Source organism: Lysinibacillus sphaericus, assembly GCF_005217585.1.
Taxonomy (GTDB): domain Bacteria; phylum Bacillota; class Bacilli; order Bacillales_A; family Planococcaceae; genus Lysinibacillus; species Lysinibacillus sphaericus.
Window position 1 is genome coordinate 1 of record NZ_SZPT01000014.1, and the last position, 57,671, is coordinate 57,671.

At 37.8% G+C, this 57,671-nt stretch carries 54 protein-coding genes, 3 tRNA genes and 3 pseudogenes (1 of these 60 running past the window's edge); 9 read left to right on the forward strand and 51 right to left on the reverse strand.

Annotation, left to right across the window (positions count from 1 at the left end):
* Positions 1-433 precede the first annotated feature (433 nt).
* The 17 genes from lysS to FC748_RS21595 all read right to left on the reverse strand — a co-directional run bounded on the left by lysS (position 434) and on the right by FC748_RS21595 (position 19,912).
* Positions 434-1,936: a lysine--tRNA ligase gene (lysS, locus tag FC748_RS21515; RefSeq protein WP_174412966.1), complete on the reverse strand. Its 1,503-nt coding sequence runs from the start codon at positions 1,934-1,936 to the stop codon at positions 434-436.
* Positions 1,937-2,151: 215 nt separating this feature from the next.
* Positions 2,152-3,192, reverse strand: coding sequence for a tRNA dihydrouridine synthase DusB (gene dusB / locus FC748_RS21520; RefSeq protein ID WP_025218339.1), 1,041 nt, complete (start codon positions 3,190-3,192; stop codon positions 2,152-2,154).
* A gap of 106 nt (positions 3,193-3,298) precedes the next feature.
* Positions 3,299-3,820 (reverse strand): 2-amino-4-hydroxy-6-hydroxymethyldihydropteridine diphosphokinase, encoded by a 522-nt coding sequence (folK, locus tag FC748_RS21525; protein WP_108031342.1) that lies wholly within the window; start codon positions 3,818-3,820, stop codon positions 3,299-3,301.
* On the reverse strand, positions 3,820-4,185 hold the full coding sequence (folB, locus tag FC748_RS21530) for a dihydroneopterin aldolase (protein ID WP_024362617.1): 366 nt from the start codon (positions 4,183-4,185) through the stop codon (positions 3,820-3,822). Before folB ends, folK begins: the two co-directional genes overlap by 1 nt.
* On the reverse strand, positions 4,185-5,039 hold the full coding sequence (folP, locus tag FC748_RS21535) for a dihydropteroate synthase (RefSeq protein WP_108031345.1): 855 nt from the start codon (positions 5,037-5,039) through the stop codon (positions 4,185-4,187). The genes folB and folP overlap by 1 nt, the downstream gene beginning before the upstream one ends.
* A 13-nt stretch (positions 5,040-5,052) precedes the next feature.
* Positions 5,053-5,892, reverse strand: a complete 840-nt coding sequence (gene pabC / locus FC748_RS21540) for an aminodeoxychorismate lyase (protein ID WP_108031347.1) — start codon at positions 5,890-5,892, stop codon at positions 5,053-5,055.
* A gap of 1 nt (position 5,893) precedes the next feature.
* Positions 5,894-6,475, reverse strand: coding sequence for an aminodeoxychorismate/anthranilate synthase component II (gene pabA, locus FC748_RS21545; RefSeq protein ID WP_108031349.1), 582 nt, complete (start codon positions 6,473-6,475; stop codon positions 5,894-5,896).
* Positions 6,472-7,881, reverse strand: coding sequence for an anthranilate synthase component I family protein (locus FC748_RS21550; RefSeq protein WP_024362613.1), 1,410 nt, complete (start codon positions 7,879-7,881; stop codon positions 6,472-6,474). The genes pabA and FC748_RS21550 overlap by 4 nt, the downstream gene beginning before the upstream one ends.
* Before the next feature lie 371 nt (positions 7,882-8,252).
* Complete coding sequence (cysK, locus tag FC748_RS21555; RefSeq protein WP_024362612.1) at positions 8,253-9,182, reverse strand: cysteine synthase A; 930 nt, start codon at positions 9,180-9,182, stop codon at positions 8,253-8,255.
* A gap of 152 nt (positions 9,183-9,334) precedes the next feature.
* Entirely contained in the window at positions 9,335-10,300 is a 966-nt protein-coding gene (locus FC748_RS21560; RefSeq protein WP_024362611.1) for a peptidyl-prolyl cis-trans isomerase, read from the reverse strand.
* Complete coding sequence (hslO, locus tag FC748_RS21565) at positions 10,284-11,165, reverse strand: Hsp33 family molecular chaperone HslO (RefSeq protein WP_024362610.1); 882 nt, start codon at positions 11,163-11,165, stop codon at positions 10,284-10,286. The genes FC748_RS21560 and hslO overlap by 17 nt, the downstream gene beginning before the upstream one ends.
* A 21-nt stretch (positions 11,166-11,186) precedes the next feature.
* Entirely contained in the window at positions 11,187-11,954 is a 768-nt protein-coding gene (locus tag FC748_RS21570) for a type III pantothenate kinase (RefSeq protein ID WP_025218335.1), read from the reverse strand.
* Positions 11,955-12,208: 254 nt separating this feature from the next.
* Positions 12,209-13,042 (reverse strand): aldo/keto reductase, encoded by an 834-nt coding sequence (locus tag FC748_RS21575; protein ID WP_108031351.1) that lies wholly within the window; start codon positions 13,040-13,042, stop codon positions 12,209-12,211.
* A 122-nt stretch (positions 13,043-13,164) separates the two neighbouring features.
* Positions 13,165-15,192 (reverse strand): ATP-dependent zinc metalloprotease FtsH, encoded by a 2,028-nt coding sequence (gene ftsH, locus FC748_RS21580; protein ID WP_108031353.1) that lies wholly within the window; start codon positions 15,190-15,192, stop codon positions 13,165-13,167.
* A gap of 280 nt (positions 15,193-15,472) precedes the next feature.
* The gene (gene hpt / locus FC748_RS21585) at positions 15,473-16,015 is read right to left on the reverse strand and encodes a hypoxanthine phosphoribosyltransferase (RefSeq protein ID WP_025218332.1); all 543 of its coding nucleotides are present in this window, start codon (positions 16,013-16,015) and stop codon (positions 15,473-15,475) included.
* 68 nt (positions 16,016-16,083) lie between these two features.
* Entirely contained in the window at positions 16,084-17,490 is a 1,407-nt protein-coding gene (gene tilS / locus FC748_RS21590) for a tRNA lysidine(34) synthetase TilS (protein ID WP_108031355.1), read from the reverse strand.
* 28 nt (positions 17,491-17,518) lie between these two features.
* The gene (locus FC748_RS21595) at positions 17,519-19,912 is read right to left on the reverse strand and encodes a SpoIIE family protein phosphatase (RefSeq protein ID WP_024362604.1); all 2,394 of its coding nucleotides are present in this window, start codon (positions 19,910-19,912) and stop codon (positions 17,519-17,521) included.
* 373 nt (positions 19,913-20,285) lie between these two features.
* Here FC748_RS21595 and FC748_RS21600 point away from each other — a divergent pair.
* From FC748_RS21600 to FC748_RS21615, 4 genes are all read left to right on the forward strand, one after another.
* Positions 20,286-20,360, forward strand: a tRNA-Gly gene (locus tag FC748_RS21600).
* 10 nt (positions 20,361-20,370) lie between these two features.
* Positions 20,371-20,447, forward strand: a tRNA-Met gene (locus tag FC748_RS21605).
* 5 nt (positions 20,448-20,452) lie between these two features.
* Positions 20,453-20,524: transfer RNA gene (locus FC748_RS21610), tRNA-Glu, on the forward strand.
* Between the two features lie 315 nt (positions 20,525-20,839).
* Complete coding sequence (locus FC748_RS21615; protein ID WP_024362603.1) at positions 20,840-21,088, forward strand: SND2/TMEM208 family protein; 249 nt, start codon at positions 20,840-20,842, stop codon at positions 21,086-21,088.
* A gap of 179 nt (positions 21,089-21,267) precedes the next feature.
* Here FC748_RS21615 and FC748_RS21620 read toward each other — a convergent pair whose 3' ends face one another.
* The 4 genes from FC748_RS21620 to yabP all read right to left on the reverse strand — a co-directional run bounded on the left by FC748_RS21620 (position 21,268) and on the right by yabP (position 23,039).
* On the reverse strand, positions 21,268-21,696 hold the full coding sequence (locus FC748_RS21620) for a S1 domain-containing RNA-binding protein (protein ID WP_024362602.1): 429 nt from the start codon (positions 21,694-21,696) through the stop codon (positions 21,268-21,270).
* A 134-nt stretch (positions 21,697-21,830) separates the two neighbouring features.
* Positions 21,831-22,235 carry an FtsB family cell division protein gene (locus tag FC748_RS21625; RefSeq protein WP_024362601.1) on the reverse strand — a complete coding sequence of 135 codons (405 nt, stop codon included), beginning with the start codon at positions 22,233-22,235 and terminating at the stop codon, positions 21,831-21,833.
* 16 nt (positions 22,236-22,251) lie between these two features.
* On the reverse strand, positions 22,252-22,743 hold the full coding sequence (gene yabQ, locus FC748_RS21630; RefSeq protein ID WP_024362600.1) for a spore cortex biosynthesis protein YabQ: 492 nt from the start codon (positions 22,741-22,743) through the stop codon (positions 22,252-22,254).
* On the reverse strand, positions 22,740-23,039 hold the full coding sequence (gene yabP / locus FC748_RS21635; protein WP_004229167.1) for a sporulation protein YabP: 300 nt from the start codon (positions 23,037-23,039) through the stop codon (positions 22,740-22,742). The genes yabQ and yabP overlap by 4 nt, the downstream gene beginning before the upstream one ends.
* A 246-nt stretch (positions 23,040-23,285) precedes the next feature.
* Between yabP and FC748_RS21640 the strand changes: the two genes are divergently transcribed.
* From FC748_RS21640 to bacL2, 3 genes are all read left to right on the forward strand, one after another.
* Positions 23,286-23,789: an AAA family ATPase gene (locus FC748_RS21640; protein ID WP_238600234.1), complete on the forward strand. Its 504-nt coding sequence runs from the start codon at positions 23,286-23,288 to the stop codon at positions 23,787-23,789.
* Between the two features lie 894 nt (positions 23,790-24,683).
* Positions 24,684-24,983 (forward strand): hypothetical protein, encoded by a 300-nt coding sequence (locus tag FC748_RS21645; protein WP_108031358.1) that lies wholly within the window; start codon positions 24,684-24,686, stop codon positions 24,981-24,983.
* A gap of 473 nt (positions 24,984-25,456) precedes the next feature.
* Entirely contained in the window at positions 25,457-26,146 is a 690-nt protein-coding gene (gene bacL2, locus FC748_RS21650) for a BacL2 family protein (RefSeq protein ID WP_108031360.1), read from the forward strand.
* Positions 26,147-26,627: 481 nt separating this feature from the next.
* On the opposite strand, the pseudogene FC748_RS21655 reads toward bacL2, so the two are convergent.
* Together FC748_RS21655 and FC748_RS21660 are read right to left on the reverse strand one after the other, a co-directional pair.
* Positions 26,628-26,725: pseudogene (locus FC748_RS21655) on the reverse strand (transposase); the annotation flags it as partial.
* A gap of 168 nt (positions 26,726-26,893) precedes the next feature.
* Positions 26,894-27,271, reverse strand: coding sequence for a hypothetical protein (locus FC748_RS21660; RefSeq protein WP_108031362.1), 378 nt, complete (start codon positions 27,269-27,271; stop codon positions 26,894-26,896).
* An 899-nt stretch (positions 27,272-28,170) separates the two neighbouring features.
* On the opposite strand from FC748_RS21660, the pseudogene FC748_RS21670 reads away from it, so the two are divergent.
* Positions 28,171-28,985: pseudogene (locus FC748_RS21670) on the forward strand (helix-turn-helix domain-containing protein); the annotation flags it as partial.
* A gap of 267 nt (positions 28,986-29,252) precedes the next feature.
* On the opposite strand, the pseudogene FC748_RS22595 reads toward FC748_RS21670, so the two are convergent.
* From FC748_RS22595 to metG, 22 genes and pseudogenes are all read right to left on the reverse strand, one after another.
* A pseudogene (locus FC748_RS22595) lies at positions 29,253-29,552 on the reverse strand (reverse transcriptase domain-containing protein); the annotation flags it as partial.
* 639 nt (positions 29,553-30,191) lie between these two features.
* Positions 30,192-30,482: an RNA-binding S4 domain-containing protein gene (locus FC748_RS21680; RefSeq protein WP_024362599.1), complete on the reverse strand. Its 291-nt coding sequence runs from the start codon at positions 30,480-30,482 to the stop codon at positions 30,192-30,194.
* A gap of 4 nt (positions 30,483-30,486) precedes the next feature.
* Complete coding sequence (yabN, locus tag FC748_RS21685; RefSeq protein ID WP_024362598.1) at positions 30,487-31,950, reverse strand: bifunctional methyltransferase/pyrophosphohydrolase YabN; 1,464 nt, start codon at positions 31,948-31,950, stop codon at positions 30,487-30,489.
* 9 nt (positions 31,951-31,959) lie between these two features.
* Entirely contained in the window at positions 31,960-33,579 is a 1,620-nt protein-coding gene (locus FC748_RS21690; protein WP_108031365.1) for a putative polysaccharide biosynthesis protein, read from the reverse strand.
* A 160-nt stretch (positions 33,580-33,739) separates the two neighbouring features.
* Positions 33,740-34,276 (reverse strand): stage V sporulation protein T, encoded by a 537-nt coding sequence (gene spoVT, locus FC748_RS21695; protein ID WP_024362596.1) that lies wholly within the window; start codon positions 34,274-34,276, stop codon positions 33,740-33,742.
* Positions 34,277-34,463: 187 nt separating this feature from the next.
* On the reverse strand, positions 34,464-37,976 hold the full coding sequence (gene mfd / locus FC748_RS21700; protein ID WP_108031367.1) for a transcription-repair coupling factor: 3,513 nt from the start codon (positions 37,974-37,976) through the stop codon (positions 34,464-34,466).
* 269 nt (positions 37,977-38,245) lie between these two features.
* Positions 38,246-38,473: an anti-sigma-F factor Fin gene (locus FC748_RS21705; RefSeq protein WP_024362594.1), complete on the reverse strand. Its 228-nt coding sequence runs from the start codon at positions 38,471-38,473 to the stop codon at positions 38,246-38,248.
* A gap of 60 nt (positions 38,474-38,533) precedes the next feature.
* Positions 38,534-39,097, reverse strand: a complete 564-nt coding sequence (gene pth, locus FC748_RS21710; protein WP_024362593.1) for an aminoacyl-tRNA hydrolase — start codon at positions 39,095-39,097, stop codon at positions 38,534-38,536.
* A gap of 211 nt (positions 39,098-39,308) precedes the next feature.
* On the reverse strand, positions 39,309-39,899 hold the full coding sequence (locus tag FC748_RS21715; protein WP_038509329.1) for a 50S ribosomal protein L25/general stress protein Ctc: 591 nt from the start codon (positions 39,897-39,899) through the stop codon (positions 39,309-39,311).
* Between the two features lie 481 nt (positions 39,900-40,380).
* Positions 40,381-41,340: a ribose-phosphate diphosphokinase gene (locus FC748_RS21720; protein ID WP_024362592.1), complete on the reverse strand. Its 960-nt coding sequence runs from the start codon at positions 41,338-41,340 to the stop codon at positions 40,381-40,383.
* Positions 41,341-41,364: 24 nt separating this feature from the next.
* The gene (gene glmU, locus FC748_RS21725) at positions 41,365-42,735 is read right to left on the reverse strand and encodes a bifunctional UDP-N-acetylglucosamine diphosphorylase/glucosamine-1-phosphate N-acetyltransferase GlmU (protein ID WP_024362591.1); all 1,371 of its coding nucleotides are present in this window, start codon (positions 42,733-42,735) and stop codon (positions 41,365-41,367) included.
* A 273-nt stretch (positions 42,736-43,008) separates the two neighbouring features.
* Entirely contained in the window at positions 43,009-43,311 is a 303-nt protein-coding gene (gene spoVG / locus FC748_RS21730) for a septation regulator SpoVG (protein ID WP_024362590.1), read from the reverse strand.
* Between the two features lie 343 nt (positions 43,312-43,654).
* Positions 43,655-44,029: a RidA family protein gene (locus FC748_RS21735; protein ID WP_024362589.1), complete on the reverse strand. Its 375-nt coding sequence runs from the start codon at positions 44,027-44,029 to the stop codon at positions 43,655-43,657.
* Between the two features lie 3 nt (positions 44,030-44,032).
* Positions 44,033-44,860, reverse strand: a complete 828-nt coding sequence (gene purR, locus FC748_RS21740) for a pur operon repressor (protein ID WP_024362588.1) — start codon at positions 44,858-44,860, stop codon at positions 44,033-44,035.
* Positions 44,861-44,916: 56 nt separating this feature from the next.
* Positions 44,917-45,783, reverse strand: a complete 867-nt coding sequence (ispE, locus tag FC748_RS21745; RefSeq protein WP_024362587.1) for a 4-(cytidine 5'-diphospho)-2-C-methyl-D-erythritol kinase — start codon at positions 45,781-45,783, stop codon at positions 44,917-44,919.
* A 211-nt stretch (positions 45,784-45,994) separates the two neighbouring features.
* On the reverse strand, positions 45,995-46,174 hold the full coding sequence (locus FC748_RS21750; RefSeq protein WP_004229193.1) for a small, acid-soluble spore protein, alpha/beta type: 180 nt from the start codon (positions 46,172-46,174) through the stop codon (positions 45,995-45,997).
* Between the two features lie 114 nt (positions 46,175-46,288).
* On the reverse strand, positions 46,289-46,549 hold the full coding sequence (gene veg, locus FC748_RS21755; RefSeq protein WP_024362586.1) for a biofilm formation stimulator Veg: 261 nt from the start codon (positions 46,547-46,549) through the stop codon (positions 46,289-46,291).
* A 155-nt stretch (positions 46,550-46,704) separates the two neighbouring features.
* Positions 46,705-47,586: a 16S rRNA (adenine(1518)-N(6)/adenine(1519)-N(6))-dimethyltransferase RsmA gene (gene rsmA, locus FC748_RS21760; RefSeq protein WP_025218327.1), complete on the reverse strand. Its 882-nt coding sequence runs from the start codon at positions 47,584-47,586 to the stop codon at positions 46,705-46,707.
* Complete coding sequence (gene rnmV, locus FC748_RS21765) at positions 47,579-48,145, reverse strand: ribonuclease M5 (protein WP_024362584.1); 567 nt, start codon at positions 48,143-48,145, stop codon at positions 47,579-47,581. Before rnmV ends, rsmA begins: the two co-directional genes overlap by 8 nt.
* A gap of 168 nt (positions 48,146-48,313) precedes the next feature.
* Positions 48,314-49,525: a resuscitation-promoting factor gene (locus tag FC748_RS21770; RefSeq protein ID WP_024362583.1), complete on the reverse strand. Its 1,212-nt coding sequence runs from the start codon at positions 49,523-49,525 to the stop codon at positions 48,314-48,316.
* 135 nt (positions 49,526-49,660) lie between these two features.
* Positions 49,661-50,431 (reverse strand): TatD family hydrolase, encoded by a 771-nt coding sequence (locus tag FC748_RS21775; RefSeq protein WP_024362582.1) that lies wholly within the window; start codon positions 50,429-50,431, stop codon positions 49,661-49,663.
* A 253-nt stretch (positions 50,432-50,684) separates the two neighbouring features.
* Positions 50,685-52,661, reverse strand: coding sequence for a methionine--tRNA ligase (gene metG / locus FC748_RS21780; RefSeq protein WP_108031369.1), 1,977 nt, complete (start codon positions 52,659-52,661; stop codon positions 50,685-50,687).
* Positions 52,662-53,008: 347 nt separating this feature from the next.
* Between metG and FC748_RS21785 the strand changes: the two genes are divergently transcribed.
* Positions 53,009-53,287, forward strand: coding sequence for a transition state genes transcriptional regulator AbrB (locus tag FC748_RS21785; RefSeq protein ID WP_024362580.1), 279 nt, complete (start codon positions 53,009-53,011; stop codon positions 53,285-53,287).
* 269 nt (positions 53,288-53,556) lie between these two features.
* Here the strand turns inward: FC748_RS21785 and rsmI are convergent, their stop codons facing one another.
* The 6 genes from rsmI to holB all read right to left on the reverse strand — a co-directional run.
* On the reverse strand, positions 53,557-54,432 hold the full coding sequence (rsmI, locus tag FC748_RS21790) for a 16S rRNA (cytidine(1402)-2'-O)-methyltransferase (protein WP_024362579.1): 876 nt from the start codon (positions 54,430-54,432) through the stop codon (positions 53,557-53,559).
* A gap of 2 nt (positions 54,433-54,434) precedes the next feature.
* Positions 54,435-54,692 carry a GIY-YIG nuclease family protein gene (locus FC748_RS21795; protein ID WP_108031371.1) on the reverse strand — a complete coding sequence of 86 codons (258 nt, stop codon included), beginning with the start codon at positions 54,690-54,692 and terminating at the stop codon, positions 54,435-54,437.
* Positions 54,676-55,425, reverse strand: a complete 750-nt coding sequence (locus tag FC748_RS21800; RefSeq protein WP_024362577.1) for a tRNA1(Val) (adenine(37)-N6)-methyltransferase — start codon at positions 55,423-55,425, stop codon at positions 54,676-54,678. The genes FC748_RS21795 and FC748_RS21800 overlap by 17 nt, the downstream gene beginning before the upstream one ends.
* A 63-nt stretch (positions 55,426-55,488) precedes the next feature.
* Positions 55,489-55,845 (reverse strand): DNA replication initiation control protein YabA, encoded by a 357-nt coding sequence (gene yabA, locus FC748_RS21805; protein WP_024362576.1) that lies wholly within the window; start codon positions 55,843-55,845, stop codon positions 55,489-55,491.
* Between the two features lie 27 nt (positions 55,846-55,872).
* Entirely contained in the window at positions 55,873-56,688 is an 816-nt protein-coding gene (locus FC748_RS21810; protein WP_024362575.1) for a PSP1 domain-containing protein, read from the reverse strand.
* Positions 56,681-57,671, reverse strand: the 3' portion of a protein-coding gene (gene holB, locus FC748_RS21815) for a DNA polymerase III subunit delta' (RefSeq protein ID WP_024362574.1). It continues 14 nt past the right edge of the window; the window shows 991 of its 1,005 coding nt (coding positions 15-1,005); its start codon lies beyond the right edge, outside the window; its stop codon occupies positions 56,681-56,683. Before holB ends, FC748_RS21810 begins: the two co-directional genes overlap by 8 nt.

Genomic DNA, 57,671 nt, shown 5'->3' on the forward strand with positions numbered 1-57,671 from the left:
GTTTTCAAGGTTCATTTTGTCGCTGTTCGTTTCAGCAACTTTTATATAATACCATTTTCAAACTTAGCTGTCAACAACTTTTTAAAATATTTTATTTCCTTAAGAAGTGACAACTTTTAAATCTTACCACTTTCGAATGTTGTTGTCAACATTTTTTTGCGGTCGTTATTTAAGAAGTTTGTGATACTTAATGTTACGTCGTCTTAACGACAAGTAATAATTTATCACGATTCTAAGATCTCTGCAAGTATTTTTCTGCAAAAATATTATTTCTTTAAAAAAACGTCATTAGTAAGCTATTAATAGTAGTTTCTAGCTACGATGTTTTTACAATTATTCTTGCTTTGAAAACATTGTTATTACTATACCTCTGTTTTTGTCATTTCTCAATAAAAAAAGAGACCCTTTTCAACAAGGATCTCCTTTTTAATTATTATTTCGTTATGTGGCGCATTGTTGGGAATAATAGTACATCACGAATTGATGGTGAGTTTGTAAGAAGCATGATTAGACGGTCAATACCAATACCTAATCCACCTGTTGGCGGCATACCGAATTCTAAAGCTTCAATAAAGTCATTATCCATTTCGTGTGCTTCGTCATTGCCCGCTTCTTTCTCAGCTAGTTGCGCTTCAAAGCGTTCACGTTGATCGATTGGATCATTAAGCTCTGTGAATGCATTCGCATGCTCACGACGTACGATAAACAGCTCAAAACGATCTGTGAAACGCTCGTCCTCTGGATTTTTCTTCGCTAAAGGAGAGATTTCTACAGGATGACCGAATACAAAAGTTGGCTGTACTAGTGTTTCTTCTACTTTTTGCTCGAAGAATTCATTAATAATATGACCGACTTCATGCGCAGCTTTGACTTCTACCCCGTGTTCTTTTGCAAGTGCTTGCGCTTGTTCCTTCGTCATTGGCTGCCAGAAATCAACGCCTGTAGCTTCTTTAACCGCATCTACCATATGAACACGTCTCCAACCTACAGCAAGGTTGATTTCATCTTCACCGTATTGTACGGATGTTGTGCCAAGAACTTCTTGTGCTACATGGGCAATTAAGTTTTCTGTTAATGACATGATATCTTTGTAGTCTGCATATGCTTCGTACAGTTCAATCATTGTGAACTCCGGATTGTGACGAGTTGAGATACCTTCGTTACGGAATACACGGCCAATCTCATAAACTTTTTCTAGTCCACCCACGATTAAACGTTTTAAGTGCAATTCGATAGCAATACGCATGTATAATTCCATATCAAGTGCATTATGGTGAGTAATGAACGGACGAGCTGCTGCACCACCGGCAATTGTATGAAGCATTGGTGTTTCTACTTCTAAGTATCCTGCATTATCTAAATAGTTACGAATTGCACGGATAATTTTAGAACGCGTAATAAATGTTTTTTTGCTATCTTCGTTTGTCATTAAATCTAAATAACGTTGACGGTATCGTTGTTCTACATCTTGTAAGCCATGGAATTTTTCAGGCATAGGACGTAGCGCTTTTGTTAGGAACGTAAATCCTTCAGCCTTCACTGAAAGTTCTCCCACTTGCGTACGGAATACGTTACCACGTACACCTACGATATCACCAAGGTCAGCTTGTTTAAATAAGTCATAAGCTTCTTCACCAACATGATCCTGACGAACGTAAATTTGAATTTGTCCACCTAAATCTTGAATATGTGCAAAGCCAGCTTTCCCTTTACCGCGCTTTGTCATAATACGACCTGCGATAATCACTTCTTGTAGGTTTTCTTCTAGCTGTTCTTTTGTTTGATCTGCAAATTGTTCGCGCACTTCTGTAGAAAGATGTGTACGCTCAAATCGACTACCGAATGGATCTTGACCGTTCTCTTGAATAGCAGTCATTTTTTGACGTCTCACCAATAGCTGATCATTTAACTCTTCTATGTTTGACACTTGTTTCACTCCTTATTAAATTGTCCGCGTTTACGTCCATAATATTTCTATTGTACACAATTTTAAAGCTGTATTCATCTGTTTCGGTTTAAATTCCATAAGAGTTAAAATAATTAATAATTCTAAAAATTAAAGTAGACAGATTAGGTTGTTCTATATTTACTTTTACATCAATCATAACAAAAGAGACATCTCAAAATTAAATTGAGATGTCTCTTATCACATTATATGATAATTTCTTTTTGCTCTGGTACATAAATTTCAGACTCACGTTGCTCATAGTCTTGCACAATTCCATTTAATATAGCACGTAGCTCTGTTGCTGTTTCAGTTTGATTAATAGCACTGCGGGCTTTACCGTTACCACGAATACCTTTTAAATACCACGATGCGTGCTTACGCATTTCGCGCACAGCCACACTCTCTCCTTTTAATTGCATCAGGCGTTCAAAATGCAATAAACATACATCCATTTTTTCGCGAACGCCAGGCTCGTCTTTTAACTCTCCTGTTTCCAAATACTGAACTGTACGATAAATCATCCACGGATTACCTAATGCTGCTCGTCCGATCATTACAGCATCCACCCCTGTTGTATCTAGCATACGTTTTGCATCTTGGGGCGATTCAACATCACCATTACCAAGTACAGGGATATTGACATTTTCCTTTACTTGACGAATAATATCCCAATTTGCTTTTCCTTCGTACATTTGCACACGTGTACGGCCATGAACCGCTACTGCTGAAGCACCGGCACGTTCAACAGCCTGCGCATTTTCCACAGCAAAGACATGTTCATCGTCCCACCCAATACGCATTTTTACACTGACTGGCTTTTTCACCGCATCAACAACTGCAGCTACCATTTCGTAAACTTTGTTTGGATCTAGCAGTAAACGTGCACCTGCTTCACACTTAATTATTTTATTGACTGGACAGCCCATATTAATATCAATAATGTCAGCAGTTGTATTTTCGTCTACATACTTCGCCGCTTCTACAAGTGTCGTTTTATCTCCACCAAAAATTTGTAGTGAAAGGGGATTTTCACGTTCGTCAATATATAGCATACCTAACGTTTTTTCATTTTTACTAACAATCCCTTTATCACTAATCATTTCTGCATATACTAGCCCTGCTCCGAATTCTTTCACCGTTAATCGAAAAGCAGAGTTACAGATACCAGCCATTGGTGCTAATACGACACGGTTGTCCATGACAATATCGCCAATTTGAAACGGCTTTTCAGTTGTCTGACTCAACGTCGATTTCCTCCTTCTATGGGCTTTCACCCGTCATTGCTAAAGATGTATTGTTAATGCTTTTGGCATTTATTATTAAGCTCTCCACAAATCAAACTTATGCACATTATTTCATAGACGGCATCAATCTCGTATCCGCCGATTGCTTCCATAGTGTTACGCCTTCCTCTTGCAAATTCATCTGTTGCAGGGTTGTGTGTGCTCTTTGTAATTGCTCTCCAGATGGAGTAGGCGTAATTTCTATTAATGGTACTAACACAAAAGCTCGTTCATACATTCTTGGATGTGGCACAAGTAAGCTCTCTGTTTCAATATTTTCGTGATTGTAGAGTAGAATGTCAAGGTCGATGATTCGAGGCCCCCATCGAAACTCCCGAACACGACCTAACTCGTTCTCTACCGACTGACAAATCTTTAGCATTTCACAAGATGAACTACTTGTTCTAACATGAACCGCGATATTTAAAAAATCTGCTTGGTCAGTAAAACCTACAGCCGCTGTTTCATAGATAGAAGAAACCCGAATAACTTCTAGCCCTTCTTTTTCCATTAAAAGTTCGATTGCACGCTGAAGGTTGGCATAACGTTCACCAATATTTGTACCAATCGATATATATACGTCATTCATTAGAAGTCACCTCTAGTTATCTCAACTGAAACTTCTTTGTAATAACCATGTATCGGTGGATCTGGTTTAATGAGCTCAACTCGTACACCTTTGACCTTATCAGGATATGCAGAGAGTATACTATTAGCGATTTTCGCAACAAGAGCTTCAATTAGTTTAAAAGGCTCGCCCTCAACGATATCACGACAAAGCGCATACACTTCAGCATAATTCACAGTATACGTTAAATCATCTGTGTCACCCGCTTTAGTCATATCAACCGCTAATGAAACATTGGCGCGAAAGCGTTGGCCCAGTGTTGTTTCTGCTGCTAAAACACCATGATAGCCATAAAACTGCATGTCCTTTAAATGAATATAGTCCATTACGCTTCCTCCTTGTAAATACGTTTACCAACTAACACATCAGCCATATGTGCAGCACGAGCCATTTCTTTCACATCATGCACACGGATTAGATGACAACCTTTTTCAATGCCATAAACAACAGTTGCGCATGTTCCTTCAATCCGTTCTTCTACAGGAAGCTGCAATACATTGCCTATCATTGACTTGCGCGAGGTTGCTAATAACACAGGGTATCCCATATTCACTAAATCCGCTAGATGCTGCATCATTGCAATATTTTGAGCCGTTGTTTTAGCAAAACCGATGCCTGGATCCAATATGATATGAGAATCAAGCACACCCGCCTTCTTCGCAATAGCAATACTCTGTTCTAAATCCGCTTTGGCTGTTGCCCAAAAATTACTTCCATAATCTTTGTTTTCGCGATTATGCATTAAAATAATTGGTACATTTAGTTCCGCAGCAACTTCTGCAATGGCAGGTTCTGATTTGGCACCCCAAATATCATTAATAATATGAGCACCCGCTTCAATCGCCGCCCGTGCTACGCTCGCTTTATACGTATCAACTGAAATAATAGCTGGCACTTCCGCTACTAGTGCCCGGATAACCGGTACAATACGCGCAATTTCATCATCATCAGAAATACGCTCATAACCAGGGCGTGTCGATTCACCGCCAACATCAATAATTTTCGCACCTTCAGCTACCATCTTTTTAGCCTGCTCTACAGCGGCATCCACGTTATTATATTTTCCACCATCTGAAAAAGAGTCTGGCGTGACATTTAAAATACCCATAATAAATGTTTCACTGTTATAATCTAAAGTAATCCCATTAATTGTTAACGGTGTTGTATAGTTTTCTAGCATTTTAATGCTCCTTCTATTGTTGTTCCACCTCTTTGAAAAACGCCTCATGTAAACGTAAATAAATCGGTCCTTTATTGCCTAAAAACTGAATATCTTCTAACATGCAAATCGGAACAAGCTCTTGCACAGAGTTTGTAATAAAACATTCGCTCCCTTGCTCCACATCGTTTTTAGTAAATAAACCTTCTCGTATTTCAATACCTACTGACTGCGCATGTTCTAGTACCCATGCTCTCGTAATACCAGGTAATATACCCGCTTCTAAAGAAGGCGTATATAGTATATCATCTTTCACCCAAAATATATTTGAAGTGACACCTTCAGCCACATAGCCCTCCTCTGTTAAAAAGAAACCTTCCTGCATGGCTAAAGAGGACATTTCAAACCTTCCTAAAACGTTATTGCCATAATGATGCGACTTGACACGTAAAACGCCTTCAGGAGTATTCCGTCTTACCTCTAACCATTGCGCTGTTTTTTCCTTACCACGAGGAGTATCAGGCAACTCTTTCCGAAAGACGATTACATTGGGTTGTGTATACTCGCTCGGTTGCAAACCTATACTATGCTCCCCAGCAGATACATTTAAACGAAAATAACCATCTTGCCCACCGGCAGCTAAATTTAGTTGTTTAATAACAGCTAGTAAATCCTGTTTTGTATAAGGCAGATGAATATGGAACTGCGTAAGTGCCGCTTGTAAACGTTCCATATGCGCTTCCCAAAATAATACCTTCCCATTGTAAGTACGCAACGTCTCGAAAAAACCTAAGCCATATAAAAAACCATGGTCAAATGGTGAAATTCGCAATTCCTCCGCTGCTACATAGTTCCCGTTCAACCAGCACTGCATATTACTTCGCTCCTTCTACATACAATTCGATAAAATGACGTAGAAGCTTTTTCCCCTGTTCCGTCATAATAGATTCTGGATGATATTGAACTCCTTCGATTGGATACTCTTTATGCCGAATGCCCATAATTTCTCCTTCTGCAGTCCACGCTGTCACATCAAAACAGGCTGGTAAGCTTTCTTTTTCCACAATGAGCGAATGATATCGTGTTGCTTGAAATGGATTGGGCATACCTGCATGTAGGCCCTTTTCCGCATGCAACACCGGAGACGTTTTACCATGCATTAAACGTTCTGCACGAATAACATGTCCTCCAAAAACTTGAGCTATTGCTTGATGTCCAAGACACACCCCTAAAATAGGAATATTTCCCGCGAAATATCGAATGATGTTTAGACTTTCACCAGCTTCGTTCGGACTACAAGGCCCAGGAGAAATCACAATCATATCGGGCGCAAGTTTTTCAATATCCGCAATTGTGAGCGAATCATTTCTTTTTACAAATAACTCATGTCCAAATTCTCCAAAATACTGCACAAGATTATATGTAAAAGAATCATAGTTATCAATCATTAAAATCATTTTGCTCGCTCCTCCGCCATTGCCTTAGCCTGCCACATAGCTTTTGCTTTATTTAAAGATTCTTGGTATTCTCTTTCCGGAACAGAATCAATAACTATTCCTGCACCAGCTTGGATATAGGCCATCCCATCTTTAACAAACGCTGTTCGTATTACAATATTCAACTCCATATCCCCTGTATAGCCTAACCAGCCAATGGAACCCGTATATAACCCTCGACGGACTGGTTCTAATTCTTCAATAATTTCCATCGTACGAATTTTAGGTGCTCCTGTAATCGTCCCACCTGGGAACATCGCTCGAACGACATCCGCATTGGTCTTTCCTTCAGCTATCTCACCACGCACATTTGACACAATATGCATGACATGGGAATAGCGTTCAATGACCATAAACTCATCGACCTCCACTGTACCGTATGCTGATACTCTCCCTAAATCATTACGTTCTAAATCAACGAGCATCACATGTTCTGCTCGCTCCTTCTCGTTATCAATTAACTCCTGTGCCAACGCAATGTCTTGTTCATCAGACTTTCCTCTCGGACGCGTTCCTGCTATTGGTCGTGTTGATAACTCCTTACCTTGGCGTTTCACCAATAGCTCTGGTGAACCAGACACAACCGCAAAATCAGGGGCTTCAATATACGCCATATATGGCGAAGGATTAAATGCACGTAACGCTTCATAAACATCCATTGCTGTAGCATTTAATTTTTTCGATTGACGAACTGATAAATTCACTTGAAACACGTCACCTTGTGCTATATAGCTTTGAATTTTCCTCACAGCAGCTTCAAAGGCAGTGCCTGCAAATGACACAAGCAGTTCACTTTCATCATTTACCACTTCAACAGCATTTGTCTTTTCAAATTTCCTTAACTGCAAACCTTCCTGTGCCGCTACTTGCCAAGCATGTGCTCGCTCTTCAAGGTTCACATCACAGTTTGCTAACTTCATAAACGTAACTTCATTTGTCTTAACATCATGTACTGCCCAACAATCAAATAAATAAAAATAAATATCTGGCACCTTTAAATCATCTGTTGCTAGTTCTGGCAGCTCCTCAATTTTCCGTGCGTAATCATATGACACAAAACCGATGGCGCCTCCTTGGAAAACAGGCAGTTTAGCATCATAAGTTAATTGATAGTTCGCTACTAACTGTTCTAACAAATCAAGTGGCTCCCCGTATAACATTTCGCGAGTGCCATCTCTCCACTCTATAAGCAAACCACCCTCAATTGATTGAGCAGTTGCTAATGGCTGCCATGCGGCGATCGAATAGTGCCCGCCACGTCCACTCTCTAAAAATACATGAGCTTTTTCATCTGTCGTTTGCTTTTTATAGCTATAAAAAAACGCGTCTGCGTCCATTTTCACTGATTTCGTAGATAATGTATTCACGTTGTTCTTCCCCTTTGGATCATATGATGTGATTCCATCTTAACGTGAAAAATGCAGAGATGCGAATTTTTTTTGCTCCTAAAATAAATAACTATAAATGCCACTTCTTGCTACAACCGATTGCCAATACTGTTCGTGTCTATTGGCACGATTTCTTGCTCAAAATAGCGAGGGAATATCAGCCCATTTTTGTTCCATGCAGGCGTTTTGTATATAGTCTTTTTAAGAATTAAGTTGCAGACTAAAAGTTGCTCCTTCTCGTCAAATAGCGGCTCTTCCATAAAAAAAAACTGTAGGCACACTCTCAAATTTTTGAGATTGCCTACAGTCTATAAGACTCCCTTTTAGAAGGATGTCATTTTGTCTGAAAATTAGTCTTCAAATTGGTATAAAGGTGTAGATAGGTAACGCTCACCATTTGAAGGTACGATTGCAAGGACATTTGAGCCCTTACCTAAGCGTTTTGCTGTCTCAATTGCTGCATAGATTGCTGCACCTGAAGAAATACCGCATAGAATACCCTCTTCACGCGCTACTTTACGTGCTACTTCAAACGCAATTTCATTTTCTACAGGGAATACTGAAGAATAAACGTCTGTATCTAAAACAGAAGGCACGAATCCAGCACCAATACCTTGGATTTTATGTGGACCTGGTTGACCTCCTGAAAGTACTGGAGAATCTTTTGGCTCAACAGCAATAATTTCAATTTCTGGGTACTTCTCTTTTAATACGCTACCAGCACCCGTAATTGTACCACCTGTACCAACACCTGCAACAAATCCATCTAATTTCAAGCCGTCAAAAGCTTCCACGATTTCTGGCCCTGTTGTTAAACGGTGAACAACTGCGTTTGCTGGGTTAGTGAATTGCTGTGGTAAAAAGTATCCGTGCTCTGCAGATAACTCTTCCGCCTTTGAAATGGCACCTTTCATGCCAGCTGGTCCAGGTGTTAACACTAAATCAGCACCATAAGCACGCAGTAAATTACGTCGCTCTAAACTCATTGTTTCTGGCATTACTAAAATTGCTTTATAGCCCTTAGCTGCAGCAATCATTGCTAATCCAATTCCTGTATTACCAGAAGTAGGTTCAATAATCGTACCACCTGGTTTTAACGTTCCGTCTTTTTCAGCAGCTTCAATCATCGCCAACGCTAAACGGTCCTTTACTGAGCTCCCTGGGTTAAAATACTCTAATTTAACATATACAGTACCTTCATTTTCACTTGTTGCATGATTTAATTTTACAATTGGTGTTTTACCAACTAATTCAGCTACTGAGTTCGCTAATCTACTCATTTATTATTCCACTCCTAATCCCTACTAATTTTATAGGTTTTACTTATTTTGTATTTTATCAATTTTCCAGTTGCATTGTCAATCAATAAAGCTTATATTTTCAGAATATTTATTTGAAGCCAGAAAGTACGTTACTTTCTGGCTTCCTTTTATCATTTCTTTTCTTCACCATAATACCAAGTCGCCTTAAATTCAGACCAAAATGCTTCAGGTGTTATTGATTGTTGCAATTGCTCCAACGCAAGCTCCCGTTCGATATGTTCTTTCACATCGTCATATGTAAAGGATTGACCTTCTATTACTTCTTGAACTTGCACAATTCCGTAATGGCCATTATCTAACTTAAATACCTTACTAATTTCATTTGCCGATAACGTTTTAACCGCTTTTAACAGAGCTGGATCAATATTGCCCTGCTTCTCTGTTAAGAACCCTATGTCTCCACCTAAGCTAGCCGATGCACTGTCAATTGAAATTTCACGTGCCAGCACAGAAAAATCAGACCCATTTTTTAGTTCACTTAACGCTTCTTCAGCAGCTTTTTTTGAGTCTACCTCAATAAAATTTGTACGATAACTTGTGTCAGTATTATATAACGCTTTATTTTCTTCATAGTATTTTTTAATACTGTCTTCTTTAATCACAACATCTTTTGTTAGTACTTTATCTAAAATAAGCCCAGAGCGAATTTTCTGCTTTAACTGGTCGGCCGAAAGATTTTGCAATGCTGTATCGAATTTATCTTGAGCTGAACGCATTAACGCAAGTTCTAAATCAATCTCTTGATTAGACACTTTTATTTTATATTTATCAGCAGCCTTTTCCATAACAGATTCATTCACTAAGTTTTGGAGAGTTTCTTTACCATAGCGTTCTTCCATAGCAATCATCCACTCTTGGCGTGTTATTACATCGCCATCAACGGCAGCGACTTGTTCGTCGCTACCAATTTCCTGACCTTTATTTGGAATTAACCAAGCAATAAACCATAAAAAATTCCCTAGTAATAAGATAGCAATAACTATTAAAGCCGGCTTTGTTTTTAAACGGCGTTGCAATAAGGGCGTTTGGTTGGGTGTTGAAGATGTCTGTGGTCTCCGATTACGCGTTGAGCTCATCGATAAAACCTTCTAGTTCTTCTTTTGAGAAATGATATGTTTCTAAACAGAAGTGACATTGTGCTTCAGCCGCACCATCTTCATCAATCATTTCTTGAATTTCCTGCGAACCCAAACCTAAAATTGCTGCACCAAATCGCTCTTTTGAACATTGACATTTAAATTCAACCGGCATTGAATCTAAAATTTGGACTTTTCCTTCTCCTAATACAGCCTCTAAAATTTGCTCTGGCGTATAGCCCTTTTCAATCATTTTCGATACAGGCTCTAGCGTCGCTAAATGTTGCTCGATTGCGTCGATTGTTTCTTCTTCACAGCCTGGCATAAGTTGAAGAATAAAGCCGCCCGCCGCTAGAATAGAATTATCCGGATTAACTAGTACACCAAGCCCTACAGATGAAGGCACCTGTTCAGATGTTGCAAAATAGTAAGTAAAATCTTCTGCAATTTCTCCAGATATAATTGGTGTTTGGCCAGAGAACATATCACGTAAGCCCAGATCCTTGACAATCGTTAACGCGCCTTCCGTCCCGACACCAGCTCGTACATCCAACTTGCCTTGTTCGTTTAAATCAAAATGCACGTGTGGATTTGTTACAAAACCACGCACTTCACCTTGAGCGTTACTATCAATTACCATAGGACCGATTGGACCATTACCTTCGATTTTAATGGTAATCTTTTCTTGACCTTTTAACATAGCTCCCATCATGACACCAGCAGTCATGGAACGACCAAGAGCTGCAGACACAACTGGCCATGTATTATGACGGCGTTGTGCTTCTCCTACAGTTGCTGTTGTACAAGCAGCGAAAACACGCACCTGCCCATTAAATCCTAAACCTCGAACTAAATAATCTTTCATAAATGAAAAGTCCCTCTTTTCTTATTGGTTACGTTTATATAACTTATATAAACCTTTTAATGTTAAAAATGGATCAACGACATCTATCACTTGCGTCTCCCCAGCAATTAAATTGGCTAATCCTCCAGTTGCAATAACAAGTGGCTCTTCTTTACTTTGTGCCTTCATGCGATTAACAATGCCCTCCACTTGTCCAACAAAACCATAAAAAATGCCGGCCTGCATCGCAGAAACGGTTGTTTTTCCAACAATATGTGTAGATCGAAGAATTTCAATACGTGGTAATCGAGCTGCCTGCGTATAAAGTGCCTCTGTTGAAATCGAAATGCCTGGAGCAATAGCACCGCCCATATAATCGCCTTTTTCATTCAAATAACAATATGTTGTTGCCGTACCAAAATCCACAATAATTAACGGTGCTTTATAAGCATCGAGCGCTGCTATAGCGTTTACGATTCGATCTGAACCAACCTCTCGTGGGTTTTCATATTTAATGTTTAAACCTGTTTTTACACCGGGTCCAACGACCAATGGTTTTTTCCGGAAATATTTTTTGCACATTGCTTCTAACGAAAACATAATCGGCGGTACAACCGAGGATATAATAATGCCAGTAATTTGTTCAAATGAAATGCCTGCATGGTTAAAAAAAGCGAGTACTTGCATCGCATATTCGTCTTCCGTTTTATGAAGATCCGTAACCATTCGCCAATGAAAAGCGAGCTGATCATTTGTATCATAGACTCCCAATACAATATTTGAATTTCCTGCATCCAATACTAAAATCATGGCCGATGCCTCCATATCAAATTCGCCCCCATGAAACCGACTGAGTTTCATTACTATCAACAAACGTTTGTTTGTGTAACTTCACTTCATCGAACTAGAGGCGCTTATTTTCAGTTTAAGAAGGCGCTTCGCTGAACACCAAATAAAGTTTGAACACTTTAGAAAATGATACCACACTTTTAAGCCAATGAAATAGCATTACTACTTACGATAAAAGGAGCCACCCTACATTTTAGAAGGTAGCTCCGTAACCATTATTTAAAATTAAATTTTTCAGGGTCTGGTCCGCAACGTAAGCCGTCATTCATAGCATCTAACTGTGCCATTTCTTCATCAGCTAATGCAAAATCAAAAACATCTAAGTTTTCAGTCATACGTGATGGTGTCATTGTTTTTGGGATTGTTACAACACCATGTTGAACATCATATCGCAAAACGATTTGTGCTGGTGTTTTGTTGTATTTACTTGCTAACTGTTGAATTAACGCTTCCTCCAACAAAGAACCATTCATTAATGGTGACCATGCTTCAACTTGAATACGATGTTCTTTACAATAATTACGTACTTCTTCCTGTGTCAGATGGGGGTGAAATTCTATTTGATTGATAACAGGAATAACCGTTGTTTCTTTTAATAAATGTTCTAAATGATGTACATGAAAATTGCTGACACCAATGGAACGAACACACCCGTCCTGATAAATTTTTTCAAGCGCTTTATATGCCTCAATATAGTTCGTATCTAAACCTGGCCAATGAATTAAATATAAATCTAAATAATCTAAACCTAATTTTTCTAAACTGCTAGCGTATGCGGCAAGTGTCTCTTCATAAGAAAGTCCGTCATTCCAAACTTTTGAAGTTACAAAAAGCTCCTCACGCGCAACTAGACCTTCATCAATTGCTGCGCGAATTCCTCGCCCAACGCTTTCCTCATTACGGTACACTTGTGCAGTATCTATGCTACGATAACCTTTTGCGATAGCCGTTTTAACAGCTTCCGCCAAATCATCTCCATCTGGTACACGGAATACACCATAGCCTACTAAAGGCATTTCTAGTCCATTATTCAATGTTACGTTTTCCATGTTCAACACTCCTATCCATTATGCAGATGCATAACATACTATTTACATCGTAATGCTTCATGCAAAAAAAAAGCAAAGAAAAAGACTGCTTATGAAAATTTCATAAGCAGTCTTTTATGTGATTAATCACGTTTTTCGTCGATCCCTTTAGGAGCATCCTTTTGGTCGAAACCTTCTTTTGGTAAATCCGCTGTTGTTGGATTTGGCGCTTCGCTTAGCAATTCTTTTTCAAGAACAGGTTTACCGACTTTTTCTAAAGTTGGTTGTGCTTCAGCTTTAGGCGCTTGTTCTACAACGTTTTCCACCGCTTCAGGTTCTGGTAAAATACCATGATCACGTAAATGTTCGATTTCTTGCGCATTTAATGTTTCTTTTTCCATTAAAGTATTCGCAATTAAATCAAGTAAATGGCGTTTTTCTGTCAGAATACGTTTAGTACGTTCATACTGCGTATCGATAATTTTTTGCATTTCTTTATCGATTTCATAAGCAATTGAATCTGAGTAGTTTTGATCAGAGTTGAAGTCACGACCAAGGAATACATTCCCACCTTGACTTGACCCAAATTGCATCGCACCAAGATTTTCACTCATACCATATTCTGTAACCATTGCACGTGCAATGCTTGTTACCTTTTGGAAGTCATTATGAGCCCCAGTAGATACTTCACCTAGCACGATTTCTTCAGCTACACGACCACCAAGAAGTCCCGCAATACGGTCTAACAGCTCTTGTTTTGTTGTGAAGAAACGTTCTTCCTTCGGTAACATAATCGCATAACCACCCGCTTGACCACGTGGTACGATTGTTACTTTATGAACTGTATCTGCTTCATCAAGCTCTAGACCAACAACAACGTGACCCGCTTCATGGAAGGATACAAGCTTTTTCTCTTTTGCAGAGTAAACGCGGCTCGCTTTCGCTGGACCTGCAATAACACGGTCAGATGCCTCATCGATATCGGCCATATTAATCGTACGTTTACTTTTACGTGCTGCTACAAGTGCAGCTTCGTTTAATAAGTTTTCTAAATCCGCACCCGAGAAGCCTGGTGTACGTTGTGCTACAGCTGCTAAATCGACTGAATCCGAAAGAGGCTTATTGCGAGCATGCACTTTTAGAATGGCTTCACGACCTTTTACATCAGGATGTCCCACTGTAATTTGACGGTCAAAACGACCAGGACGTAATAACGCTTTATCTAAAATATCTGGACGGTTTGTTGCTGCGATAATAATAATTCCTTCGTTTGCACCGAAGCCATCCATTTCAACTAATAATTGGTTCAATGTTTGCTCACGTTCATCGTGACCACCGCCAAGACCAGCACCACGCTGACGACCTACAGCATCAATTTCATCAATGAAAATGATACATGGAGCATTTTTCTTCGCATTTTCGAATAAATCACGCACACGTGAAGCACCTACACCGACAAACATTTCCACGAAGTCAGAACCTGAAATCGAGAAGAATGGTACGCCAGCTTCACCTGCTACTGCACGAGCAAGTAATGTTTTACCTGTACCTGGAGGACCTACAAGTAAGATACCTTTTGGAATACGAGCACCTATTTCAGTGAATTTGCGGTGATCCTTTAAGAAATCAACGACCTCTACAAGTTCCGCTTTCTCTTCATCTGCACCCGCTACATCAGTAAAACGAACTTTTTTCTTTTGGTCATCATAAAGCTTAGCTTTACTTTTACCAAAACTCATTACTTTATTGCCGCCACCTTGAGATTGACTCATTAGGAAGAAGAATAAGAAGATGATAATGATGAATGGAATAATACCTGTAAAGAACTGTACCCATCCACTCGTTTCTGGTGCTTTCAAGAAATCTATATTGCTATTCTTATCCTTAGCAGCTTCATCGATTCGATCCATCAATGATTGGTTATCGCGGGGAAGGTTCACTGTGAAACTTTCGCCTTTTTCATAACCTTTCATGGAACCTTCAACAATATATACTGATTTATCAGGTTGAATTTTTGCTTCTGTAATTTCATTCTTATCAAGAGCTTCTAAAAACTCTGGGTAAGTAATTTCTTTCGTCGGCGATTTACCGCCATTGAAAGTACCAAATATACCAATGATCACTAGGAAAATCAGTAAATAGAATATGGTATATCGAAATATTCGATTCATCTCCAGCCTCCTCATTACAAACAGAAAAATTATAAGTAAAATCTTAACATATCATGATTTCATCATACAACGAAAAGCCTTACTTAAAAAAAGTTTCGTTCGAATTTTGTCGAAATCTAAACATATTTACTCCCACTAATTACAATCCCAGCGAATTTGCAACCGGTAATTCTCTTTTGGCGCAGCTTTCGATGCGTCCGAAAGAGAATTGTTTTTTAACTAAGTCATCCGCTGGAGGCATTAACTTGTACCCACTTTTTAATCCAAGTGGGCTAAGGCATTAAAATGAATAAACTTCCGGCTTTAAAATACCAATATAAGGTAAATTACGGTATTTCTCAGCGTAGTCTAAACCATAGCCAACAACAAAGCCATCGGGAACTTTGAAGCCAACATAATCAGCAGCAAGGTTTACTTTTCGCCCTGATGGTTTGTCTAAAAGCGTTACAATTTTAATGGATTTTGCTTTACGGTATTTAAATAAATCCACCAAATAGCTTAGTGTTAATCCGCTATCGATGATGTCCTCGATAATTAATACATCACGACCTTCAACACTTGTGTTTAAATCCTTTAAAATTTTCACTTCACCAGATGAAACAGTCGCATTACCATAGCTAGATACATCCATAAAATCTAGCTCAATAAAAGAATCAAAACGTTTCATTAAGTCTGTCATGAAGGGCATCGCGCCTTTAAGTACGCCAACAGCTAACGGGAATGAATCTTGATATTCCTCTGTCAATTGGGCACCTAGCTCAGCGATTCTTTCTTGCAGTTGTTCTTCTGTAATCATAATTTTTTCGATGTCATTTTGTAACATATTGATTCCTCCTCGTGTGTATCAAAAATTTTCAACCTGTATGTAGGTGAAATATTTTACAAAGACCATTAGTCTACGATGAGCACTGTATCATCGCTTGGTTGCGGTGTAGTTGAAAAATAAACACCCATACGCACACCAATTACCGCTACGACCTCGTTAGATTGAGAAATCAGTAACGGCCAGCTATTTCGCTCATTTAAAGGAATCTTTTCATCTATAAAAAGGCGAGATAAACGTTTTGGCTTATCCATTCCTTTTAACAGCATTCGGTCTCCTTCCTTACGTGCCCTAATATAGAGTGGAAGTGTAAGTTTATTAGCGTTAAAGTAAAAAAGTTGTGCACTATCCGTAAGCAATTCGGATGCTAATTCAGACAGCTTAACGACAGATAGACGGACACCATTTTTTAATGTTGTCCTATCATTAGCAGTTAAAACAATTCCTTTTTCAGGGTAAATTTCACTTTCTAATGATTCGCTTTTCTGAATCGTCAATTTGCCATAACGGCGAACTGCCATAAAACCTTCTGGTAAGTGAATTTCTGCATACCCAGATGTTGTTTCACAAAGCTTTAAAAGCGAAGTTAAGATAGCATAACTTTGTATCGTATTTGAATCTTTGTAAAGATAGTTTAATAGTATTAAAATGAGCCTCCTTTGTAAAGCAGGTGCTACCATTTCAAATGCTTCTATCTCCATACTATACATATTTTCGTTGTATATTTTTACTGTTTTTGAAAATATGTCTTGTGCAAGTGTCATTAAGTACGCATCATCCTCTTGCAAATGCTTTGTAAATCGACTCGTCTGCTCAGCTACACGTGGGTTTTCCGCCTCCAATAGGGGTACTACGTGGTGTCTATAACGATTTCTTACGTAGGAGTCTTTCAGATTGCTCGCATCTTCACGATAATTCAAACCCTGCTTCCGTAAATATTCCCTTATTTCAGACTTTGTAACCGTTAAAAACGGACGAATTAATGATTTTCCTGCAAAAATACGCTTTGGACGAATACCTTGCATACTATTCATCGTAGCATTTTTCGTCAGGGCCATTAATACTGACTCCAGTTGATCGTCCGCATGATGTGCAGTTACAAGCTTGGTTGCCATCGTTTTATGTATAACTTCTGCAAAATAACGATAGCGTTCTCTACGACAAACTAACTGTGAGTTGCCATTTTCCAGTGCTAAAATTTCTGGAATGGGAATGGCTGTTGCATGCAACCTAATGCCATATTTATCGCAATAGCGTTGGACAAAAGCTCTATCCTCAGCGGATGCCTCACCTCTTAACATATGATCGACATGCACTGCCTCGACCTCAATGCCCCATTGCTCTTTAGCTTTCACAAAGTAATGGAGTAGTGCCATTGAATCTACACCACCCGAAACGGCGACGAGAAGATGGTCGTCTTGCTGTAATAATTGCTCTTCATCAATATATTGTTTGACCTTTAATTCAAATGACAAACGCTTCTCCTCCCCTTTTCGTTTCTTTTTACGAAGATTTACTCATGGAATATTGAGCCGGTTTAAATACAGCCCATGTTGGCACGACGTGGGTAACCTCTAACATCAATACCGTACAGTCATCCTCTATTGCATAGTACGATTGGAAGGACTGCATGATTGTTGTTAACTTATCTTGTATGGTTTTATTTGTGCTTGCTACCTGCTGTGCGAATGCTAAAAAGGCTTCTTCTTGCTCATCCCAATCGGCAATACTTGAAAACAGGCCATCGGAATGCATTAGTATAACATCGCCCGCCTTGAGCTTTCTTTTTTCAGCTTCAACCGCCGAAATCGACAAAAACCCAACAGGTGCTGCGTTACTCTCTACTTTCAATACCTCTTTGCCTCGTAAAATATAGGTGGACATGCCCCCCGCCTTCCACGACCATAAATCGCCATGTTGTAAATCGACTAGAGCAAAGTCGAGCGTAGCGTACATATCATCCTGTTGCTTAAGAGACATCACATAATGTAAGGTATGCATCGCGGTCTCCGGATTCATATTGAAATTCAAACATTCCCGCATTAAATGAATCAATTTTCTACTCTCATGCTGTGCTTCTTTACTCTGTCCCATACCATCAGACAACAATATGGCAAATAACCCTGGATGCAGTTGGAATAGCGCGTGTGAATCACCTGAATATAGCGTTGCATCTTTTGACATGCTATATATATCATACTCTACTTCAAAGCTAATAGCTGATCTAAAGCTTACTTGAATGTGACGAAATGGTACATCACACGCAACAACTTTATCGATTTCAAACGGTTCTTCAAAAATATCGTATAAAATTGGCAAAATCATACGCTCTGCTACTGTTGTATCCTCTTCCCAATTAACACGTGCAGGAGCTAGTGCACATACGATTTTTCGCGCTCCCGCCTTATTGCTCAGCACATCAAGCTGAAAACACTCGATATGAGCATCCTTCAAGCGTTGAATAATATCCTTCTCTACGCTGACGAAAGAGATTGTTTCTTCTTTCATCTCTGCAATTAACTGACTAAGATGATTACTCATATCGCGTAACTGAAGGGCAATCATTTTTTTACCATGAAAATACTGTCCATTAATACGCTCCCTATACAGTTCCGTCTCCAATTCCTCGAAAATTTTTGTTGATTTAACACATTTATATCGAATTTGCTCTTCCACACGGTGGATAGACGATTCTTTCCCTACACCTTTCATATGAAACCAATCTGTCATAAGCTTGTCCATGCCATTATTTTGCGCTCCCCAGCACCGATCATGGCGAAAACAACTTAAACATGTATTCATAGGAGCCACTTCTTCTTTCACTGCTACAGGGGCCGTCATAAAGCGTTCAAATACAAGTTCTTTCATGAAATGAACGAAATGTTGAAAGTGCTCTAGCTTAAATGTAACATGTTCTGTCAACCAATGTTGCCTAGCTAATAACACTTCTTCACGTTGTGGGAAAAGCTTGTTACGCACTTTATCTGAATAGCTTTTAGGAAGAACTAAAAAAAGCAAACTGCCTATAGCAATTGACGTGAAGTACACGCTATCTAATGGCAACGTTGCGTCATAAAATAAAAAAAACACACTCGGCAAAATGCTACCAATTGCTACACCAAATCTCCCTGCACGAGCCCCCATACCTGCACAAAGCCCCGTTAAGGTTGCAACCGACAACATCCCTGTAAAAGATAACTTTGCCACACCTATAAGTGCTCCTAATACCGCTCCTATTACAGTAGCTAGCGGCACACTTCCCACCGATGCACCAAAACAAATAAGTAGTTGTAATAAAAAAATGGGTAGAGAAAAATAGCTAATGACGACGGCCTGCATCCCCGTAAGCATAGCCGCAAATACAACTAATGCTGAGCCTAGCCGTTCATATGTCCAATGGCTTGTAAACCACTCATAGGAGTTAACAAAAAGCACTTGCATAAATAACGTCATAATGAGCGCTAAAGCTACTTCACATCCTACATAAAATTGTACAAGCACTGGCGGAAGCCCTTGGTGCATTACTCCTTGCCATAATACTTGTACGATAAGTACTGCAAGTGAAACGGCAATACTTTGAGGTAACTGCCAATATCGGAAACGTTGTATACATTCATACATGCCTATTTGTAATGCTAGAATGAGGACTTGTCCAAAACCAAGGAAATAACAGCCTATTAAACCGCCTATTAAGACGAACTTCGCATACTCTTTATATTTACTGCGAATAATCGCCCAAAACGGGACAGAGAAAGGTACAGCTGCTTCAAACACCACAGATTGAGCTAAAAAAAAGGATGTTAAGAAAAATAGGGAACCTATCAGCAATTGCCTTTTTCTTGCCCCCGATTTTTGGTCGTCTACATTCGCTGTTTCATACCATTCAACACTAGTCATTACATAATCCCCTTTCTACACTTTTTCGTTATTATAAGAAATTATGTGTGGAAAGATTGTCTGACGATGGCAAAAAAAAATATAAACATTTCGACGAATACATATGCATAAATACGTTAATTGTCAGCAAGTACTAAAAAAATAGGATACTGAGCAAAATTACAGTAAATATTTTTCGGAATATTCTATTATTACGTGTTTTTATGGTGCTAACGTCATTTTTTGCGCTAATATTCATGCGCTCATGGTGTTTGTTCTCATGCAAATAGATGCTTTTTCATTTTTTTAAGATTTTTATTAAACTTTTTTCATAAAGAATATTGACACTTGGTTTAATGGATTGTATTATTTAACTTGTCCTTAAAAAAGAAATGCGGAAGTAGTTCAGTGGTAGAACACCACCTTGCCAAGGTGGGGGTCGCGAGTTCGAACCTCGTCTTCCGCTCCAATAACATTTCGGCGGCCTAGCTCAGCTGGCTAGAGCGTACGGTTCATACCCGTAAGGTCGGGGGTTCGATCCCCTCGGCCGCCACCATAATTGGCCCCTTGGTCAAGCGGTTAAGACACCGCCCTTTCACGGCGGTAACACGGGTTCGAATCCCGTAGGGGTCATACTGCAAAATGGCTTAGAAGTATTTTCTAAGCCGTTTAAATTGTCGATAAAAGGCATCAAGAGTGAAGTTTAACTCCTTGATGCCTTTTATTTTTTTGTGTTTTTAACAATACTGAAGTGAAACCTTTTGTAAACAAGAACCGATAGTACTTATTGAGCATCACATGGCAAGTCCATCCTCAGTGCAAATCAACATCCATATTAATTGGCTATAATGCCTTACCAACTTACATCAGCACTTTTCGTATGCCTCTTTGCCAAAACTATGGCATACTTATGATAAAATGCACATGTTATTAGGAGGTTACCTTTCTTTGAGTTTATTAACGAAAGCAGCTTTAATTTGCGGGAGTGGCTCCATGATTATTCTCGTATCCATACTCATTAACTTACCGTTTGCCATACAAATATTTTTACTCCTTACTGGACTAGTCGTAAGCGTATACGGCGTGTACTTACTCGTAAAAATGGTGTCCCAGCCAGCGCAAAAGACAGTTAAAACAACACAGGAGCAACCTGCACCTGCTCCTAAGAAGAAGAAAAGACCAACCTCAACATTATAAGGTGTTTTCTTTATTTGCGTAGTTTCAATCTTTTGGAATTACGTTTTTTTTGACCCTTATCATTCCAAATATACATATTCTATAGACTTTAAACCAAAAAAGATTAGCCTTTGTCATAAACAAAAGCTAATCTCCGTTCTATTTAATACACTTTTTCTACGATTAAAACAGTCAGCAAACTACCCTCTTCTAGCCCCGCGACCACCACGTTTTGACTCTGTAGCACGTTTTAATGTTGCTAAACGCTCATCACTATCTTTTAAGAAACGTGCCATTTTTTGCTCAAAGTTTTCCTTCGGCTGATGGCGTTCGTTACGATCGTTAGAACGATTGTCACGACGCGGACGTTGAGGACGCTCTGGTCTCTCAGCTTGAGGCTTTGCTTTACGGATTGAAAGACCGATCTTTCCATCCGCTTCAACATTCATCACTTTTACTTCAACTTCATCTCCAACTTTTAGATGCTCATTGATATCTTTTACATAATTGTCAGCAACTTCACTGATGTGTACTAAGCCTGTTTTGCCGTCTGGCAGCTCAACGAATGCTCCAAAATTTGTGATTCCTGTTACTTTACCTTGTACCTTGCTGCCTACTTCAATTGACATAAAAAAAATGCTCCTCCTTAAAAATTAAGCGACTCTTTTGAGCCATGTAATCAATTTAATCAAACTTTTTACTTCAATAAGTTTCTCTTTTCATTATATATAACTAAAAAAGAGTGTCAACAATACATAGCTTTTCAGTCGTCTTTTTTATCTTCCTTATCTGGCATAATGAAAATAATTTCGCCTTCCTCAGATAAGAAGTACTCTTTACGCAATAACTTTGCAATATACTCATCATCTTCTAATTGTTTAATTTTAAGATTGAGTGAATCCTGTTCCTCTTTTACCTTCATCAAATGCTGATTGGCTTCTTCTTTTTTCTTTTCCTTTGTAGCTAGCGTTTCAGACTGATGGGCAAGTATATTTAAGAGAAAGGCGATGATAACGACTGGCGCAATCGCAAAAAAGACAATACGACGCATTTTTCGTTTACGCGATTGCACTTTACGATTTATAGCCTTATCCGTGTTACGGACATAGTCATTATCAAGCTTGGTGTAGTTTTTCTGTTCATCTTTTGATGAATGACGTCTAGTCATGCCCGCACCTCCGAAGTTATTGTTGTCTTTTATTATACTTGATATATCGAAATTTTTTTAATAAAGTGTAGGACAAATACGAATAAATTTTGACAAAAGGCCTTAAGACGAACGCAGCAATTTTAATGAATATCTGTAATATTTGTCGAATAATAGCGATTATTAATCGGACAATAAACCAAAAAGGTCTCCATGTTATATTCACTACAATGCGTGCCATGAAACGTAAAAAGGTTTGAAAAAAAGTCTGATATAAAAATATACCAGCAATCTGCGCTAGCGGGTCGTAAGCCCGCCACGCGCCATCTTTTAGCCAAAATAATAAATAATACGTTAACCCTCCAAGCAGAATCCATGTCAGTAGCTCTAACACCATCATCCACTTTCGGAGGCTTGACTTTTTTGGAGTTGAAAAAACTATGAGCCTTACACTATCAATTATAAATCCCACTGCTATACCGCTCACAACCATGACTAATAGCTGAACGAATTGCTGACTAACAATCATCCAAACAATTTATGAAGGAAACCTTTCGAGAAGCCACTTTCCTCCTCGTCATACTGCAAGGTTTTTACAGTTCCTTCAAGTGTCAATAACCCTTTGTCAACATCTAAGTGAACGATATGCAGTTCCTCTCCACGAATCAATAAATGCCCTTGGGACGTCTTGATAAAAAACTCTTCCTGATCAAAGCGTTCAATTGATTTTACAGAAGTCATGTCCATTCTTTTACGATTACGAATCGTTAAAATATGCTCTCCAGATGGAATTGTGTAACGATTACTTTCTTGATGTAGCGTCATTTTTTTCCTCCTTTAGTCGTCCTAGCTTCTGTTCACTTTATGCGGACAACCTTCAAAGCATGACAAACTTTATGGAAGTTGCCTTACTTTTAAGAAGAAAAATTTACAACGTTACCTACACTGCTATCCATGACACTTTGGCAAAACTGCCATTCAAATTGTTGGCAATCCTGCACAACTATATATTATCACTAGCACCTTCTCGTCTTTTTAGCTAGCGTTTTGCCCGCCTACATTAGCGGCAATATGGCAGAAAACAAAGAAGCAATTATAGTAACGTTTGGTAATTTTAAAGATGGGACAGGCAAAACGACGAATAGTACGATGATTGCGCAAGCATTATCAATGAAAGCATATAAGGTTCTTTTGTTTGATCAGGATCCACAAGCAAATACAACATCTATTTATTTAAAAACAAAAGCATTGGATTCAGATGAAATCGTTTCATTAAACAAAATATTAATGACTGTTATCCAAGAAGAGAATCTTGCACAAATCGTGACAGAGGTAAAAGGAAATCTATACCTACTACCAAGTTTCAGTGATTTCGCATTTTACCCTCGCTTCTTAGAGAAGAAGTTCCCAAATGATAAAACAACCCGTGTTCAATACTTTCCTTCATTAATCGAACCATCAAAAAAGATTACAATTTTATCTTTACAGATGTACCGGAAACAATTTCCACCATTACAGATGCAGCGCTTTATGCTTTTATTTTGTAGTAGTTGTACTGCAAACACAAGAGCGTAATTAACAAGGGGGCGAAGTGTTCACTGAATATCTGCAATTATTAATTGACGAATATGGCGCTAAATTAGATATTTTCGGTATTTTACCGGTGCTTTTGAAAAAGGGGGCGGCAATTGATTTAGCCACACTTTGATTTATTTACATATCTAAATACTTATATATGGATATATGGATATATTTTTGTTTTGGGAATTTATTTACACCAAGTTAAGGTGGTATATGCGTGTGCTAAAATGAATCGAGCAAGGTAGTTGGTCGTTAAAAAGGGAAAAATGATATTTAAATGCGATATGCGCCACCTATCATGTTGATATGTACGAACGATCTGCGAGTCGATTTGTTAGATGAAACACTTCTTCCCACCGATCGAATGATAAATTATTTGACAGCTCGACCAGTACGCAATGACAAGTGCGTGAAGCCTAAATCATACTTTCGAATTTCATTTCAAATGAGCGTAACAGTCTTGCAGAACGACTCTTCTTCAATTAGTTCACTAGTGAAGCGACATTTGTGAAATACACTACATAGCCTTCTAAACAAACTTAACCCTAATTCAATCTATATGCGTCTACCTGTGCCAGGTGATCCATTTAGTAACACATTTTGCTTATCTTGAATGAATTGCAGTTCTTTTAAATGAGGAAGACGAACCACCGCCTTTTGTCTAGTTCCTCTAAAAGCTTTTTCTCTGGAAAGTTAGCTAAACGAATTCGATATAAGTCCAACTAAATACAAAAGAGCTCAAAAAAGGAAATTTCCTTTTTTCTTTGTAGTCACAGATTACAAAAACCTTTTCACATCTAATAAGGGCGAACTAGGATTTGAAGGCATTGAAATATTTAGCGCTCATATCTACATTCTTATTATTTTGATTAGAATAGGAGGTGCAAAATGGAATTTGTAACAGAACTCGCAACATCACAAGTGGTTTGGGCAATTTTGTGTATTTTATTAACAGTGGCAGTTATAAGGGAAATGCGAATTGAAAATGTAAAAAGAGAAACTAAAATAATTGATCTTTACGAAGATTATCGAAAAGAATCGAAAATACGTGAACAACAACTAATATCTCACCTTGAACGCAGTAATGAATCTCAAGAGCAAACCATATCAGCTTTGCAATCGATAAATTCAACTCTAGCTAAACTTGAAGGTCGTGTTGATAACATAGAAAGAATTTGTAATAAGTAGAGGACAACATGGTTAGTAGTATATTTTTTGCAGCGATTATAGTAAGTGACGACGTCTGTAAATGTGTTGATAATATTATTAAATCTGTAAAAGAGCTTAGAAATAATACCTACAATTTAAAATTTTTCGCTTTACTGTAGCGTGGAAGATTAAAAAACGCCTTTCCTTCGAGAAAGGCGTTTTCGTTTTTTTAATGAAGTATAGAGGTTTAACCTAATGATTACTAAGAAAAATATCATTTAAATTAATATACTCATTTTCCTCATATCACATTGTGGAAATTAAATATAAAATTGTATACAATAAAAACAGGAACATACGTTCCTTTATAGAACTAATCCTAAAGGATAACTTTCATATTGAATATTATTTCTAGTGTAAAAAAATAGTTTTTTTACACACCAAGTGTCACAAAAGAACAAAAAGTAAACACATCTCCTTTTATAAACATATTTACCAAAAGGAGGTAAAAAATGAATAAATCAAACGTGTCATTATGGTGTTCTTTAGAAAAAATGGTAGAATCATATGCGAACGAGACGGAAATATACAAAAAGGAATCAATTCTATCAAACATATTCGAAGAAATGAAGAGTTATATTAGTAGATGCATAAATAATGCATATTTGAAACCAAGAAACTACGGTCTTGAGATTCCAAAAGAAGACTTCGAATCACGATTTATGCAAAATCTTTGGGAAGCTGTTGAATCATTTCAAGTTGGTGGTTCTACTTTCAAGAATATTGTAATTCGTAGATTTGACTTTGCTGAAAAGCATACCTGGAATCAATATAAAACAAAGGGAAACAAAGAAGATAAAGATGGTGTTTCATACGAATCCGCAAGACTGGATTCATTGGACAGAAAAGTAGGAGGTTCTGAGTCAGAAGAAACAACACTTGCAAGTCTTTTAAACTGGAAAGTAATTTCAACAGAAGAAGAATATTTTGACAAGGTTGAAGAATCTTCAATTATATCTGACTTCGAAGCAGTAAATAAAAGGTATGCTAATGTAATTCGATTCATGGCGTTAGGTTACGAGGGAAATGCTTTAGCAATTGCAACTGGGGAAGCAGATTCTAACAATCCCAAATTTAGAAAACTGGTTCAGCGATCAAAAGAATCGTTTGCAAAATTTATGAAAGAAAGACCTTCTTTATAATTAGGGGATTGCACATTAAATTCCATACAGGGGTATTTTAATACTAAATTAAAACATAAGTCAGTTAAAGATTTAATTTTCTGGCATTATATTATACAAAAAAGAACATACGTTCTTTATTTGAGGGATAAAATACACCCTAATTCTCTAATTCTCTAATTCTCTTTATTAAGAAAACTCCAATTAAGTTAGTTACTACAGATTAAAAGAGCGAAGTATTGTTATAAATTCCAATATTTAAGCTTCTATAAAAGCAACAATTCAGGAGGGTAGATATATGTCTTATACCATTATCAATAATTTCATCCCGGAGTCATTATATAAGCTTAAATCGCCATACAGGATGAGACCAGAATACATTACACTTCATAATACTTATAACGATGCGACTGCAATTAACTAAATAGCATTCATGCATCGGAGTCCTGATCCGGTAAGCTACCACGTTCCAATTGATGATAAGCACGCTGTACAAACCATCTCTTCATTTGTCCATAAATAATCTGTCTTCTATATTTTGGCGCAAAGACAATGTGATACTTACAATTCCATGTCGTGTGATAAACTTTTATTATCCATTTAGATCCCCTTCCGTACGGAGTCGGTTGATCAGACCTGATTTCATTGTACGGCTGGGGGTTTTTTCTTGTCCATAGCTAGAAGCTCTATAGAACCCCTCGCATAGCAAGGGGTTTTCAAAAAAATACAAAAAAACACGAGCCCAATTAATGGACTCGTGTTCGAGTATTACATATTACCTTCGTCCCAAGGGTCAATAGCCCAAGTTATACCAGCCACAGTTGCCTGAACACGCATTTTAGGGCGGTTAGCATCAGTAAGCTTCGTGAATGTATAGTTCAAACGACCATCGCCATTGAAGTTGCCTGCTGAATTTCTAAGAGGAATATTACCAGTGTATTCACGATGAGTGTACCACGAGCCATTTACGATAGATTGAATTCGTAAAGTTCCATTTACACCACTAAAAAACTCAGTATCCAATGTACAAGCTACATCGTAATTTGAGCCACTTTTGTTGCTGCCTACTACGTTAAGAGTGAAAACTCCTTGCCCTCCTGCATTTGCTGCACCTTTGATAGATTTACTACGAGAAAATGTTGACATAATAAAATTCCTTCTTTCCAAAGTTTTTAACAGTTTAACGACATATTTAGGTCGAAACTCACTCATAAAATGTGAATTTTACAAGGGAGTTATCTGAGAGAAATGGGCGTTTTCTTTACTGCTTACACTATATATGTAACGTGAATATCTCTTTTTGTGACGTTACATGAAAAAATTATTAAAATAAAAAAAGACGACCCGAGAGACGCCATAATTGTCTTAACCCACAATTTCCAAATCCTAATAGTAGCTCTTCCATGAAAAGTTCTGTTACTTTACTTTTCAACAAATTAAACCCGCAGTATTTGCGGAAATGTAAAATGTATCGCAAGAAAATTTCATCAGTCGTTCAAAAATACGCCATAATGCTGTTCCTTAAATAATTGTCTATATCGCCGTATCGAAGAATTTACACTACTTGCCTTATTTGCAAGTCAGCGTTTAATTGTTTATCATTTACTTTTATTGGTTGAGTGGATGAAACCTATGCGCAAATATTCAAACGGTCAGACGGATAATCCGGTCAATCGAACGCCTATAATTGGGGGGCGAAGCGTGCCAAGTCAAGGACTCGTTCTATTTCAAAGTGCATTATCGAGAAGTCGGTCTGTACTAGAAGAATTTAAGAGAGCTTTAAAGGAACCGTGATTTGTGATGGTTATTCGGCATAAGGGAATCTACCTGATGTCACGTTCACCAATTGTTGGGCGCATGTGCGACGTTATTGACTAAAAGCCGATAGCAATAACGGGCAAATTGGCATGGGTTACTATGATCAACTGTATCTCTAGAAAGTACCCACTATTTGGAGGAATAGATGGAATATCATTTATATTTATCCATGCAAAACACCCCAAAAGTTAGATTTATTACTCTAACAATTGGAGGTGCAGTTTTCTATAGCTAAATATACTGTGGAAGATAAATTACAAGCAGTTGAGCGTTACTTAAATGGAAATGAAAGTGCTAATAAAATAGCTAATCTTTTGGGACTAAAAAAAGCAATTTTTAAATGGGTTAAGCAATATGAAACTCAAGGATTAAATGCCCTTCAATCAAAGAAAAAGGGGCGTCCATCCATGAAAAAAGAATACAATAAACAATTGAAACAAACACTAGTTAAAGGCTCTACCGAAGCAATTGAAGCACGTATGAAACAACTAGAAATCGAGTATTTAAAAAATTTAACGCCTTAGTTTAAAACAAGGAAAAATCGCCAAACTGGACAAAGCACAAGTAGTCTTTGAGTTAAGGCAGAAATATTCGTAGAAAGCACTTGTAAAACTCGCTTGCATTTCACAAAGTACGTACTATGATTTAGTAAAACGTATGAATCGACCAGATCCAGATGCCGATTTAAAAGCAAAAATAAAGGGGTTTTATGAAGAACATGAAGGGCAGTATGTTTATCGCCGTATTAGTGATGAGCTAGTAAATCGTGTTCAAAAAGTGAATAATAAAAAAGTGTGTCGTACGTATGAAAAAATATAAATCCTATAAAGGAAACGTTGACAAAATTGCGCCAAATATTTTAGACCTCAATTTTAAAGCAGATGCGCCAAATGAAAAATGGGTAACAGACATTTCAGACATGTTGCACAAAGCACTCGAACGTCTACCTGAGCACCACCAGTTACCCATGTATTCAGGCTGGCATTATCAAATGAATAATTATCGTCTAGCTTTAGAATCAAGAAGGGTTGTTCAAAGTATATTAACTCCCGTCCTCTCACACCACCGTACGTACGGATTCATATACGGCGGTTCAATTAAGATGAATAAGGCAAAGCTCCATAACGAACTTGCAGACTTTTCAGCCCTTGGTTTTCCCAGTAGGAATTGCCGAGGGTCTTCTTCGGGGTTTCTCCCATTTCTTCCATAATCACATTCGTAATTTTCGCTTAATCAAACTATCCAACATTTTTAAATATCCTAAAGCGTAATATCCACACCAGCCCGTTAGTTATTGGTTTAATTTTTCGATTCCAGCTTGGAGATATTTACGAATTAGTTTTAATAAGGATTTATCTGAGATTCGTTTCGCTAATGTTGCCATTACGCGGTCATGATTGACCTTATCGAAGAATTTCTCTAAATCCATATCAATGACCCAACGAAAACCTTCTTTTAAATAACTCTTTGCTTTTCGAACTGCATCATGGGCGCTCCGATTTGGTCGGAATCCATAACTGTGGCCCTAAAATGTTATGTCATACTCCTTTGATAAAGTCTGCGAGATGGCTTGTTGAATCAAACGGTCTGTCACGGTTGGCATTCCTATTTGCTGACTTCTAACAGTTCACCTACTTGTCACCAAGTAGGTTATGAAGGGTACTTCACGTTTCCATCAGACCTCCCCGGGTAAGCGTATGCACTTTCACACCTTCTATCCGCTTCATTTACTCGATATGACCTTCGCCAGAAAGGACTTTGTTTTGTAATGCAAACTCATCCAATCATACCTAGCCTTATATGAGATTCGTGTTCCTCGGACCAGTATTTTGCCGCCAGATTCCGCGTCGCAACGGACACCCTTGCTCTTGGCTAACCTCTACTTCGGGGTTCGGGACTTACACCCTATAGTTCATACGCATGCCGGGTGCATATTAAAAACGAGTCCGGCGCCATACCGAACTCGTTTTACTCAATTTGCCTAATGAATAACAGTGTCTAATTTTTGGGGGACATTTCAATGTTGTTAAATCAACGTTTCGTTCCTTTCGCTCCATTAGAACTGATATGGTATAAAAAATTTCAACTTTTTTTATACTTGAAGTAAGATTGACCGATTCATCATTATTATCACTATCATTTTCATTGATTTTATAAACATAAGTCATAGCTACTAAAAACATTACATAAGTAATACTACTATTTATTTTATCAGCATTTCCCCAGGTTTCTACTAAAGTAATTTTTATTAGTCCTCATCATCAATAAATTCAGGCTCAACCTTTTCAAGACGCTCTTCTTTTAAAATTGTAAACATCTTTGCTGCATCTTCTTTTTTCACTGTATCACGTAATTCTTCCACACGTGCTGTAACAATTTTTTGACCGAAGCGAATCGCTAATTCATCGCCAGCCTTCACACTGCTACTAGCCTTCGCTACTTTACCATTAATAGTAATACGACCTTGGTCAGCGACTTCTTTTGCTAACGTACGTCGTTTGATTAATCGTGAAACTTTTAAAAATTTATCTAATCGCATGTTTTTACTCCTTCTCAAGCTGCTTGGCTTCATCCCAAAAAGCATCTAATTGTTCTAGTGTATAATTTGAAAATGGCTGACCGCTCGCCTTTACCTTCGCTTCAACATAACCAAAACGTCGTGCAAATTTCTCATTTGCATGCAACATTGCTTCTTCAGGTGATAGCTTATAAAAGCGCGCTAAGTTTACAAGTGTAAACAAAACATCGCCAAATTCATCGAGTCGTGTTCCATTAGACCCTTTCGCCACTTCCTGACGAAATTCCTGCCACTCTTCCGCAAACTTATCCCAAGCACCTTCTACATCTGGCCAATCAAAGCCAACTTTTGCAGCCTTTTTTTGATAATTGTATGCCGTTTGCAACGCGGATGACGGGCGGTATTCTTCTTCTAGCAGTGGTTTGTCACTAATACCCTTTTCTTCTGCCTTAATCGCTTCCCAATTAGCGACAACACCATCTGCATCCTCCACTGATACATCTCCAAATACATGAGGATGTCGACGAATCATTTTTTCACTAACGGAAGCCAACACGTCCTCAAGTGTGAAGTAGCCTTGATCTTCTCCAATTTGTGCATGTAAAAATACTTGTAGTAACACATCTCCAAGTTCTTCAATCATCGCAAAATCATCTTCTGCATCTACAGCGGCCAAATATTCATGTGCTTCTTCCAGTAAATATTTTTTAAGTGATTCATGTGTTTGTTTTCGATCCCATGGGCAGCCATTTGGTCCACGTAAAGTAGCAATTATTTGGCGGAATGTTGTCCAATCACGTAAAGCCTCTTCCTGTGATGTGACTGGAGGTACATAAACCGTTGTTAAATTATTTACTTCAACGCTTTGATCTAGCTCATACAGTGGCACTGTTACAAGCTTCTCTTGTGAGGAACCCGCTGCCGTAACAACGGTTACCGGATATTCATCATCATATTTTTCCATTAAAGTCAGCTTTACTTCAGATGCACTAAATGTATCATATACTTGCGCAATTAAAATGTGCTGACGCATATTAATGTCATGCATGGAAAAGCTAGTGCCATCAAGTAATTGAAAGCCCTCAATCGGATCGATTTTTAACGCACCAAAAATAGGATCTAAGAAGCTTTGTCCGCCTTCAATCACTACCTTCACTTTACCTTCATCCGCAGCTTGAATTAGCAATTGCACTGTTTGCTCTGCCACTAGCGGATGGCCTGGCACAGCATACATCACATCTCCAATTTTAGTCGCTTCAATTAATCGTTGTGCAATTTCTTCATACACTGGCTGGAACGTATGATGCTTTTCATATATTGCATCAAAGCTTTCAAATTGTAAGCCTTCGTTAGCTAACTCATCTAATACTGGATGATCCACCGTCCGAACAAATAACTTTTCGGCTGCCATTAATTTTTTATATACGCCCATTTGCAACTGATTGAAATCACCAGCGCCAAGACCAATTATTGTTAATGTATTATTCATTCATTCCACCTACTTCTTTCGATTTAACCATAGTTGATACACTGCCATTCTTCGACCGAAAGGCAGTAGATACCATTCTTTTTCAGCCAGTACTCGTAGCTTGGCAATGCACGTAATCATAACAAATGCACCAATACAAACCGCACTAAAACCAGCAACCACTGCCACTAAACGTTGAGATAATAAACCATCTAATAAAGATGGGGTAATTTGAAGCCAAAGTATGACTGCTATTGCCATACATAATGATGCAATGCTAATCTTTTTGTAAAAACTAGCAGGTGCTAATTGCATACCCGTTAATTTTTTTAAGTAAAAAACAAGCGCTAACGCTGTGAACAACAGACCCACATTATTTGCAATAGCAGCACCTAAAACACCTAATGTCCTAATTGTGAACACATTTAGCAGCACTTTCAACGAAAAACCTGTCATTAAAAACAGGGCTGGCTTTTTTAATTTCCCAAAACCTTGCAAAATCGCTGTAAATGTCAAAATAATAGACAACGGTACAATTTGGAGTACATATAGCATCAGTACTTCCGATAATGCATCTGTTTTAAACAGCATTGTATTTATATAAGGCATCACTAATATTAACCCTAGTGAAGCAGCCCAGCCAAATAATATAGAAGCTCTATATGTCAATTGTATAAATGGCAACGCACTACGTCCATTTTGCTTATTTGACATATGGGCAACGAGCGGAACGATTGCTAGAGATAATGAGGCAGCGATGACAACACCAAGTTGCACTAATGGTTGTCCACGATCGTAAATCCCTTTCGTTTCCTTCGCTATCGTGTGGTCCATCCCGCTATCTATTAATAGCGAATAGATAGTAAAAGAATCGACTAGTTGATAACCAAGCAGTAATAAACTACTCATACTTACACTTAAACTTAGTAGTGTCACTTCTTTTAACACTGGAAAACTGGCTAAGCGTTGTTTCTGTTTTCCTATAAATGAACCAAAGCGTTTTCTAAAGAGATACGCAATTAGTAATAAGCCTACGCCTTCTCCAATAACGGTCCCGATAATCGCCATCTGACCAGCACCGTAGAGAGATTTTGACGTCGCCATTATGATAAACGTACCGGTCAAAATAACAGCAACCCTTACCGTTTGTTCCAAAACTTGTGCATAAGCAATTGGCTCCATGATCCCTCTGGATTGAAAGCCTCCCTTAAAAATAGCAAGTGCCGGCATAACCAATACAATAAATGACCCCGTCCGTAATAAAGGAGCAAGATTTGCATCTCCCATCATTTTCGCAATGACGTCCGCACCAGCAAATAATGCAATAAAAAATACCCAGGAGAGTATCGTTAAATAACGAAATATAATCCGCATAATGCTTCGTCTTCTCTGTGTACGTTCTTCCACATCGACCACACAATCATTATCGGCCAGCATTTTGGAAATTGCTACAGCAAAACCACTCGATGTCCATACTACAAATATGGATATTACAGGATACACTTGTTGGTAAATATAAAATCCTTCGTCACCTACAAGGTTTTGAAAAGGCACACGATAAATTGCGCTTAAAATCTTCACAATGAGTGCCGCAATGGTTAATAATGCTGCACCCTTCATGTAACTTTTCATACCAAATCGTTCCGACATACATTGTCCTCTTTCCTTCGTTTAACAATGCCAATAGTATAGCATACCTCAAAAGTTTGACGCTCACCTGAACAATCTTTGGTATCAGCAATGCTTTATGTATACAAAAAAAGTTATTGTTCACCCTAAAAAGAGTTATGACAATAACTTTCGATGTTCATTAATTATTCATTTGTTTTGATAAGAAGTTAGCAGCTGTTTCCACAACTTTTACTTCTACTTCGCCAACAAAATGTACTTTAGATAAAACAATAATACAACCAATAGGATCCCCGTTCACCATGATTGGTGTTGCACAATAGGATTTAACTTGCTCATATTGTCCAGGAACAATTTCAATTGTTGTTTCCATCTTCTCAATTTTTGTTGAACGCTCGTCCATAAAACCTTCCGCAAAGGATGTAATACGACGATTAATGTATTCCTTCTTACCAATCCCTGCAACAGCGATTACTTCGTCTCGGTCTGTTACAAATGCCGGCGTGCCTAGTGTTTCATATAATGTTTCCACATATTCACGGGCGAATTCTCCTAAATCATTAATTGGAGAATATTTTTTCAAAATGATTTCACCTTCACGGTCCGTATAAATTTCTAACGGGTCACCTTCACGAATACGTAGCGTTCTACGAATTTCCTTTGGTATTACCACACGTCCTAAATCATCTATACGACGAACAATTCCTGTTGCTTTCATGCTAAACTGCCTCGCTTTCGTATTCATTAAAATTTTTCTTCAACAATAGTATGGTTTTTCTTGAGACAATCTATGCAAAAAATGAACGAAAAGGATTATGAATCCAACATTAATTTTTTTAATAAAAATTTGTCTTTTCATACAATAAGGCTGAACTTGCCAATTTGTCAACAAGTTCAGCCTTTTTTCACATATTTTTTTTGGAATTTGCAATAATCTGCATTATTTCTTCTAATATATCAAAATGATGGTATTTTATGCATTTACGCTCATCAATTGTCAATATCAATTGCATACTATCCATACCGAAGCCAACAGCTCGCTCAAACTTCATCGTCTCGCTTACAATTTTACTTCCATCCACCTTGGCTGAACCTTCCTCAGATAGCAAAATGGAGATGACCTTTTGCTTTTCCTTAATAGAAGAAACGCCCATTTCTAATCCCCAAATCTTCATGCGTGCAATACGCAGCAATCGTTCTGTTTCAATTGGTAAATCACCAAAACGGTCTTGTAATTCTTCCATAATTTCTTCGTATTCATCCACTTGGTCCATCGCTTTAATGCGCTTATACATCTGAATTTTTTGATAGCCGTCTGGTATATACGCATCAGGAATATAAGCATCCACGTTGAGTAAAATTTCTATCTCTGGTTTCTCTTCTTTTTTCACGCCAGTTTGTCGCTCTGCAATGGCCTCTTCTAGCATTTGGGAGTACAAGTCAAAACCAACTGAATCAATAAAGCCATGTTGTTGCGCACCTAATAAATTGCCAGCCCCTCGAATGGATAAATCTCGCATAGCAATTTTAAATCCAGATCCGAGCTCTGTGAACTCTTTTATCGCTTGTAATCGTTGCTCAGCTACATCCGTAAGTACTTTGTCACGTTGATACATAAAGTAAGCGTATGCCACTCGATTTGAGCGACCTACACGGCCACGTAATTGGTAAAGCTGTGCTAAGCCCATGCGATCTGCATCATGGACAATCAGTGTGTTTACATTCGGAATATCAACACCTGTTTCGATAATTGTAGTCGTTACTAAAACATCATAATCCCCTTCAATAAAGGCTAAAATCACAGATTCCAATTGCGATTCCGTCATTTTGCCATGAGCATAGCCGATACGCGCTTCCGGGACAAGCATTTGAATCTCCTCAACTTTACGTGCCATATCCTCTACTCGATTGTATAAGTAAAATACTTGACCACCACGCGCCATTTCTCGCTCAATAGCTTCGCGCACAAGTGCCCCACTATGCTCCATAACATAGGTTTGTACTGGGAATCGATTGGCAGGAGGTGTCTCAATAACCGATAAATCACGAACACCTACCATAGACATATGCAACGTTCTCGGAATAGGCGTTGCGGTTAATGTTAAAACGTCCACATTCGTTTTTAATTGTTTTATTTTTTCCTTATGGGTAACACCAAAACGCTGTTCTTCATCTACAATTAATAGGCCAAGATCTTGGAACGTTAAATCTTTAGATAAGATTCTATGAGTCCCTATTACAATATCTACTTGCCCTTCTTTTAATCCTTTTAAAGTCGCTACTTGCTCTTTTTTCGTACGGAAACGAGATAATAAGCCGACATTGATAGCAAAATCCTGAAATCTATCACGGATTGTCTCGTAGTGTTGTTGCGCTAAAATCGTCGTAGGCACTAAAAAGGCAACTTGTTTACCGTCCTGAATGGCTTTAAAAGCTGCACGAATGGCTACTTCGGTTTTACCATAACCTACGTCACCACATACAAGGCGGTCCATCGGTCGTTCACGTTCCATATCACGTTTCACTTCCACTATGGAACGAAGCTGATCCTCAGTTTCTTCATAAGGGAACGATGCCTCAAAATTACGTTGATCGTCATTATCCGGTGCGAAAGCATGCCCTTTTTCTGCTTCTCGCTTGGCGTATAGCTTTATTAAATCATCTGCAATATCTTGTACGGCAGAGGAAACCTTTGCTTTCGCTTTTTTCCACTCTGCTCCACCTAATTTATGTAGCTTCGGTTCGCGGTCTTCAGATGCCACATATTTTTGAATTAAATCGATTTGCTCCACAGGTACATATAATTTATCGTCTGCACGATAGCGTATATGCAAGTAATCCTTATGTGTGCCATTAACTACTAGCGTTTCTACACCAATGTATTTCCCAATCCCATGATGCACATGCACGACAAAGTCGCCAGCTTTAATTTCTGTATAGCTTTTAATACGCTCTGCATTTGTCATCTTTTGAGGGCGTGATTTTTTCTTTGCTTGTTGTTTAAATAATTCATCCTCTGTCACAATTGCCAAACGTTGTAATGGTAGTTCAAAACCACTCGATAATCCGCCTTCTACAATGTACAGACCTGGTTCATTAGGCTCTCCAATTGTTGCATGAATATCATATTCCTCAAGCATTTCCTGTACACGTTTCACACGGTTTTTATCTCTAGCAACGATTAGAACGGTAAATTTCCCAAGCTGCCATCGTTCAACTTCACTTTGTAATAATGCCATTTGTCCGTGGAACTGTTGCATCGGTTTACATGAAAAATTAGTCGTTTTAGAAAAGGTAATACCCGCAAATGTACGAGAAAATAGCGAGAAATAAAGCTTCTGCTGCGACAGCATCGCCAGTATTTCCTTTAAAGAAAAGGCTGGTTTCACATCATGTACCATTTTCCCTTCTTCAATTAACGATAAAAACCATTCTTCCTCTTCACGTTCCCAGGCATCCATTACCTCCTGAATACGACCTAGCTCATCAAATAATACAATGCCATTTTGTGCAAAATAGTCGCCTAAATAAGCTGTTTTATCATATAGCAACGAGCCATATTTATTTACAAAGTCAGGTAAGTTCCCTTGTTGCAACAATTCAATATCATACTGAATATGTTGATACAGCAGCTCTTTTGTCTCCTTCTTCTTAACTTTTTTCAAGCTTGTCGCTAGCGCACTTTCTAATCGACCTGCTAAAGCAATTCGCTCTTCCATTGTCAAAATTACTTCTGATGCTGGTAAAACACGCACTTCTCGCAATTTATCAATCGAACGCTGGTCATCCGCTGAAAATGTACGAATGGAGTCCACTTCTGTATCAAATAGCTCAATTCGAATCGGCGCCTCTAAATAGGGCGGATAAATATCCAAAATCCCTCCACGCAACGCAAACTCCCCAGGTGTCGTTACCATTGAATTACGAACATAGCCCATAGCTACGAGCGTCTGTAACCATTCCTCAATTTGTACTTCGTCTCCGACTGCTGTCTGTAAAAAATAATGAATCCACTGCTCTTTTGGCGGCATCATTTTTCTTAAACCAGCAATTGGGATAATATAAACAGCTTTTTCACCTCTCGCAAGGCAATCAAGCGTCGCAATACGCTCTGCTCGAAGCTCTGGCGAGGCAACTGCTAAGTCAGCAGCAATAAATTCATCCGCTGGGTAATAGTGAACATGTTCCTCTCCTAATAACCCAACAAGCTCATCCGCCATCTTTTGCGCCTGCAATAAATTGGGTGACACAATATAGATGGGTTTTTGCACATGTTCAAATAACGCATCAACCATAACTGGTCGTGCGCTTCCTGTTAAACCTGTAATAAGCTGTGATGCTGTATTGCCGCTCTGAATCTCCTGTAAAAATGATGTGATATGTTTGTCCTGCGACACAAGCTGTCGTAAAACTTCCACAGTCAAAAGCTCCTTTCAGCGCGAAAATTCTAATTATTCAATGTGTTTTATACTATTAATCTAGTACACTATTACACATTCCCATTGTCTAATTATCATGTTCACCTTTGTGTAATTGTCCTAGTTAGTTCACTTTTAGTTTAAAAAGATGATTCTCTATGTGTATCGATTTTTTCCATATTATTAAAAGCAGTGTAACCATGTGCTTCAAAAAATAAAAACGGAAAAAGCTTTGGACGCACACATTGTGCGCCAAAGCATCCTTCCAATTATTGAATCCATTTATTGAGTGCGTGATAATCTGGATATTGTCTAAGCGAATCCTCACATTGCTCACAAATGCAGTGGACGGTTGTTTCACCATGTTGATTCTTTTCAACATAATCGTCTGCCTCACCTAACTCAAAAATATGCAACTTTCGAATTGTATCATCTGCATCAAATGGTAGTGTTCCTATTTCTACTTCACAATGCCTACACCGGTAGCGAATTGCCATCTCCAAATCATCCTCCTTTAAGCAACTTACTACTTAAAGTATAGACATTTAGGAAAAAGATTATGCACCGTTAAATTGGTTCATCACATCAAGAAATGGTTTTGAAAGAGACGCTTCTATTGCATGAACACTATTATCAATAGCATCAGCCATAATAATATTCTCTTCTTTAGAAAACTTAGATAGCACATAATCCGCTACCTTCATGCCTGCTGGTGGGCGACTCACACCAATACGAATTCGGTTAAATTCCTGTGTTCCTAAATGCTGAATTAGCGATTTAATACCATTATGCCCACCCGCACTGCCTTTTTGACGCAAACGCAATTTGCCTGTTTCTAAATCTAAATCATCATAAATAACGATTAGATCCTTAACATCTATATCAAAATAGTCCATGAGAGGTCTAACACATTCCCCTGATAAATTCATATATGTTAAAGGCTTAACAAGTAGAACCTTTCCTTCAGGACGATGTACAGTAGCATACATGCCATTAAATTTCGAATTCGTTAATGGTGCATCCCACTTTTTCGCTAATGCATCTATGACATCAAAGCCAATATTATGTCTTGTATGCTCATAAGGTTTACCTGGATTTCCTAAACCAACGATAATTTTCATAAGTACTTCACTTCTTTCAATCTAATAGTCATTATTTTACCATACTGCGCTCTAAGAAAGCATTTCGTTCATACCACTTCTGAACAATTATCCATATGCTAAAAATCCATTCACCATTAATATCATTATCGCTTTTTCAATAAAAAAAAGACTATCAAGTCCGTCTTTTACGACTTCCTCGATAGCCTTCCCTACTAACGTCTATTTAACCTTATGCCTCAACACTTTCTTCGACTTCTTCATCTTCTGCCGATACGGTTGGTGCCATAATTGTTGCTAAGATATGATCATCTTCGTTCACAATTTCAAAATCTACTTGATTGCGAATATCTGCTACCATGATAGATTCTCCAATTGCTAGTTTCGTAATATCAATTTCTAATGTTTCCGGAATATCAGTAGGTTTTACTTTAATTCTTACTTCTAAGTTTGGCTGCATTAAAATGCCACCTTCACTTACACCAACGGATTCTCCAATAAGTGTTACTGCAACATCTACTTCTAATTCTTCAGTCATATTAATTGCTAAAAAATCAACATGATTCACTTCATCTTTCAGTGTACATTTTTGTACTTCTGATACAACGACATTTACCCGTTCACCATCTAACTCCACCGGAATAACACCATTACGCCCATTTTTTTGAACGAATTGCCTAAATTCTTTCGCTGAAATAGAAATTGGGGTTGAATCTAGTTTGTAGCCATAAATAACAGCAGGAATGGCTCCCCCTTTTCTAAGTTGGGTTAATGTCGAACGATGCCCAGTTTCGCGCTTATTTACACTTAACACGGTACTCATATCTATACCTTCCCCTTCCAAGAAAAATTAATGATTTATTTCACCGTAGTCGCAACCTATTTACAGAATTTTAATATAAATATTTATTCGTTCTGTTAAGAGTTTTTAACAACGCTGAAATTTTTTATAATATTTACATTCATTTTACATATGAATGCAGATATTAAGCAGTAACAATTACTATTATACCCCTTAATGAAAATCTTCACACATAACCGCTACGCAAAAAGGACAAATCTACTCATAAATGTAGATTTGTCCTTTTTTTGTCACATATTATGCTAATTCTTTTACGTAAAACTAAAATAAATCCCATAATTTGTATTTCTAGCTTTGCAGATAACCATTTTAAAAGCTTTAAAATAAATATAATATATATATTTTTGCTAAGCTAAGGCGGTCACTTTCCTTCGATGGAGTGCGCCGCCTTTTGCTTTATAAAAATGCATCTATCCAGAAAAACATTATGAACTGAACTTAATTAATCGAATAAAGTACTTACTGATTTGTTTTCGTAAACGCGAGAAATTGCATCTGCCATTAATTTAGCTACTGAAAGCTCTGTAATTTTTGGTGATTTTTTCTCTTCAGAAAGTTGAATTGTATTTGTTACTACTAATTCTTTAATCGCAGAGTTTTCAATACGCTCGATAGCTGGACCAGACAGTACTGGATGTGAGCAACATGCATACACTTCTTTTGCACCCGCAGCACGTAATGCATCAGCGCCAATCGTAATTGTACCTGCAGTATCGATAATATCATCAATCAAGATTGCCACTTTACCATCAACATTACCAACGATGTTCATCACTTCTGCAACATTTGGTTTTGGACGGCGTTTGTCAATAATTGCAATTGGTGCTTTTAAACGTTCTGCCATTTTACGTGCACGCGTTACTCCACCATGGTCAGGTGAAACAATTACGATTTCCTCAGCAGGAATACCTTTTGATTTGAAATAATCAGATAGTAAAGGTACCGCCATTAAGTGATCGATTAAAATATCGAAGAAACCTTGGATTTGTGGTGCATGTAAATCTAAAACGATAACACGTGTTGCACCAGCCGTTTCAAGTAAGTTTGCCACTAATTTAGCTGTAATTGGCTCACGCGCTTTTGCTTTACGGTCTTGACGAGCATAACCATAGTAAGGCATTACAACGTTAACTGTACGTGCAGATGCGCGTTTTACAGCATCTACCATAATTAAAAGCTCCATTAAATGTTCGTTTACAGGTGCAGAAGTTGACTGCACGATAAACACGTCACAACCACGAATACTTTCTTCAATGCTAATTTGAATCTCTCCATCGCTAAAGTGCTTAACAGAAGATTTCCCTAATTCAACTCCCATTTCTTGCGCAATTTCTTGGGCAAGTGGATTATTAGAATTGAGTGAAAATATTTTTAATTGTGAGTTTGCATATTGATACGGCATGATGGCCTCCTGTTTAGTTGATAATTATTTTGAATTTAATTTGCTTACATAATTCGGTTTGTTTTCTTGTCTTGCACGAGCAATTGCTAGCGCATCTTCAGGAACTTCTTTTGTAATTGTAGATCCTGCTGCAATAAATGAACCTTTTCCAACTTTCACTGGCGCTACTAAGTTAGTATTACATCCTACAAATACATCATCTTCAATAATTGTTTGGAATTTGTTTTTCCCATCATAGTTCACTGTAATAGAACCACAGCCAACATTGACGTTATTTCCTATTTCAGCATCTCCAATATAGCTTAAATGGGATACTTTTGTGTCATGACCTAGTGTACTTTTCTTCACTTCTACAAAGTTACCGATTTTAACATGGCTACCGATATCAGATAGTGGACGAATATGTGCAAATGGTCCAATCGCTGTATCTTCCGCTACAGTGCTTTCTCTTACAACAGAGGAATGTACTGAAGTACGGTCACCAATACGACTATCAATAATTTGTGAATTTGGGCCAATAATACAATCTTCTCCTATTACCGTTGCTCCTTCAATCATAGAGCCAGGTTGTAGAACAGTATCACGTCCAATGACTGCTTCTGAACTAATGTAAGTAGCAGTTGGGTTAATGATTGTTACACCATTACGCATATGACGTTCATTAATACGTGCACGCATTAATGTCTCCGCCTGTGACAATGCCACACGGTCATTGACACCGAGTGTTTCTTCAAAATCATCGGTTACATATGCTTCAACGATATCGCCTTGCTTTTGTAAAATTTCAATTACATCAGGTAAATAATATTCGCCCTGTGCATTGTCATTTTTCACAAGCTTTAACGTCTCAAACAACGCCTTGTTATCGAAGCAGTATGTCCCCGTATTAATTTCTTTTACTCGTTGCTGCTCTACACTTGCATCTTTTTGTTCAACAATTTGTTCCACCTGTCCATTATCGCCACGTAAAATACGACCATAGCCAGTTGGATTTTCAGCAACAGCTGTTAAAATTGTCGCTTTTGCATTATTTGCTAGATGATGCTCAAATAACGCTTTCATCGTTTCAGGACGAATAAGTGGCGTATCACCGCAAACAACTAATGTTGTTCCTTGCTCGCTACCTAAAATTGACTCTGCTTGTTGTACTGCATGTGCTGTACCTAGTTGTTCAGCTTGTAAAACATACTCACTTTTATCGCCAAGTTGTTGTTTTACTTTTTCTGCACCATGTCCTACAACCGTTACGATGCGCTCGACATCTAACGTTTGAATGTGATCCACTACATGTTGTACCATGGGCTTCCCACATACTGGATGGAGCACTTTATATAATTTGGACTTCATACGTGTACCTTGACCTGCAGCCAAAATGACAGCAAAAATATTGCTCATCAGTAAGTCCTCCAATACGCTCATTTTCTCTTATGACTATATAGCAAAATTCATCTATTTTCAAGGCATGTAGAATTGACTAAAAAGTGAATTCCTAAATCAAACACGGCTTATGCTCGATTGTTATCAGCTATGCACTAAAATCTGCCCGTTTTCTCTTTTTTGAAAAATAAAAAGAACCCTTCATTCATTGAGGAGTTCTTTCTATTTTTCATCGCCAAAAAGTCCTTATTTTGTAAATAACCTTTGAACGACCATTTATTTTCATAAAACCTATACGCCAATTCCTTCTAATTCGGCTGCTTGTTCTGACTCAGGCGTGTCGCTCGAGTTATGATAAGCGTTTAAAATAATCTCTTGAATTTTGTTACGTGTCGTTGAATTAATCGGATGCGCAATATCTCTAAATTCTCCATCCGGTGTACGTTTACTTGGCATAGCAACGAATAAGCCTGTATTGCCATCAATTACACGGATATCATGTACCACAAACTCATTGTCGAGTGTAATGGAAGCAATCGCACGCATGCGACCATCCGTTTGAACATGACGTAATCTCACATCAGTAACTTCCATTTTCTCACCACCTCTCATCTTAGATGCCTAAATGAAAATATTTATATTCCTATTACCGAATATTTTCCTTTTCATAGTCTAACAAATTTTCTAAAAAATTTGAATACTTCATTTTTAATTCACTATAATATTTTCTCTAGTTCATCGTAAATTTGACAATAGTTTGTCAAATTTTTGGAAAACTAACGAATCTTTTATGTTTTTCTGTAATCCAGCTACATTTTCTAAGTAAACAATTTTTTAGATATCTAAGATAACTACTTAAAATGGCATTCGTAAGAAATTGTGAGTATTAGTAAAAAACCCTTTAAAAGAGTTATTGTTCTTTTAAAGGGCGCTTATTTTATTTTACAACGGCTATTACTTCTATTTCGACTTTCACATCTTTTGGTAAACGAGCTACTTCCACTGCCGAACGAGCTGGCTTATGTTCGCCAAAGTGACTAGCATAGACTTCGTTCATTGCCACAAAGTCATTCATATCCTTCATAAAGACAGTAGTTTTTACTACATTGTCTAATGATGAACCAGCAGCCTCTAACACTGCCTTTAGATTAGCAAAGACTTGGTGTGTTTGAGCGGCGATATCACCCTCTACTAATTCCCCTGTTGCAGTAAGCGGAATTTGACCTGAACTATAAAACATCCCATTTACAATTATGCCTTGTGCATATGGTCCAATTGCTGCTGGTGCATTTGTTGTAGATACTACATTCATTTGTCATTTCTCCCTTTTTGTAAAATAATTTCCTTCACTTAATGCAATCGTACGATCTTTTTCATTTACCTCATGAAGCTTTACAAGTGAATAGTAATCATCTACTAAAGTTTCATCGGCATGCTCTGCTTCAACAAGAACCGCGATACCTGCTAGTTGACAGTCAAACTCTTCTAGTAGATTTTTCATACCGTTCATCGTACCTCCGACCTTCATAAAATCATCGGTAATTAGTACGCGCTGTCCACTCTTCATGCTTCTTTTTGATAATACCATTGTCTGAATTCTACGAGAAGAACCAGATACGTAGTTTATGCTGACTGTAGAACCTTCTGTTACTTTGCTGTCTCTACGAACAACTACTACCGGTACATTTAAGTGTCTTGCTATGGCATGGGCAATAGATATTCCCTTTGTTGCCACTGTCATAATGACATCAATTTGTTGGTCAGCAAAGGCAGATGCAAAGACCTTACCAACTCGATTAATTAAATCTGGATTGCCCAGTAAATCCGTCATAAATAAATAGCCACCAGGTAACAAACGATCAGAATGTTCAAGTTCTGCTTTTAAATCCTGAATAACTAAACGAACTTCCTCTTCGGACATTTTAGGAATATACTTCACACCACCTGCAGCCCCTGGCACTGTTGTCAATAACCCGATTCCTTTTTCTTCGAAAGTTTCTTTTACAATCGTTAAATCTTCGCTAATTGAAGACTTTGCTGATTGATATAATTCTGAAAAATAAGTTAGCGGGATCAGCTGATGTGGATGTTCTAGTAAATAGTACGTCATATCAACTAGTCGTTCACTACGCTTCCATTTCATGCGACCCTCTCCTAAACACGAATATTTATAGGTAAAATTAACACAAATATGCGTTTTTAAGCAAGCGTATTTCGCTCCCCTAAAATGCGCACAGCATATACTTCTTCACAAAAGCCTCGTAAGCCATTGTAAATTCGACTTACACGAGCCTCACTATCCACAAGGCCAAAGACCGTGGGACCGCTTCCGCTCATTAATGTCGCATCTGCTCCAAAACGTCGCATCTGCTCTTTTAACATAATAACTTCTGGATGCAACTTAAATGTTACAGTTTCCAAAACATTTCCTAAAGATGCACATAATAGTTCATAATTATCCGTCTCAATCGCTTGAATCATTTGCTTTGTATTTGGATGCTCAAGTCCTTCAACTTTCAATCCTCCATATACTTCCGCTGTCGATACACCTATTTTAGGCTTGGCTAATACAACCCAACAGCTTGGCGGAGCAGGTAATTCTTGAATTTTTTCTCCACGTCCAGTTGCTAGCGCTGTACCTCCGTATACACAAAAAGATACATCAGAGCCGATTTTAGCACCAAGCTCTGCTAACTCATCTATGGACAAGTTTAAATTCCAAAGTTCATTTAAGCCTTTTAGTGTCGCCGCTGCATCACTACTGCCTCCTGCAAGACCTGCGGCGATCGGTATTTCTTTTTCAATTGTAATGGATACACCTTGTCTAATGCCGTATGTATCTTTTATAAGACGCGCTGCTTGATAAGCAAAGTTGCGGTGATCATTTGGTACGAAATTATCCGTTGAAATAATTTCGATAACTCCATCTTCTCGAGATTCTAAGCTAATACGATCTGCCAAATCGACAGTCGTCATGACCATCTCCACTTCGTGATAATTATCTGGTCGTTTATAAAGAACATCTAATGTTAAATTAATTTTTGCAGGCGCCTTTACATAAAGCATCTTACTTCCTCCCTCATAACTACACGCAGAAACAGCCATTCATTTTTCGCGCAAGATAATTCATTTTATTTTACCATAATGAGAAAGCAAACTGAAAAAAGAACCGTTTTATAACGGTTCTCTCTCGTCAGTTGTTTTGTTGTGTTCAGCATAGGCAACCCTAGCTAAATGAAGTAAATAAATGTAAGCAACCTATTTTAGGCAAAGTAGACTACTTACGCTCTTGTTCACTGCTTGCTCTTTCCGCCATCTCAATGGCACGTTTCACCATATTACCAGCATCTCGAGCTTTAATGCCGCCCCAACCTTCTTTTTGCACAACATCATAAAATCCAAGTTCTTTGGCGATCTCTTCTTTTAAACGAGGTGACATGATACCTTTTCTAGGCATATAAACTCCTCCTTGTAACAACTGACGACATTAGTATGTCCGATAAAACGAAAAGCACTCATGTAGTTTTTGACATACATGAGTGCTCCAAAATATAGAAATAAGTACTAGAAACTATTTCGCGACAGCAGCCTTTGCTTCGTCTAAAAATGTAATCTCTACTGCCTCAGTTAAAATATCTGTGTAGCTATACGATACGCGTTTGCACGTATTGTCTTCTTGATCAAGCTCAACTACAAAAATTGCACGATATGTTTCGCGCAATATCCCTGCACACTCGATCGTTTTCTTGCGACCACCGTTTGCTTTTAACTGCAAACGTTTACCCAAATGACAATCCAACGACTTTTTAATGTCCGCTAAAGTTTTTGGCATTTTCGCTTACACCTCACTAATACCTAGTATAAGTGATACGCCCAAAAATGTCAACAAAATATAATATTTTATCAGCCCTTCATAAATGTTGTCAACTTATTTTTTTTGAAAAAATACGTTTTTTTTCATATCACATGAAAATGTAACAAAATTTTTTACTTTGCAAAGGTTGGATAAAGAGCATCTGCAAGCTTCCCAAACTCTTGAATGGAAAGTGTTTCACCACGACGAGTTGGCTCAATATTTACAGATTCTAAAGCCTCGATGATTTTATCTTTATTGGCCTTACCATTTGGTAAACCCGATTGTAAATTATTTAGGATGGTTTTACGACGCTGTACAAATGACGCTCTTGTGACAACAAAAAGAAAATCCTCATCAATCACATTAACCGGTGGCGCATCATGCTTAATAAGACGAATAACTGCTGAATCTACATTTGGTTGTGGCATAAAAACAGTTTTCGGTACAGTCATCGCAATTTCTGCTTTCACGTAATACTGAATGGCAATCGATAATGAACCATATTCTTTTGTTCCTGGTTTCGCTGTAATACGATCCGCTACTTCTTTCTGCATCATCACCACAAAACCACGGATTGGTAGACGATCATTTAACAACTTCATTAAAATAGGCGTCGTAACATAATAGGGTAAATTAGCAACAACCATAATATCCTCAATACCTGGCATTTCTTCCTCAATTACTTTAGCAACGTCTGCTTTTAAAATATCGGAATGCACGATAGACACATTATTATATGGACTTAATGTATCGGCTAGTACTGGTAATAAACGCTGATCGATTTCAAACGATACGACCTTTTTTGCGCTGCGTGCCAAATGCTCCGTTAATGCGCCAATACCTGGACCTACTTCAATTGCACCACTGTTTTCTGTCAAATTCGCATGACTAACAATGTTTCTTAAAATGTTCGGGTCAATTAAAAAATTTTGACCTAAGCTCTTTTTAAATGAAAATCCATATTTTTTTAAAATTTCCTGTGTTCGAATGGGTGTTGCAATATCCTTATGCATTATTTTCCTCCTGATCTACCTGTGCGACAGCAGCACCAAATTGCTGTTCTGTTATTTGAAACATTTTCAATCTTTTATGAAGTTGTTTACCATTTGTTGCACCAATATTCAATATTTCACCTAGACGATCACGGCGTCTTTTCGCCAATGGATGACCGATTAAACGAGCGGTCATTAAATCTTCTAGCGTAATATCATCGGTAATGGGCTCATTGTTATTTGGCGTATAGACAAGACTTAACGCTTCGCGAATATCCTCATCTGCCGCATGCTCAATGCCTAAACCTTTACCGTTTTTTGCAATTGTTTTTGATTTTGGTAAAAAGGCATGTTTTACCCCTGAGACATGTTGCTCAATAATAGCTCGAATTCGCCGTCCTGGATAATCAGGATCTGTAAACACAATGACTCCTCGTTTATCCTGTGCGTGCTGAATTCGTTTAAGCGTCTCCTCTGAAATTGCAGATCCATTTGTTTCAATAGTATCTGCTTGAACAGCTCGCTTAATGGCTGTTGTATCATCTTTTCCTTCAACGACAATGACTTCTTGAATTTGCAAAAAGGCTCCTCTTTTCTACCTTATCTTCAGACCATTTTACAACTGCCCTGTGTGATTGTACAGAAATACAAAGTTAGTCGGTTATATACGTGAAAAAAGCTTTCCCGCCAGTCAATACAGGAAAGCCAATGCTTAGTGAAAAACATTTTGTTATATTTTACAATTTTTTTAATTTAATACTTTAATACGCACTTTCTTACGTCCCCAGTTGCGGGCTTGAGCATCTGTTTGTACAAGTATATCGATCTTATTACCCTTAATTGAACCACCAGTATCCCCAGCAATAGCTGTTCCATAGCCTTCAACCCATACCTTTGAGCCAAGTTTAATAACGGATGGATCTACTGCGATTACCTTTAAGCCAGAACCTGAACGCAAGTTAATGCCAGTAGCTGATGTACCTGAACAGCCTTTACAATACGGTGTATATGCTGTTGCCGTTACATAAAATTCTTTCCCACTAGCAGGCTCCGCTGAACCACGAGACACAGTTGTTGCGCTAGCTACTAATTTTTTTGCACCAACAGCAACTACTTGTTTCTTTGGCTCTTTTATGACGTTTTCAGATTGTAAATTTTTTGCCACAATTTTGCCGTTTTCTTTCACGACTTCATACGTTCGAGAAACTGTACCCTTCTCGCCCGTCGTGACTACTTTTTGTTTTCCTTTAAGCAAAGAAGCATCTTGCTTCTTTTCAATTGCGAAATCAATAGAGTCTTCCACTACATCGATAACCTTTTCTACGCGAACTACTGCGATTTTACTCTCTGGAGTGATAACGTCCTCCAGGTTATTCTCGACACGATCGAATTCATTAAGTTGAATTCCTTGTTGTTTTAAAAAGTTAGCGACCGTAGTCGAAGTGGACCAAACTTGTCTGTTTTCTAAACCATCGACAAGCGTTACCTGAAACGCTTTTTGAATATCGATTTTGTTATCTGCTCCTACTTCTGTATCCAAACCTTGCGCTAATGAATCATGTTCTGATACTTCGATATTTGCTTCCTTCAAAATGTCTTTCACTAGTTTTTCAGTTGTCCAAACTTTTGACTGATTTCCATCAACTGAAATTGTTACTTCTTTTGCCTGTTCCCAAGTAATTGCTAAACCATTAACAATTTTGGCATTCAGAGAGGGTGATATTTTGTCATGCGCTGCTACGTCTATATTTTGATTTTGTAATAGTTCTTCTACAGTTTTAGCATGTGTTGATACTTCAATTGCTTCTCCGTTAGCGTTAAGCGTTACGGATTTTTTAGTACCTTGATAAAGTACGAATGAAATTACTGACACAAACAGGACAAGTGAAACAATTCTTATCACTGTTTGCTTACTCCTCAATGATCCTAAGAACAAGTTTTTCATGGAATTATTTGACATGAAAAAACGCCTCCTTAATACAAAGTTGGATTATACGGACTAGATTTAGCACTGTCAACCCGAATGTATTTCAAAAAAATTTGACCATGCTATTTTAGCCAACCGCAAACACAGTATTGGAGGCACTTTAGCTAGTTAAACGTCAATCCTAAAAAATTTTTTTGCATTGGCAGTCGTTACATTGGCAACTTCCTCAATTGGTATTTCTTTTAAACGTGCAATTTCTTCTGCAACTAATGGCACCAATGCTGGTTCATTACGTTTACCACGGTAAGGATGTGGAGCTAGATATGGCGCATCTGTTTCGATCATCAAGTGCTCTAAAGGTATCTCTGTTGCTACTTCTTTCGGCATGCGAGCATTTTTAAAAGTCACCGGTCCGCCAAGACTAATCATAAAATTCATTGCGATGCATTGACGTGCTGTTTCTACACTTCCGCTATAGCAATGCATAACGCCTCCAACAGAAGCAGCATTCTCTTCACGTAAAATATCCACAACATCTGCTGTCGCATCTCGATTATGAATGATAATTGGTAAATTTACTTTTTGCGCTAAATGAATTTGCTTGCGAAAAAGAGCTTGCTGAACATCCTTTGGTGATTTATCCCAGTAATAATCTAAACCTGTTTCACCAATTCCAACGACTTTAGGATGTGCTGCCAATTCCTCAATCCATTGTAAATCTTCTTCAGTGCAATCAATAGCATCTACTGGATGCCAACCAATCACACCATAAATAAAATCGTATTGTTCTACTAATTCCATTGTTTTTTCAATCGTTTTACGATCAAAACCTACAACTACCATGGTTTCAACCTTTGCTTCAAGAGCTCGATCTATGACTTCTTGTAAGTCTTCTTGATACTGCTCTGCATTCAAATGTACATGTGTATCGATAAACATTGTCATTCCCCTAACCTTGATTTTATTAAAGATTATTATTTCATATTTTTCATCTGCATTACAATTTTGTTACAAACAAATTAGTATTGTGACAATACACTTATAAATATTCGGCAAAACTATTACCATGTACCTAAAATTCGTCAATTTACGCGTTGCATAAGTTATAGCAGAATAACTTTCAGCCAAATAATAGTCCAAATTTAGAATGGCCTGCTGAATATTTTCTACTCAACAGGCCATACTGCATTTTTTATTTTACTTTTGCACCATTTTCAAGTTTTGGATCAACAGAGGCTAGCTTTAAAATTCCATCTTTTTCACCCGCTAAAATCATCCCTTGTGATAATTCACCACGTAATTTTACAGGTTTCAAATTTGCAACAACAATCACTTTTTGTCCGACTAGCTCTTCCGCAGTATAATACTTAGCAATTCCCGAAACTACTTGGCGTTGCTCATATCCAAGCTCAACTTGAAGCTTTAATAATTTATCCGCTTTCGGAATCGGTTCACATGCTGTAACCGTTGCCACACGTAAGTCTACTTTCATAAAATCATCAATAGATATTTCTGGAATTTCTGGAATTTCCACAACTTTTGATTCTGTGCTTGGTTCTTCTTCTTGAGAAGTTTTTACAGAGCCGCGCATTTCTTCACGAATGTAAGTAATTTCAATTTCACTATCTAAACGTGGGAAAATTGGTGTACCTTTTTCTACCACTTTAATGTTTGCTGGAATAGTATTACCGAATGTTTCAATTGTTTCCCATGATAAAAATTTGTCGTCTAATCCTAATTGTTGCAATATGCGTGTCGGTGTAGATGTCATAAATGGTTGTAACATAACGGCAATATGATGTAAACTCTCTGCCAAATTCCGCATAACAGCCCCTAATTTTGGCTTATCTGCTTCTTCTTTTGCAAGTACCCAAGGCTGTGTTTCATCAATGTATTTATTTGTACGAGATACTAGTGTCCAAAGGTCAGCTAATACAACACTAAATTGCATTTTTTCCATACTTTCTTCATATTTAATACGTACAGTTTCTGCATGCACTTTTAACGCCTCATCAAATTCTGTCGATTGAAGATTTTCTGTAGGAATATTGCCATCAAAATACTTATTAATCATAGAAATTGTACGGTTTAATAAATTACCTAAATCATTAGCTAAATCAAAATTTGTTCGCTCCACAAATGATTCTGGTGAAAATACGCCATCTGAGCCAAATGGTAACTCTCTTAATAGGAAGTAACGTGTTGCATCTAATCCATAACGTTCGATTAACATTTCAGGATAGATAACATTTCCTTTTGATTTCGACATTTTTCCGTCTTTCATCATAATAAATCCATGCGCGAACACTTTTTTAGGTAATGGTAAATCAAGAGCCATTAAGAATATCGGCCAATAGATTGTATGGAAACGTACGATATCTTTTCCTACAACATGTACATCGGCTGGCCAATATTTATTAAATAACGTTTCATCTTCTGATAAGTAACCTAAAGAGGTAATATAATTTGTTAACGCATCTACCCAAACGTAAATTACGTGTTTTGGATCTCCCGGTACTTTAATGCCCCAATCAAATGAAGTTCGTGAAACTGATAAATCTTCAAGCCCTGGTTTAATAAAGTTATTAATCATTTCGTTTTTACGAGATTCCGGTTCGATGAATTCTAAATTTTCTTCATAATAAGCGAGTAGGCGATCTGCGTATTTCTTCATATTAAAGAAGTAAGATTCTTCTTTAACTTTGTGTACAGCGCGACCACAGTCTGGACACTTTCCATCTTCTAATTGCGTTTCAGTAAAGAATGACTCACAAGGGGTACAGTACCATCCTTCATACTCACCTTTATAAATATCGCCGTTGTCTAAAAACTTTTGGAAAATCTTTTCGACAGTTTTCTTATGACGTTCTTCCGTTGTTTGAATGAAATCATCATACGAAATATCCATTAATGCCCAAAGTTTTTTCGCTGCCTCGGCAATATCATTTACATATTCTTGAGGATGCTTGCCAGCTTCTGCAGCTTTTTCTTGAATCTTTTGTCCGTGCTCGTCCATCCCAGTTAAGAAACGTACATCATAGCCACGTAAACGTTTGTAACGTGCAATCGTATCAGACGCTACTGTCGTATACGCAGTACCAATATGAAATTTTCCACTTGGATAGTAAATCGGGGTTGTTATATAGAATGTTTTGTTTTGTTCGCTCACGAGAACTGCCTCCAATGTTTCACAGTATAATATCTATTCTATCGAAGTACGAAATTCGTTTCAATGAAAGTTTATCGAATGCGAAAAATGTCGAATATTATATTAATCCATTTAATGTCTTTTATAAGAAGCTTTTTTACTATAAAATAAAATCTATAATAAAAACCTTTTAAAAACGTACAAATAACAGTTTTCTCCTCAAAAATTTTTACAAACAAGAAATAATTACTGTATTAATTAATTGACGTTTATGGCATTACTTGGTATGATAACTATCAGACAAGGAAATTATGTCGAAATTTGACGAAACACAAATATAACTTTTACTTATAGGAGGAAAAATAATTATGAAATCAACAGGTATTGTTCGTAAAGTCGATGAATTAGGTCGTGTGGTAATTCCAATCGAACTTCGTCGTACATTAGGTATCGCTGAAAAGGACGCTTTAGAAATCTACGTAGATGATGACAAAATCATCCTAAAAAAATATATGCCAAACATGACTTGTGCTGTTACTGGTGAAGTTTCTGATGATAACTTCCGTCTAGTTGGAGGCAAATTAATTTTAAGCCCTGAAGGCGCAGAAATGCTGATGAAAGAAATCCAATCTAGCTTAAAAAAATAAACCCTTTCCTGCACCTAAATCGACAACAGCGGTTTAGGTGTTTTTATTATTTAATAAAAATTTCTTTTTATAATGGTAAAGTATTATATATACTTCCCATATAATGTCCATGTCAGACCTCTTTTAATAAGATTACTCGCTTTTACAATTATTATCAATTTAAACATTTGCATTTTAATAAGGATAATCATTCTCAATCGTTATAATTTGGTAAATATTGTTTATTTCGAATAAAAAAGATTGCCTCCGTGGAGACAACCTTTTCATACTCACTCACTATGGTATTCGTTATAAATATCACGCTTCGCTACTTGGCGCAGTTTCGCTACCTCTTTTATTGCTTCCTTAGAAGTAACGCCTGATTCGGCAATAATATAATCGACATGTTCCACAACATTCATGTCAATCCAATATACATCTTCTTGCATATCTTCTTCTGCATTTTGATTTCCTTCTAAAACAATACAAAATTCTCCACGGATTTCTTCGGTTTGAGACCATTCCACCGCTTCTGATATAGTACCACGAAGAAACTCCTCGAATTTTTTTGTCAGTTCACGCGCCAGCACAATGCGGCGATTACCAAGAATTAATTCCATATCCTTTAGTGTTTCTTTTAAACGATGGGGAGCCTCGTAAAATAAGATGGTTTCTTGTCTTTTTTTTAATTGCTCTAATTGTTGTCGTCTCTCTTTTTTTCCACGATTTAAAAACCCGTAAAAGAAAAAGGGTTGTGGTGTTAAACCAGAAGCAATTAAAGCAGAAATTGCGGCATTTGCACCTGGAATTGGTACTACAGCTATTCCTTCGGCAATTGCCTTACTCACAATATCTGCCCCTGGGTCCGAAATACAAGGTAAACCAGCATCACTTACTAATGCCACCGTCTTTCCTTGACGTAAAAAACTTAGTAGCTTCTCTCCCCCGGCATCAATATTATGTTCGTGATAACTTACAAGTGGAGTTTCAATATCAAAATAGTTGCAAAGCTTCTTTGTATTCCGTGTATCTTCAGCAGCGATCACATCCGCTTCCTTTAAAATACGTAGTGCACGTACACTCATATCCTCTAAATTGCCAATGGGTGTTGCTACAAGGTATAAATGTCCTTGATGATCGTGCATCGTACTTTTTTGTGATTTCACGATTAATCCCTCCCTATATAGTTCGTTTTTTGCGCCCGTGTTAACTGCTTAAAAGCATATTCTGCCCGCATCGCTTCTTGTTTTGTGTCGAAAGTTTCGACATAAATACATTCAACTGGTCCTCTAGCCCGTGTATATTTGGCACCTTTTCCTGCATTATGTGCGGCAACACGTTTTTCTACATTATTTGTATAACCTGCGTAATAAGTCTTGTCCGCACATTCTAACACATAAAAGAAATGACTATTCGTTTTGTCCATAAAGCATTGCTCTCACTTCGGCTGTATATTCATTATTTGAATCATAGACATACAGTGGGGGTAATATTTTCAAATCTGGTTTACCATCCTTTATTGCTTCTATTAATAAAGTATTGGCTTCCTTCCCTACTTTCGGATAAATCAGTTGCATGCGTTTTGGTTCTAATCGATTTGCTCGCATAGCTGTGACAATATCCAATAAGCGACCAGGGCGATGTACAAATGCTGCTTTTCCACCTTGTTTTAATAATCTACTTGCCGATTGCACTGCTTCATCGAGTGTTAAATGTAATTCATGTCGTGCTATCGCGTAATGTTCGGATAAATTTTTATCACTTGCTTCATGCGCTAAAAAATATGGCGGATTACAAGTCACTACATCATATTTTTCTATTCCTAATTGAGATGGAATTTCCTTTACATCCCCAAGTACCATATTGATTTGTTGCGCTAGGTTATTATACCGAATACTTCGCTCTGCCATATCAAATAAACGAGGCTGTAATTCTACACCCGTAATATGCCCTTTCGTTCTAGCACTTAAAAATAACGGAATAACACCATTGCCTGAGCATAAATCCACTATTTCCCCTTTATGATAAGGTACATTGACAAATTTCGAAAGTAACACTGCATCCAATGAGAAAGAAAAGACAGATGGGCTTTGAATAATACGTAAATTCTCTGCCAACAAATAATCTAACCTTTCATCATCCTTCAACCAATTTTCCATGAGCCTTCCTCCTACTATACAAAACAAAAGACTGATACCACCGAAGCGGGAATCAGTCTTCTATTACACATTTTGCTTATTTAAAAATGATAGACAAAACAGACAATCTTCACCTTTACGTGAACTTCCAAAATGAACATGACAAACGTGGAAGCCCTCTTGGTATAGACGTGCTAAGTTATCATATCCCTCGCCAATATCTAATGGATTCTCTTTCTTCTCATCTGTAGCCTGTACGGTGTTCTCTTTAGAAAGTAGTTCTTCTAGACGTGTACGAAGGTGATGATTTTCTGTTTCGAGTGCCTTATGTTCTTCCATCATTAACGCTACAAATTGCTTCAATGCACCAAATTGCGCCTGCATTGCTTCGAGCTGTTGTTCGAACTCCATAACGGTATCTAAGAAATTACGGTCCTTCACCCAAGCCACCTCGTTAAATTCTCTATCTTATATAAGATTTTTTTCGCATGCTAGCAGTTCTTCGAGCGTATACTCAACCGTGCGCTCTTGCTCCTGTAAATATACTTGAATAAGTCTCTCTAGCACATTTAAACCAACAACTCTCCCACGGCCATCTGGTGTCATTGTCATTTCACCAATATCCGGCATACCCTCTTTTGCTTCTTCGTATTCATCGTTTTCATACTTCAAGCAGCACATTAAACGACCACATAACCCAGATATTTTAGATGGGTTTAAAGATAAATTCTGATCTTTTGCCATTTTAATAGACACCGGATCAAAATCACCTAAAAATGTTGAACAGCATAGCATTCGGCCACAAGGACCAATACCACCTAATAATTTTGCTTCATCTCGAACACCAATTTGGCGGAGCTCGATACGCGTTCTAAAAACAGATGCTAAATCTTTTACTAAATCCCTGAAGTCAACACGACCTTCTGCCGTAAAGTAAAAGATTATTTTATTGCGATCAAATGTATATTCAACATCAACAAGTTTCATCTCTAGTTTATGTTCTATAATTTTTGCATTTGCTAGCTCAAATGCACGTTTTGACTCTATCGCATTTTCTTCAACTTGAATACGATCACGTTCATCTGCTGGTCGTAGTACTTGTTTAAGTGGCAATACGACATCATTTTCCCCTACTACTTTTTGAGGGACAACTACCTTCCCGTATTCTACACCACGAGCTGTCTCTACAATGACATATTGACTGTCCTCTAGTAGAAATGATGCTGGATCGAAATAATATATTTTACCCGCCTTTTTAAAGCGGATTCCTACTACATTATACAAATGTATATCCCTCCTGCAGATTTAGCATTAGCTGCTCCATCAATAACGTCCTATTCATGTTACGCTGTAAAGATGCACGCGCCTGTAAAATGGACTCCATTTGACTAGATAGGCGTTCAAAAGTCGAATGTAACGCAGCTTCTTTAAAAGTCTGTAACATGTCTGGATAAGTACAAGCTGCTTCGGGATTAGCTTTTATTGACACTATATCACGGTAAGCAAATAGTAGTAAATCCAATGCTTGCTCCATTTCGCTTTTTTCCTTAAATAGTGGCAACCATTCCTCATGTACAACTATCATAGCTTCATGTACATTTTGGCGAATTGCCTCTACTAATTTTAACACTGTTTTTCGAGCCTGTGCAAACTGCTCATCTTTTGCTAAAAAAATAGCGGTTTCGAGCTCGTTCGTCATCATGCTAACCGTAGAAGCCATGGAGTGGGGAACGTCATTTTCTTGCAAATGCTTTAACAACAATTGACGCGGCATCTTTTGAAACTTAATATGCTGACAGCGCGAACGAATAGTAGGTAATATTGATTGCATCTGCTCTGTTAACAAAATAGCCGTAACTTCTCCATCGGGTTCTTCTAAAAATTTTAAAATCATATTAGCAGATGCTATATTTAAACGATCCGCATGATGCAGAACGTAAATTTTACGTCCTTGCTCAACACCCATCATTTTCATCTCAGAAATAAGATCACGTATTTGATCAATTTTAATAAATTGACCTTCCGGATAGATTTCGTGAATATTCGGATGATTTCCCGAATCAACACGTCTGCAATTTCGACATGTTTCACATGGAACATTTTCATGTGGATGTTCACATAGCATTAATTTTACAAAAAAATGCATAATATCCACTTTCCCTGTTCCTTTTTCGCCATCAAAAATGTATGCATGGGCTAATCTATTTTTGTCAAAAATCGTTTGAAGCTGCTTCATTACGACTGGCTGTAGTGTGAAAAGCTCTTCA

Excerpts from the sequence above, each read along its gene's own strand:
- folK (WP_108031342.1), bottom strand. The coding sequence starts at position 3,820 with ATGAATGACGTATATATATCGATTGGTACAAATATTGGTGAACGTTAT.
- folB (WP_024362617.1), bottom strand. The coding sequence starts at position 4,185 with ATGGACTATATTCATTTAAAGGACATGCAGTTTTATGGCTATCATGGT.
- folP (WP_108031345.1), bottom strand. The coding sequence starts at position 5,039 with ATGCTAGAAAACTATACAACACCGTTAACAATTAATGGGATTACTTTA.
- pabC (WP_108031347.1), bottom strand. The coding sequence starts at position 5,892 with ATGCAGTGCTGGTTGAACGGGAACTATGTAGCAGCGGAGGAATTGCGA.
- pabA (WP_108031349.1), bottom strand. The coding sequence starts at position 6,475 with ATGATTTTAATGATTGATAACTATGATTCTTTTACATATAATCTTGTG.
- cysK (WP_024362612.1), bottom strand. The coding sequence starts at position 9,182 with ATGAGTAGATTAGCGAACTCAGTAGCTGAATTAGTTGGTAAAACACCA.
- FC748_RS21560 (WP_024362611.1), bottom strand. The coding sequence starts at position 10,300 with ATGAGCTCAACGCGTAATCGGAGACCACAGACATCTTCAACACCCAAC.
- hslO (WP_024362610.1), bottom strand. The coding sequence starts at position 11,165 with ATGAAAGATTATTTAGTTCGAGGTTTAGGATTTAATGGGCAGGTGCGT.
- FC748_RS21570 (WP_025218335.1), bottom strand. The coding sequence starts at position 11,954 with ATGATTTTAGTATTGGATGCAGGAAATTCAAATATTGTATTGGGAGTC.
- FC748_RS21575 (WP_108031351.1), bottom strand. The coding sequence starts at position 13,042 with ATGGAAAACGTAACATTGAATAATGGACTAGAAATGCCTTTAGTAGGC.
- ftsH (WP_108031353.1), bottom strand. The coding sequence starts at position 15,192 with ATGAATCGAATATTTCGATATACCATATTCTATTTACTGATTTTCCTA.
- hpt (WP_025218332.1), bottom strand. The coding sequence starts at position 16,015 with ATGTTACAAAATGACATCGAAAAAATTATGATTACAGAAGAACAACTG.
- FC748_RS21595 (WP_024362604.1), bottom strand. The coding sequence starts at position 19,912 with ATGACTAGTGTTGAATGGTATGAAACAGCGAATGTAGACGACCAAAAA.
- FC748_RS21620 (WP_024362602.1), bottom strand. The coding sequence starts at position 21,696 with ATGTCAATTGAAGTAGGCAGCAAGGTACAAGGTAAAGTAACAGGAATC.
- FC748_RS21625 (WP_024362601.1), bottom strand. The coding sequence starts at position 22,235 with ATGACTAGACGTCATTCATCAAAAGATGAACAGAAAAACTACACCAAG.
- yabQ (WP_024362600.1), bottom strand. The coding sequence starts at position 22,743 with ATGATTGTTAGTCAGCAATTCGTTCAGCTATTAGTCATGGTTGTGAGC.
- yabP (WP_004229167.1), bottom strand. The coding sequence starts at position 23,039 with ATGACGCTACATCAAGAAAGTAATCGTTACACAATTCCATCTGGAGAG.
- FC748_RS21640 (WP_238600234.1), top strand. The coding sequence starts at position 23,286 with ATGGCAGAAAACAAAGAAGCAATTATAGTAACGTTTGGTAATTTTAAA.
- FC748_RS21645 (WP_108031358.1), top strand. The coding sequence starts at position 24,684 with ATGGAATTTGTAACAGAACTCGCAACATCACAAGTGGTTTGGGCAATT.
- bacL2 (WP_108031360.1), top strand. The coding sequence starts at position 25,457 with ATGAATAAATCAAACGTGTCATTATGGTGTTCTTTAGAAAAAATGGTA.
- FC748_RS21660 (WP_108031362.1), bottom strand. The coding sequence starts at position 27,271 with ATGTCAACATTTTCTCGTAGTAAATCTATCAAAGGTGCAGCAAATGCA.
- FC748_RS21680 (WP_024362599.1), bottom strand. The coding sequence starts at position 30,482 with ATGCGATTAGATAAATTTTTAAAAGTTTCACGATTAATCAAACGACGT.
- yabN (WP_024362598.1), bottom strand. The coding sequence starts at position 31,950 with ATGAATAATACATTAACAATAATTGGTCTTGGCGCTGGTGATTTCAAT.
- FC748_RS21690 (WP_108031365.1), bottom strand. The coding sequence starts at position 33,579 with ATGTCGGAACGATTTGGTATGAAAAGTTACATGAAGGGTGCAGCATTA.
- spoVT (WP_024362596.1), bottom strand. The coding sequence starts at position 34,276 with ATGAAAGCAACAGGAATTGTTCGTCGTATAGATGATTTAGGACGTGTG.
- FC748_RS21705 (WP_024362594.1), bottom strand. The coding sequence starts at position 38,473 with ATGGCAATTCGCTACCGGTGTAGGCATTGTGAAGTAGAAATAGGAACA.
- pth (WP_024362593.1), bottom strand. The coding sequence starts at position 39,097 with ATGAAAATTATCGTTGGTTTAGGAAATCCAGGTAAACCTTATGAGCAT.
- FC748_RS21715 (WP_038509329.1), bottom strand. The coding sequence starts at position 39,899 with ATGAGTACCGTGTTAAGTGTAAATAAGCGCGAAACTGGGCATCGTTCG.
- FC748_RS21720 (WP_024362592.1), bottom strand. The coding sequence starts at position 41,340 with ATGCCGTATCAATATGCAAACTCACAATTAAAAATATTTTCACTCAAT.
- glmU (WP_024362591.1), bottom strand. The coding sequence starts at position 42,735 with ATGAGCAATATTTTTGCTGTCATTTTGGCTGCAGGTCAAGGTACACGT.
- spoVG (WP_024362590.1), bottom strand. The coding sequence starts at position 43,311 with ATGGAAGTTACTGATGTGAGATTACGTCATGTTCAAACGGATGGTCGC.
- FC748_RS21735 (WP_024362589.1), bottom strand. The coding sequence starts at position 44,029 with ATGAATGTAGTATCTACAACAAATGCACCAGCAGCAATTGGACCATAT.
- purR (WP_024362588.1), bottom strand. The coding sequence starts at position 44,860 with ATGAAATGGAAGCGTAGTGAACGACTAGTTGATATGACGTACTATTTA.
- ispE (WP_024362587.1), bottom strand. The coding sequence starts at position 45,783 with ATGCTTTATGTAAAGGCGCCTGCAAAAATTAATTTAACATTAGATGTT.
- FC748_RS21750 (WP_004229193.1), bottom strand. The coding sequence starts at position 46,174 with ATGCCTAGAAAAGGTATCATGTCACCTCGTTTAAAAGAAGAGATCGCC.
- veg (WP_024362586.1), bottom strand. The coding sequence starts at position 46,549 with ATGCCAAAAACTTTAGCGGACATTAAAAAGTCGTTGGATTGTCATTTG.
- rsmA (WP_025218327.1), bottom strand. The coding sequence starts at position 47,586 with ATGCATAAGGATATTGCAACACCCATTCGAACACAGGAAATTTTAAAA.
- FC748_RS21770 (WP_024362583.1), bottom strand. The coding sequence starts at position 49,525 with ATGTCAAATAATTCCATGAAAAACTTGTTCTTAGGATCATTGAGGAGT.
- FC748_RS21775 (WP_024362582.1), bottom strand. The coding sequence starts at position 50,431 with ATGTTTATCGATACACATGTACATTTGAATGCAGAGCAGTATCAAGAA.
- FC748_RS21785 (WP_024362580.1), top strand. The coding sequence starts at position 53,009 with ATGAAATCAACAGGTATTGTTCGTAAAGTCGATGAATTAGGTCGTGTG.
- FC748_RS21795 (WP_108031371.1), bottom strand. The coding sequence starts at position 54,692 with ATGGACAAAACGAATAGTCATTTCTTTTATGTGTTAGAATGTGCGGAC.
- FC748_RS21800 (WP_024362577.1), bottom strand. The coding sequence starts at position 55,425 with ATGGAAAATTGGTTGAAGGATGATGAAAGGTTAGATTATTTGTTGGCA.